The 57034-nt window shown below is 72.5% G+C and carries 54 protein-coding genes (1 of these 54 cut by a window edge); 22 read left to right on the top strand and 32 right to left on the bottom strand.

The genetic code is table 11. The features are described from left to right. Positions 1–24: 24 nt before the first annotated feature. From FFT09_RS20915 to FFT09_RS20930, 4 genes are all read right to left on the bottom strand, one after another. Positions 25–984, bottom strand: a complete 960-nt coding sequence (locus FFT09_RS20915; protein ID WP_081190558.1) for a bifunctional riboflavin kinase/FAD synthetase — start codon at positions 982–984, stop codon at positions 25–27. A 33-nt stretch (positions 985–1017) separates the two neighbouring features. Continuing rightward, positions 1018–1905 carry a tRNA pseudouridine(55) synthase TruB gene (gene truB, locus FFT09_RS20920; protein ID WP_081190386.1) on the bottom strand — a complete coding sequence of 296 codons (888 nt, stop codon included), beginning with the start codon at positions 1903–1905 and terminating at the stop codon, positions 1018–1020. Between the two features lie 43 nt (positions 1906–1948). Beyond that, positions 1949–3292, bottom strand: coding sequence for an MFS transporter (locus tag FFT09_RS20925; protein ID WP_138383752.1), 1344 nt, complete (start codon positions 3290–3292; stop codon positions 1949–1951). A gap of 136 nt (positions 3293–3428) precedes the next feature. Continuing rightward, complete coding sequence (locus FFT09_RS20930) at positions 3429–4754, bottom strand: MATE family efflux transporter (protein WP_138383753.1); 1326 nt, start codon at positions 4752–4754, stop codon at positions 3429–3431. Between the two features lie 50 nt (positions 4755–4804). Here FFT09_RS20930 and FFT09_RS20935 point away from each other — a divergent pair, with 50 nt between their 5' ends. Beyond that, entirely contained in the window at positions 4805–5839 is a 1035-nt protein-coding gene (locus tag FFT09_RS20935; RefSeq protein ID WP_138383754.1) for a TRM11 family SAM-dependent methyltransferase, read from the top strand. 169 nt (positions 5840–6008) lie between these two features. On the opposite strand, the gene rbfA is transcribed toward FFT09_RS20935, so the two are convergent. The 6 genes from rbfA to rimP all read right to left on the bottom strand — a co-directional run bounded on the left by rbfA (position 6009) and on the right by rimP (position 11793). Further along, positions 6009–6452, bottom strand: coding sequence for a 30S ribosome-binding factor RbfA (rbfA, locus tag FFT09_RS20940; RefSeq protein ID WP_024877462.1), 444 nt, complete (start codon positions 6450–6452; stop codon positions 6009–6011). Between the two features lie 17 nt (positions 6453–6469). Then, complete coding sequence (locus tag FFT09_RS20945; RefSeq protein WP_081190390.1) at positions 6470–6763, bottom strand: DUF503 domain-containing protein; 294 nt, start codon at positions 6761–6763, stop codon at positions 6470–6472. A 66-nt stretch (positions 6764–6829) separates the two neighbouring features. Continuing rightward, positions 6830–9742 carry a translation initiation factor IF-2 gene (gene infB / locus FFT09_RS20950; RefSeq protein WP_138383755.1) on the bottom strand — a complete coding sequence of 971 codons (2913 nt, stop codon included), beginning with the start codon at positions 9740–9742 and terminating at the stop codon, positions 6830–6832. Between the two features lie 76 nt (positions 9743–9818). Beyond that, a complete protein-coding gene (locus tag FFT09_RS20955; RefSeq protein ID WP_244231446.1) occupies positions 9819–10082 on the bottom strand; it encodes a YlxR family protein in 264 nt (87 codons plus the stop codon). 131 nt (positions 10083–10213) lie between these two features. After that, complete coding sequence (gene nusA, locus FFT09_RS20960; RefSeq protein WP_024877459.1) at positions 10214–11257, bottom strand: transcription termination factor NusA; 1044 nt, start codon at positions 11255–11257, stop codon at positions 10214–10216. Continuing rightward, on the bottom strand, positions 11254–11793 hold the full coding sequence (rimP, locus tag FFT09_RS20965) for a ribosome maturation factor RimP (protein ID WP_081190393.1): 540 nt from the start codon (positions 11791–11793) through the stop codon (positions 11254–11256). Before rimP ends, nusA begins: the two co-directional genes overlap by 4 nt. A 91-nt stretch (positions 11794–11884) precedes the next feature. On the opposite strand from rimP, the gene FFT09_RS20970 reads away from it, so the two are divergent. After that, complete coding sequence (locus tag FFT09_RS20970) at positions 11885–12874, top strand: ferritin-like domain-containing protein (RefSeq protein ID WP_138383756.1); 990 nt, start codon at positions 11885–11887, stop codon at positions 12872–12874. Between the two features lie 29 nt (positions 12875–12903). Here the strand turns inward: FFT09_RS20970 and FFT09_RS20975 are convergent, their stop codons facing one another. The 9 genes from FFT09_RS20975 to FFT09_RS21015 all read right to left on the bottom strand — a co-directional run bounded on the left by FFT09_RS20975 (position 12904) and on the right by FFT09_RS21015 (position 21398). Beyond that, positions 12904–13620: a hypothetical protein gene (locus FFT09_RS20975; protein ID WP_024877456.1), complete on the bottom strand. Its 717-nt coding sequence runs from the start codon at positions 13618–13620 to the stop codon at positions 12904–12906. Positions 13621–13670: 50 nt separating this feature from the next. Beyond that, positions 13671–14699: an aminotransferase class V-fold PLP-dependent enzyme gene (locus FFT09_RS20980; RefSeq protein ID WP_138383757.1), complete on the bottom strand. Its 1029-nt coding sequence runs from the start codon at positions 14697–14699 to the stop codon at positions 13671–13673. A gap of 38 nt (positions 14700–14737) precedes the next feature. Then, on the bottom strand, positions 14738–16249 hold the full coding sequence (locus FFT09_RS20985; protein WP_081190395.1) for a PH domain-containing protein: 1512 nt from the start codon (positions 16247–16249) through the stop codon (positions 14738–14740). Continuing rightward, on the bottom strand, positions 16246–16752 hold the full coding sequence (locus tag FFT09_RS20990; protein WP_138383758.1) for a PH domain-containing protein: 507 nt from the start codon (positions 16750–16752) through the stop codon (positions 16246–16248). The genes FFT09_RS20985 and FFT09_RS20990 overlap by 4 nt, the downstream gene beginning before the upstream one ends. Before the next feature lie 77 nt (positions 16753–16829). Next, positions 16830–17984, bottom strand: coding sequence for a CapA family protein (locus FFT09_RS20995; RefSeq protein WP_138383759.1), 1155 nt, complete (start codon positions 17982–17984; stop codon positions 16830–16832). A gap of 84 nt (positions 17985–18068) precedes the next feature. Further along, a complete protein-coding gene (locus tag FFT09_RS21000; RefSeq protein ID WP_138383760.1) occupies positions 18069–18782 on the bottom strand; it encodes a class F sortase in 714 nt (237 codons plus the stop codon). After that, positions 18749–19567, bottom strand: a complete 819-nt coding sequence (locus FFT09_RS21005; RefSeq protein ID WP_024877450.1) for a DUF4397 domain-containing protein — start codon at positions 19565–19567, stop codon at positions 18749–18751. The genes FFT09_RS21000 and FFT09_RS21005 overlap by 34 nt, the downstream gene beginning before the upstream one ends. 92 nt (positions 19568–19659) lie before the next feature. Next, positions 19660–20247, bottom strand: a complete 588-nt coding sequence (locus FFT09_RS21010; protein WP_024877449.1) for an RNA polymerase sigma factor — start codon at positions 20245–20247, stop codon at positions 19660–19662. A 41-nt stretch (positions 20248–20288) separates the two neighbouring features. Next, positions 20289–21398, bottom strand: coding sequence for an MBL fold metallo-hydrolase (locus tag FFT09_RS21015; RefSeq protein ID WP_138383761.1), 1110 nt, complete (start codon positions 21396–21398; stop codon positions 20289–20291). A 287-nt stretch (positions 21399–21685) separates the two neighbouring features. Between FFT09_RS21015 and FFT09_RS21020 the strand changes: the two genes are divergently transcribed. Further along, a complete protein-coding gene (locus tag FFT09_RS21020; protein WP_244231448.1) occupies positions 21686–22651 on the top strand; it encodes an AraC family transcriptional regulator in 966 nt (321 codons plus the stop codon). Here FFT09_RS21020 and FFT09_RS21025 read toward each other — a convergent pair. Both FFT09_RS21025 and FFT09_RS21030 read right to left on the bottom strand, forming a co-directional pair. Beyond that, positions 22635–23519, bottom strand: coding sequence for an NmrA family NAD(P)-binding protein (locus FFT09_RS21025; RefSeq protein WP_138383762.1), 885 nt, complete (start codon positions 23517–23519; stop codon positions 22635–22637). The two genes, FFT09_RS21020 and FFT09_RS21025, sit on opposite strands and share 17 nt — an antisense overlap. A gap of 74 nt (positions 23520–23593) precedes the next feature. Further along, entirely contained in the window at positions 23594–25087 is a 1494-nt protein-coding gene (locus FFT09_RS21030; protein ID WP_138383763.1) for an aminotransferase-like domain-containing protein, read from the bottom strand. 94 nt (positions 25088–25181) lie between these two features. Between FFT09_RS21030 and FFT09_RS21035 the strand changes: the two genes are divergently transcribed. Beyond that, entirely contained in the window at positions 25182–25433 is a 252-nt protein-coding gene (locus tag FFT09_RS21035) for a hypothetical protein (RefSeq protein ID WP_138383764.1), read from the top strand. Between the two features lie 78 nt (positions 25434–25511). On the opposite strand, the gene FFT09_RS21040 is transcribed toward FFT09_RS21035, so the two are convergent. Further along, positions 25512–26279, bottom strand: a complete 768-nt coding sequence (locus FFT09_RS21040; protein WP_024877443.1) for an NAD(P)H-dependent oxidoreductase — start codon at positions 26277–26279, stop codon at positions 25512–25514. Between the two features lie 71 nt (positions 26280–26350). On the opposite strand from FFT09_RS21040, the gene FFT09_RS21045 reads away from it, so the two are divergent. The 4 genes from FFT09_RS21045 (at position 26351) to ligD (ending at position 30551) form a co-directional block, all read left to right on the top strand. Beyond that, positions 26351–27352: a GlxA family transcriptional regulator gene (locus FFT09_RS21045; RefSeq protein ID WP_138383765.1), complete on the top strand. Its 1002-nt coding sequence runs from the start codon at positions 26351–26353 to the stop codon at positions 27350–27352. 61 nt (positions 27353–27413) lie between these two features. Next, a complete protein-coding gene (locus FFT09_RS21050; RefSeq protein ID WP_024877441.1) occupies positions 27414–28394 on the top strand; it encodes a sigma-70 family RNA polymerase sigma factor in 981 nt (326 codons plus the stop codon). Positions 28395–28452: 58 nt separating this feature from the next. Further along, on the top strand, positions 28453–29541 hold the full coding sequence (locus FFT09_RS21055; RefSeq protein ID WP_208544484.1) for an ATP-dependent DNA ligase: 1089 nt from the start codon (positions 28453–28455) through the stop codon (positions 29539–29541). Further along, the gene (gene ligD, locus FFT09_RS21060) at positions 29538–30551 is read left to right on the top strand and encodes a non-homologous end-joining DNA ligase (protein WP_138383766.1); all 1014 of its coding nucleotides are present in this window, start codon (positions 29538–29540) and stop codon (positions 30549–30551) included. The genes FFT09_RS21055 and ligD overlap by 4 nt, the downstream gene beginning before the upstream one ends. Before the next feature lie 4 nt (positions 30552–30555). Here ligD and FFT09_RS21065 read toward each other — a convergent pair whose 3' ends face one another. Then, positions 30556–30966 carry a ChaB family protein gene (locus tag FFT09_RS21065; protein WP_081190407.1) on the bottom strand — a complete coding sequence of 137 codons (411 nt, stop codon included), beginning with the start codon at positions 30964–30966 and terminating at the stop codon, positions 30556–30558. Between the two features lie 206 nt (positions 30967–31172). Between FFT09_RS21065 and FFT09_RS21070 the strand changes: the two genes are divergently transcribed. Continuing rightward, the gene (locus FFT09_RS21070) at positions 31173–31937 is read left to right on the top strand and encodes a tyrosine-protein phosphatase (RefSeq protein WP_081190408.1); all 765 of its coding nucleotides are present in this window, start codon (positions 31173–31175) and stop codon (positions 31935–31937) included. A gap of 171 nt (positions 31938–32108) precedes the next feature. Beyond that, positions 32109–32984 (top strand): DUF4429 domain-containing protein, encoded by an 876-nt coding sequence (locus FFT09_RS21075; protein ID WP_138383767.1) that lies wholly within the window; start codon positions 32109–32111, stop codon positions 32982–32984. A gap of 10 nt (positions 32985–32994) precedes the next feature. Here FFT09_RS21075 and FFT09_RS21080 read toward each other — a convergent pair whose 3' ends face one another. Together FFT09_RS21080 and ggt are read right to left on the bottom strand one after the other, a co-directional pair. After that, positions 32995–33672, bottom strand: coding sequence for an antibiotic biosynthesis monooxygenase (locus FFT09_RS21080; RefSeq protein ID WP_167305420.1), 678 nt, complete (start codon positions 33670–33672; stop codon positions 32995–32997). A 79-nt stretch (positions 33673–33751) separates the two neighbouring features. Next, complete coding sequence (ggt, locus tag FFT09_RS21085; RefSeq protein WP_138383768.1) at positions 33752–35578, bottom strand: gamma-glutamyltransferase; 1827 nt, start codon at positions 35576–35578, stop codon at positions 33752–33754. A gap of 244 nt (positions 35579–35822) precedes the next feature. Here ggt and FFT09_RS21090 point away from each other — a divergent pair, with 244 nt between their 5' ends. Genes FFT09_RS21090 through FFT09_RS21100 form a run of 3 tightly spaced genes read left to right on the top strand, consistent with a single transcriptional unit; the run spans position 35823 to position 39542 of the window. Then, a complete protein-coding gene (locus FFT09_RS21090) occupies positions 35823–36824 on the top strand; it encodes a TAXI family TRAP transporter solute-binding subunit (RefSeq protein WP_081190411.1) in 1002 nt (333 codons plus the stop codon). A gap of 25 nt (positions 36825–36849) precedes the next feature. After that, on the top strand, positions 36850–38865 hold the full coding sequence (locus FFT09_RS21095) for a TRAP transporter permease (protein ID WP_081190412.1): 2016 nt from the start codon (positions 36850–36852) through the stop codon (positions 38863–38865). Next, on the top strand, positions 38862–39542 hold the full coding sequence (locus FFT09_RS21100) for an N-acetyltransferase (protein WP_138383769.1): 681 nt from the start codon (positions 38862–38864) through the stop codon (positions 39540–39542). Before FFT09_RS21095 ends, FFT09_RS21100 begins: the two co-directional genes overlap by 4 nt. Before the next feature lie 15 nt (positions 39543–39557). Here FFT09_RS21100 and FFT09_RS21105 read toward each other — a convergent pair whose 3' ends face one another. Then, the gene (locus FFT09_RS21105; protein WP_208544485.1) at positions 39558–41129 is read right to left on the bottom strand and encodes an amidase; all 1572 of its coding nucleotides are present in this window, start codon (positions 41127–41129) and stop codon (positions 39558–39560) included. A gap of 172 nt (positions 41130–41301) precedes the next feature. Here FFT09_RS21105 and FFT09_RS21110 point away from each other — a divergent pair, with 172 nt between their 5' ends. Then, positions 41302–41976, top strand: a complete 675-nt coding sequence (locus FFT09_RS21110; protein ID WP_138383771.1) for a DUF6518 family protein — start codon at positions 41302–41304, stop codon at positions 41974–41976. A 13-nt stretch (positions 41977–41989) separates the two neighbouring features. Here the strand turns inward: FFT09_RS21110 and FFT09_RS21115 are convergent, their stop codons facing one another. Beyond that, entirely contained in the window at positions 41990–42628 is a 639-nt protein-coding gene (locus FFT09_RS21115; protein WP_138383772.1) for an NAD(P)-dependent oxidoreductase, read from the bottom strand. Positions 42629–42630: 2 nt separating this feature from the next. Beyond that, positions 42631–43527, bottom strand: a complete 897-nt coding sequence (locus tag FFT09_RS21120) for an EamA family transporter (RefSeq protein ID WP_208544493.1) — start codon at positions 43525–43527, stop codon at positions 42631–42633. Between the two features lie 136 nt (positions 43528–43663). Here FFT09_RS21120 and FFT09_RS21125 point away from each other — a divergent pair, with 136 nt between their 5' ends. The 3 genes from FFT09_RS21125 to FFT09_RS21135 all read left to right on the top strand — a co-directional run bounded on the left by FFT09_RS21125 (position 43664) and on the right by FFT09_RS21135 (position 46006). After that, positions 43664–44176 carry a MarR family winged helix-turn-helix transcriptional regulator gene (locus FFT09_RS21125; RefSeq protein ID WP_275528133.1) on the top strand — a complete coding sequence of 171 codons (513 nt, stop codon included), beginning with the start codon at positions 43664–43666 and terminating at the stop codon, positions 44174–44176. 187 nt (positions 44177–44363) lie between these two features. Next, positions 44364–45881, top strand: a complete 1518-nt coding sequence (locus FFT09_RS21130) for a sodium-dependent transporter (protein ID WP_138383774.1) — start codon at positions 44364–44366, stop codon at positions 45879–45881. Further along, on the top strand, positions 45881–46006 hold the full coding sequence (locus FFT09_RS21135; RefSeq protein WP_081190420.1) for a methionine/alanine import family NSS transporter small subunit: 126 nt from the start codon (positions 45881–45883) through the stop codon (positions 46004–46006). Before FFT09_RS21130 ends, FFT09_RS21135 begins: the two co-directional genes overlap by 1 nt. A 6-nt stretch (positions 46007–46012) precedes the next feature. Here FFT09_RS21135 and FFT09_RS21140 read toward each other — a convergent pair whose 3' ends face one another. Further along, positions 46013–47098 carry an epoxide hydrolase family protein gene (locus FFT09_RS21140; RefSeq protein ID WP_081190421.1) on the bottom strand — a complete coding sequence of 362 codons (1086 nt, stop codon included), beginning with the start codon at positions 47096–47098 and terminating at the stop codon, positions 46013–46015. A gap of 97 nt (positions 47099–47195) precedes the next feature. Between FFT09_RS21140 and FFT09_RS21145 the strand changes: the two genes are divergently transcribed. Both FFT09_RS21145 and FFT09_RS21150 read left to right on the top strand, forming a co-directional pair. Then, positions 47196–47663: a MarR family winged helix-turn-helix transcriptional regulator gene (locus tag FFT09_RS21145; protein ID WP_081190422.1), complete on the top strand. Its 468-nt coding sequence runs from the start codon at positions 47196–47198 to the stop codon at positions 47661–47663. A 113-nt stretch (positions 47664–47776) separates the two neighbouring features. After that, on the top strand, positions 47777–49195 hold the full coding sequence (locus FFT09_RS21150) for a phytoene desaturase family protein (protein ID WP_081190423.1): 1419 nt from the start codon (positions 47777–47779) through the stop codon (positions 49193–49195). 45 nt (positions 49196–49240) lie between these two features. Here FFT09_RS21150 and FFT09_RS21155 read toward each other — a convergent pair whose 3' ends face one another. From FFT09_RS21155 to FFT09_RS21165, 3 genes are all read right to left on the bottom strand, one after another. Then, complete coding sequence (locus FFT09_RS21155) at positions 49241–49678, bottom strand: hypothetical protein (RefSeq protein ID WP_138383775.1); 438 nt, start codon at positions 49676–49678, stop codon at positions 49241–49243. Positions 49679–49789: 111 nt separating this feature from the next. Beyond that, positions 49790–51418, bottom strand: coding sequence for an alkaline phosphatase D family protein (locus FFT09_RS21160; RefSeq protein ID WP_244231449.1), 1629 nt, complete (start codon positions 51416–51418; stop codon positions 49790–49792). Between the two features lie 276 nt (positions 51419–51694). Next, positions 51695–52219 (bottom strand): DUF6292 family protein, encoded by a 525-nt coding sequence (locus FFT09_RS21165; protein WP_244231450.1) that lies wholly within the window; start codon positions 52217–52219, stop codon positions 51695–51697. A 373-nt stretch (positions 52220–52592) separates the two neighbouring features. On the opposite strand from FFT09_RS21165, the gene FFT09_RS21170 reads away from it, so the two are divergent. From FFT09_RS21170 to FFT09_RS21180, 3 genes are all read left to right on the top strand, one after another. Then, on the top strand, positions 52593–53825 hold the full coding sequence (locus FFT09_RS21170) for an SGNH/GDSL hydrolase family protein (protein WP_138383777.1): 1233 nt from the start codon (positions 52593–52595) through the stop codon (positions 53823–53825). 104 nt (positions 53826–53929) lie between these two features. Continuing rightward, a complete protein-coding gene (locus FFT09_RS21175) occupies positions 53930–56542 on the top strand; it encodes a WD40 repeat domain-containing protein (protein ID WP_138383778.1) in 2613 nt (870 codons plus the stop codon). A gap of 21 nt (positions 56543–56563) precedes the next feature. Then, positions 56564–57034, top strand: the 5' portion of a protein-coding gene (locus FFT09_RS21180) for a substrate-binding and VWA domain-containing protein (RefSeq protein ID WP_138383779.1). 1293 nt of this gene lie beyond the right edge of the window; only the first 471 of its 1764 coding nucleotides appear in the window; the start codon lies at positions 56564–56566; its stop codon lies beyond the right edge, outside the window.

A 57034-nucleotide genomic window follows, 5' to 3' on the forward strand; every position in this document is an offset into this window, starting at 1 on the left:
AATCGCACCGTCCGGTGCGGCGGCTCACCGGCGCAGCAGCTCGCGGGTGCGCGCGACGTCGTCGTCGATCTGCGCGACGAGCCCCTCCGGGCTCTCGAAAGTGACCTGCCCGCGCAGCCGGGTCACGAAGTCGAGCGCCACCTGCTGCCCGTAGAGGTCGGCGTCCAGTTCGAGCACGAAGGCCTCGACGGTGCGCTCCCGGCCGGAGAACGTCGGGTTGGTGCCCACCGACACGGCGGCGGGCAGGCGCTCGTCCTCCCTGCCCTGCCGCACGAACCAGCACGTGTAGACGCCGTCGGCGGGCACGGCCGCGAACCGGGGCAGCGAAAGGTTCGCCGTGGGATAGCCGAGTTCACGGCCACGGCCGTCGCCGCGCACGACGATGCCCTCCAGCCGGTGCGGCCTGCCCAGTGCCTCGGCCGCCGCCACCACGTCGCCCGCGTCGATGCACGACCGGACGTAGGTCGACGAGTAGGTGATCTCGGTGGTGTCGCCGTCCTCGGGAACGGCGCGGCCCCGCAGCGTCGCCTCGTGCGCGGTGAAGCCGAACCGCCTGCCGAGTGCGCGCAGCGTCTCCACGGTGCCCGCGGCCTTATGGCCGAAGCGGAAGTTCTCGCCCACGATCACGGTCGCGGCATGCAGGTGGTCGACGAGGACCTCGTGGACGAACTCGTCGGGACTGAGCCGCGACAGCTCCGGTGTGAACGGCAGCACCGCGAACACGTCGACGCCGAGCTGTTCCACCAGATCGGCCTTGCGGGTCAGTGTGGTGAGCTGTGCGGGATGGCTGCCGGGACGCACCACCTCGGTCGGGTGCGGGTCGAACGTGAGCACCACGCTGGGCAGCCCCCGCTGCCGCGCGGTCCGCACGGTCTTCTCGATCAGCGCCTGGTGTCCCCTGTGGACGCCGTCGAACACGCCTATCGTCACCACGCACCGGCCCCAGTCGCCTGGCAGATCCGCCACACCACGCCATCGCTGCACGTGGTGCAGCGTAGCCGCCTGCCGGGGGATCACTCAGGCGGGATCGAGCACCACCACGGGGCGCGCGGTGCGCCCGGTGTCGTGCGCGAGCGCCAGCACGTGCCCGTCGGGGGCGAACACGCCGTAGGTTCCGCTGAGTCCCGCCGCCGGGACCCGCTGCCCGTGCCGGACGGCCTCCGCCACGAGTGCGTCGACGTCGGCGCGCGGGAACGCGGCGGCCACCGCCTCGCCCAGATCCAGCGACAGTCCGGGGTCACGTTCGACGTCGTCGAGGGAGCGCGCCTTCGCCAGCGTGAACGGGCCGACGGAGGTACGCCGCAACGCGGCCAGGTGACCGCCGGTCCCGAGTCCCGCCCCGAGGTCGCGCGCGAGCGCCCGCACGTAGGTGCCCGAGGAACAGTCGACCATGACGTCGAGTTCGACCCGTTCGCCCTCCCTGCGGGTGGCGAGCACGTCGAAGCGGTACACCGTCACGGGCCGGGCGGGCAGGTCGACGTCCTCGCCCGCCCGCACCCGGGCGTACGCCCGCTTGCCGTCGACCTTCACCGCGCTCACCGAGCTGGGCTTCTGCTCGATGTCCCCGGTGAGTGCGGCGATTCCCGCCGCGATGTCGGCGTCGGCCACCCCGGAGGCGTCGCCGCGGGTGAGCACGTCACCCTCGGCGTCGTCGGTGGTCGTCGCCGCGCCGAGAGCGATCGTGGCCAGGTAGGTCTTGCGGTCGAGCGCCAGATGCCCCAGCAGCTTCGTGGCGCGTTCCACGCCCAGCACGAGCACACCGGTGGCCATCGGGTCCAGCGTGCCCGCGTGCCCGATCCTGCGGGTGCGCAGGAACCGGCGGGTTTTCGCGACCACGTCGTGGGACGTCATCCCGGCGGGCTTGTCGACGATCAGCAGGCCGGGCGGAGGGGGTGGAGCGGGCACGCCCGCACTGTAGTCGCCGCGTCCCCGGCCGAGCGGGGCGGTGTCACACCGGCGACGGCGCGCGGTTCAGGCCGTGCCGCACGGGACCGTCCCAGCGGTGACGGCGCAGCCGCACCGGCACCGTCTCCCCCCTGGCCTCGGCGTCGAACACCGCGGCCCTGGCCCGAAGCCACCACACGCTCATGCGCCACCCGCCGAACGCGAGCATGACCACCATCGTCAGCAGCGCGACGCGGTAGTTGCCCCCCGTCGCCTCCAGCAGCAGCCCGATCACCAGGGCCGCCACCGTGGTGGCCACGAACCCGCCCACGTTCACGATGCCCGTCGCGGTGCCCACCCTCGGCAGCGGGTTGTAGTCGCGGGCGAGCGCGAAACCGATCGTGGAGAACGGCCCGCCCAGCGACAGCACCGTGAACGCGGGGATCAGCACCCCCACCGGTACCTGGCCCGGCCAGCTGAGCAACACCGTCCAGCTAAGCCCGACCGCCACCAGGTAGGTCACGACGAGCGGCATCCGCAGCTCCGGCCTGCGCCCGACGAACCCGCCGAGCAGCGGTCCGCCGAGCATCGCCCCGATGACGAACACCGCGAGCAGCGAACTCGCGGTGGTGGCCGGGTAGCCCTGGCCGTCCACGAGGAACGGCAGCCCCCACAGCAGGACCATGACGTTCTGGCTGAACGGGGCGGAGAAGTGCGTCCAGAAGCCCAGCCGGGTGCCCGGCACCCGCAGCGCCGTCCGCAGCTGGGTCACCACGTCCGAGGCCGACGCCGCCGGTCCCGCGGCCGTACGGGTGGCGGGGGTGTCGCGCACCCGCAGCGTCACCACCGCCGTGAACGCCAGTGTCACCAGCCCCGCGGCGAGAAACGTCGGGGTCCAGCCCGGTCCCGCGAGCAACAGGGTCAGCGGCAGCGTCGCGGCGAGGTTGCCGACGAAACCGAGCGCGCCGGTCAACGCGGTGACGAGCATGTACTGGCGGCCTGGGAAGTGGCTGGCGGCCAGGCGCAGCACCGACACGAAGGTGAGCGCGTCACCGAGCCCGAGCACACCCCGCGCCACGAGGGCGACCGCATAGGTGTGGGCGACGGCGAGCAGCACCTGCCCCAGGCCGAGGAAGACGAGGGCCACGGTGAGGACCCGGCGCGGGCCGAACCGGTCGACGAGCACTCCCGTCGGCACCTGCATCGCCGCGTAGACGCCGATCTGCAGGACGGTGAAGGTGGCCAGCGCGGTGGAGCCCACGCCGAAGCGCTCCGCGGCGTCGAGGCCCGCGACGCCGAGCGAGGTGCGGTGGAAGACGGCGAATGTGTAGACGGCGGCGGCGGTCAACCAGATCAGCCACGACCTCAGCGGCGCTGTGGTCGCGGTCGTGGCGGGTCGGGACGACACGAAGGCTTCCTCCCCAGGGGTGGTGTGTCGGTGGGCACGGACGGGCCGGGGCGCGACACTGGGCTCCCTTGGTTGTATCGCCTACGCATCTTCGATACTTACCCGTGACCTCGGTGTGCTTGGCCACAGTTCGCGCTCAGCCCGCGTGATCGCGCACGGCCCCCACCACGGCCCAGCGCCCGGAGCGCCACCGCACGAGCACGAACACCAGCCGCAGCACCATGAACAGCGTGAGCCCGGTCCAGATGCCGCTCAGCCCCCAGCCCAGCGCGAGCGACATCCAGATCAGCGGCAGATACCCGAGCACGGCGCTGCTCAGCGTGGCGTTGCGCAGGAAGGTCGCGTCGCCGGCGCCGAGCAGCACGCCGTCGAGCGCGAACACCAGCCCGGCCACGGGTTGCAGCGCCACGAAGAACCACCACGCGTGCGGCACGGCCGCCAGCACGCCCGCGTCACTGGTGAACAACTGGGGCAACACCGGAAACGCCAGTGCGAACAGGACTCCGAGCGCGCAGCCGAGAACCACGCCGTAGCGGACGATCTGCGCGGCGATCCCCCGCGCCCGCGGCGAATCCTTCGCCCCCAACGCCGCCCCCACGAGCGACTGCGCGGCGATGGCCACCGAGTCCAGCACCAGCGACAGGAAGATCCACAGCTGCCACACCACCTGATGAGCCCCGACCGCCTCCGTGGAGGTGCGGGCGGCCACCGTGGTCGCCGAGAGGAAGCACGCCTGGAAGGCCAGGCTGCGCAGCACCAGGTCCCGGCCGAGCCGCAACTGCGCCCACATCACCGCGGTGTCGGGCGCGCGGAGACTTCCTTCCCGCACGAGTGCCCGCAGGAAGAACCCGGCGGACACGGTCTGGGCCACCACGTTGGCGACCGCCGAACCTTCCAGCCCCCAGCCGACCGGATACACCAGGACGGGACACAGCGCGGCCGACAACGCGTTGCCCGCGAGGACGTACCGCAGTGGCCGGACGGCGTCCTGCACGCCGCGCATCCACCCGTTGCCCGCCATCGTCACGAGGATCATCGGCGTGCCGCACAGCGCGATGCGCAGCCACGACACGGTGGCCTCGGCGACGGCCGCGTCCCCCGACATGGCCCTGGCCACGGGACCGGCCAGCAGTTGTCCCGCCACCAGCACCACGACACCGACGGCGAGCGCGAGCCAGGTCGCCTGCACACCCTCGCCCACGGCGTCCGCGCGGCGGCCCGCGCCGTGCAGCCGCGCCGTGCGCGCGGTCGTGCCGTAGGACAGGAAGGTCAGCTGCGTGGAGACCAGCGACAGCAGGGTGCCCCCGAGCGCCAGCCCCGCGAGCGGCAGCGCACCGAGATGGCCCACCACCGCGGTGTCGACGAGCACGTACAGCGGTTCGGCGGCGAGCACGCCGAGGGCGGGGACGGCCAGGCGCCACACGTCGCGCGCCGGCACGCGCCGGGACAGGGTGTCGGTCACGTCGGGTCAGCGTAATCGGACCCCCGGACACACTCTAAGCTCGACCGACGATGCCCGAGTACGCCGTGCTGATCCTGCCCTCCGCCAACCGTGTCTACACCGACACCGCACCCAGGCTCGTTCGAGCCGAGGTAGCGGCCTTCGCGTCGAGCCTCCTGTCGGTCGCCGTGACGGACACCGGAACGCGCGCGATCGGCGGGGTCGACTACGTCACCCTGACCACCGACCGGCCGCTGGCCGGGCGGGACGTCGCGGCCCTGTCGAACGTCTCCTCGGCCTACGCCCTGTTCGAGATCACGGGTGAGCTGCTCCGGCCGCTGACCATGACCCCGGCGGCGCGGTTCGACTCCGACCTGCTCACCATCCAGAAGTATCCCGGCAAGACCAACGAACAGTTCACCCAGCTCGTGCTGAACCTCACCGTGCTGGCGTCGGAGAAGGCCACCACCGCCTTCGAGGGGCCGCTGCACGTGCTCGACCCGCTGTGCGGCCGGGGCACGACCCTGAACCAGGCCATGCGCTACGGCTACGACGCCACCGGGGTCGAGGTCGCGCCCAAGGACTTCGAAGCCTACGAGCGCTTCATCAAGACCTGGTTGCGGAGCAAGCGGTTGAAGCACACGGCGACGTCCGGGGTACTGCGGCGCCACAAGGTCCGGCTCGGGCAACGGCTGGAGATCACCTACGCGGAGAGCAAGGAGGCGCAACGCGCGGGTGAGTCGCGCAGCCTCACCTACTACAACAGCGACACGCTGCGCACCGACGAGCTACTGCGGGCCGAGTCGGTGGACGTGATCGTGACCGACGCGCCCTACGGCGTGCAGCACGGCAGCCGGGGCGACGACGACTCGCTGGCACGCAGCCCCCGTGACCTGCTCGCCGCCGCGGTCCCGGTGTGGACCCGCGTTCTGCGGACGGGCGGCGCGCTCGGCATCTCGTTCAACACCCACGTGCTGAGCCACGACGAGATCACCGCCGTCCTCGGCCGCGCCGGGCTCACCGTGGTGACGGGGCCGGGCTACGACGGCCTCGCCCACCGGGTCGACCAGGCCATCGTGCGCGACGTGGTGGTGGCGCGAAAGTAGCCGGGGCCCGGCGTCAGCACTGCGGCGACGGGCGAGGCGGCGCGTCACCGCGCCTGCACTCCGCGAGCACGGTCGCGGCGTCCGGCGCGTCAGGGCCGGCTCCCCCGCCCCGGCCAGGTCGCATTCGATCTCGGCGATGATCCGCGCGTGGCGCGCGGATCGCGGCTCGTCAGTCGTCGTCATCGTCCTTGACGCGGTACGGATCGGGCTCACCCGCGGGCTGTGCTCCGGTGGCCAGCCGCGCCACCTCGGCGTCCGCGTCCCTCGCCTTCGCCAGCAGGTCGTCGATGTGGCGCGCGTCGTGCGGCAACTGGTCCGGCACGAAGGTCAGGGACGGCGTGTAGCGCACGCCGGTGCCCTCCCCCACCTTGGTCCGCAGCACACCGCGCGCCGACTCCAGCGCGGCGGCCGCTCCGGCGAAGTCAGGGGACTCGTCGAGCCGTTCACCCAGCACCGTGTAGTACACGGTCGCGTCGCGCAGGTCCCCGGTCACCCGGGCATCCGTGATCGTCACGTTGCCCAGCCGGGGGTCCTTGATCTCGTGTTCCAGCGCCGACGCCACGATCTGCGCGATCCGCTTGGCCAGCCTTTTCGCCCGTGCCTGGTCCGCCACGGCGCATCCCCTTCTCTCTAGTCCTCAGGGCCGAGCAATCGGCGGCGCGCCGACAGCAGCTCGACCTCCGGGCGCCCCGCCACGGCCCGCTCACACGCGTCGAGTACGTCCCGCACGTGCTCGCCGTCGGCGGCGACCGCGGCGACACCCAGCAGCGCGCGACGGTGCAACGACAGGTGACCTGCCTCCGCGACCGCCACGTCGAAGTGCCGTCGCAACTCGGCCACGATCGGCCTGACCGCCGAGCGCTTCTGCTTCAGCGACCGGACGTCGCCGAGCAGCACGTCCAGCTCCAGAGTTCCCACGAACATCGTGTGTGTCCCCCACCGCTGACGCGGGGGCCAGGCGGATCGGACTCCGCCCGGCCCCGGCTCAGCTCACTCGCGCGGCTTCTCGCGCAGCTCGTAGGTCTCGACGACGTCACCGAGCTTGATGTCGCTGAACTTGCCCAGCGTCAGACCGCACTCGAAGCCGTCGCGGACCTCCACGACGTCGTCCTTGAACCGCCGCAGCGAGTTGATCGGCAGGTTCTCGGAGACCACCACACCGTCCCGCAGCAGGCGCGCCTTGGCGTTGCGGCGGATCTCGCCCGACGTGACCAGACACCCGGCGATGGTGCCGTGCTTCGAGGACTTGAACACCTCGCGGACCTCGGCCTTGCCGAGCTCCACCTCCTCGTAGATCGGCTTGAGCATGCCCTTGAGGGCCTGCTCGATCTCGTCGATCGCCTGGTAGATCACCGTGTAGTACCGGACGTCGACGCCCTCGCGGGTGGCCCGCTCGGTCGCCTTGCCCTGTGCCCGCACGTTGTACCCGATCACGATCGCGTCGGACGCCGTGGCGAGGTCGATGTCGCTCTCGGTGACCCCGCCGACGCCGCGGTGGACGATCGTCAGGTCGACCTCGTCGCCGACGTCGATCTGCATCAGTGACGCCTCAAGCGCCTCAACGGTACCCGAGTTGTCACCCTTGACGATCAGGTTGAGGGTGTTGGTCTCCTTCAGTGCGGAGTCCAGGTCCTCCAGGCTGACGCGCTTGCGCCGCGCCGCGTTCTCGGCGTTGCGGATGCGGGCCTGCCTGCGCTCGGCGATCTGCCGGGCGACCCGGTCCTCCTCGACGACGAGGAACGTGTCGCCCGCCCTCGGCACCGACGTGAACCCGATGACCTGCACCGGCCTCGACGGCGTCGCCTCGGCGACGTCGCGGTTGTGCTCGTCGACCATGCGCCGCACGCGGCCGTAGGCGTCGCCCGCCACGACCGAGTCGCCCGTGCGCAGGGTGCCGCGCTTCACCAGCACGGTCGCCACCGGGCCCCGGCCGCGGTCCAGGTGTGCCTCGATGGCGACACCCTGGGCCTCCATGTCCGGGTTGGCCCGCAGGTCCAGCGACGCGTCGGCGGTCAGCACGATCGCTTCGAGCAGCGCGTCGAGGTTGAGACCCTGCTTGGCGGAGATGTCGACGAACATCGTCTCGCCGCCGTACTCCTCGGCCACGAGGTTGTACTCGGTGAGCTGCTGGCGCACCTTCGCCGGGTTGGCACCCTCGACGTCGATCTTGTTGACCGCGACCACGATGGGCGCCTTGGCCGCCTGCGCGTGGTTGATCGCCTCGACCGTCTGCGGCATCACGCCGTCGTCGGCCGCGACCACGATCACCGCGATGTCGGTGGCCTGCGCACCACGGGCACGCATGGCGGTGAACGCCTCGTGACCCGGGGTGTCGATGAAGGTGATCAACCGCGAGTCGCCGTCGACCTCCGTTTCGACCTGGTAGGCACCGATGTGCTGGGTGATCCCGCCTGCCTCGGCCTCGGCGACCTTCGCCTGCCGGACCGTGTCCAGCAGCTTGGTCTTACCGTGGTCGACGTGACCCATCACGGTCACCACCGGCGGCCTGGCACGCAGCTCGTCCTCGCCGCCCGCGTCCTCACCGTAGGTGATGTCGAACGCCTCGAGCAGCTCGCGGTCCTCCTCCTCGGGGCTGACCACCTGGACGTTGTAGTTCATCTCCGAGCCGAGCAGTTCGAGCACGTCCTCGGAGACGGACTGCGTCGCGGTGACCATCTCGCCGAGGTGGAACAGCACCTGGACCAGCGAGGCCGGGTTCGCGTCGATCTTCTCCGCGAAGTCCGTCAGCGAGGCACCCCGGGGAAGCCGGATGGTCTCGCCGCCGCCCTTGGGCAGACGCACGCCGCCGACCGACGGCGCCTGCATGTTCTCCATGTACTCCTGGCGCTTCTGGCGCTTCGACTTGCGGCCCTTGCGCGAGGGGCCACCGGGGCGCCCGAAGGCACCGGCCGTGCCACCACGGCCACCGGGACCACCACGGCCACCGCGGAAGCCGCCGCCACCGCCACCGGGGCGGAAACCGCCGCCACCGCCGCCGCCGCTGCCGCCGGGGCCACCGCGGAAGCCGCCGCCACCGCCACCGCCGCCGGGACCGCCACGACCACGACCGCCGCCGGGACCACCACCGGGTCCGCCACGGCCACCCGGGCCGCCACGACCACCGGGACCACCGGCCGGACGCGCGGGCCGGGACGGCATCATGCCGGGATTCGGCCTCGGCGGCATGTTGCCGGGGCTCGGCCGGTTACCGCCCGGAGCGCCGCCCCGGGGACCCGCCGGACGCTCGCCGCCACCGGGCCGCTGGCCACGCTCGCCCTGCTGCCCGCCGCCGGGGCGGGGGGACGAGGGACGCGGGGCCGGGGAGCCGGAGCCGACGCCGAACGGGTTGTTGCCGACGCGCGGGGACCGCGGACCCGGCTTGGGGCCGGGCTTGGGTCCCTGCGGCTTCGGCGGCACGACCGAACCCTGGTCCTTCGGGTTGGCCTTGGCCGCGGGCGCCTGCTCGGTCTGCTTGGGCGCGGGACCGGGCTTCGGCGGCCGGGGGCCGGGCTTCGGCGCCTGCTGGCCGGGCTTCGGCTGCGCGGGCGGCTGCTGCGGCTGCGACTGTGGCTGCTGCGGCTGCGGCTGCGACTGCGGTTGCTGCGGCTGCGGCTGCTGCTGCGGTCGCTGCGCCGGGCTCGGCGGTGCCGAGGGCTTCGGCGCGGGGGTGCCACGACCCGACGGGCCCGGCTTGGGGCCGGAGGCGCGGTCCTTGCCCGCCCCCTTGTCGGGCTTGCCGTCCTTGCTGACGAACGCGTCCCGCAACCGGCGGGCCACAGGGGCCTCGACGGTGGAGGACGCCGATTTGACGAACTCGCCCTGCTCCTTCAGCTTGGCGAGTACTTCCTTACTGGTCACACCGAGCTCTTTAGCGAGCTCGTGTACGCGGGCTTTGCCTGCCACTGCTCTCCTCAACTGGTGAGGTCGGCGGCGCAACCCGCAGACCTCGTCCTATCGTCGCGCGTTCATGGCTTCAGCTTCACGGCTGACTCATGACGGGTCGACCTGCTTCCTTGTTCCGGTCCGGACGCGGGGGCTCCGTGTCCGTTCTGCTCTCGGTGAGCCGCTCGACGTGCTGCCACACACCGGTGGTGTCCAGCGCTGCCCTGGCCCGGAGGGCCCGGGGAAACGCCCTGCGGCGTTCGGCCCTGGACACGCAGCCGGGGTCCGGATGGACCCATGCTCCGCGCCCGGGCAGTCTCCGCCGCTCGTCGACGACCGCGTGACCGGCAGAGGCGACCACGCGGACCAGATCACCGACCGACTCCCGCCGCCGACATCCGACACACAGGCGGACCGGCGTGGATCCGCCCGTGTGTCGCGTCGAAGTCGGCTGTGGGTGTCGCACCACAACCCAGTTTAGACCTTGGTCAATCAGTCGGCGGAACCGGTCGGCGCCGGATGCCGTTTCTCGGTCGGCTCCACCTGACGCTGCCCCGTCTCGGGGGCCGCGTCACTGCGGATGTCGATCCGCCACCCGGTGAGCCGGGCGGCGAGCCGCGCGTTCTGACCTTCCTTGCCGATCGCCAGGGACAACTGGAAGTCCGGTACGACGACCCGGGCCGTCTTGGCTCGCTCGTCGACCACACTGACCGACACAACCTTCGCGGGCGACAGCGCATTCCCGACGAAGCGCGCGGCGTCGTCCGAGTAGTCGATGATATCGATCTTCTCGCCGCCGAGTTCGCTCATGACGTTGCGCACGCGCGCGCCGACGTGCCCGATGCACGCGCCCTTGGCGTTCACCCCGGGGACCGTGGACTGCACGGCGATCTTGGAACGGTGCCCGGCCTCGCGGGCCACGGCGGTGATCTCCACCGTGCCGTCGGCGATCTCCGGCACCTCCAGCGCGAACAGCTTGCGCACCAGGTTCGGGTGTGTCCGCGACAGCGTGATCTGCGGTCCCCGCATCGACCGGGACACCCCGACGACGTACGCCTTGAGGCGCGAGCCGTGCTCGTACGACTCGCCGGGGACCTGCTCGGCGGCGGGCAGCACGCCCTCGGTGTCGCCGACCTGCACGACCACCATGCCCCTGGCGTTGGCCTTGGCGTCGCGCTGCACGACACCGGCCACGATCTCGCCCTCCTGGGCCGAGAACTCGCCGTAGGTCTTCTCGTGCTCGGCGTCCCGGAGCCGCTGCAGGATCACCTGGCGGGCCGTGGCGGCCGCGATACGGCCGAACCCCTCCGGGGTGTCGTCCCACTCCTCGGCGACCTCACCGACCGGGTCCAGCGTGTACGCCAGTACCCGCACGTAGCCCGTGCGGCGATCAATGTCGATCTTGGCGTGGGGCTGGTGGCCCTCCGTGTGCTTGTACGCCGTGAGCAATGCGCTCTCGATGGCTTCGAGCACCGTCTCGAAGGGGATGTCCTTGTCCCGTTCGATCGCGCGCAACGCCGCGATGTCGACGTTCACCTCGACTCCTCCTTCGCTTCGGTGCCGTCACCGATCTTGCCCGACGCGTCGGCCTCCAGCAGCTTCAGCTCGTCGGCGGGCGGCTGCTTGAACTCGACCTCCACGACGGCCTTGCGCACGTCGGCGTAGCGCAGGTCGCGTATCTCCCCGTCGACCAGTATGCGCACCGAGTTCTCGGCCGCCGCACCGACACGGCCGACGTAGGAGGAACCCTCCTCCGGAGTGACGTTCACCAGCCGGAATCTCGCTCGGCGCCAGTGCCGTGGTCTCGTCAACGGCCGGTCGAGTCCCGGCGAGGTCACCTCCAGCGTGTAGGCGCCCGCGATGAGGTGCTCGTGCTCGTCGAGCACCGCGGAGACCGCTCTGCTGATCTCGGCGACCTGGTCGAGTTCGACGCCGTCCTCGCCGTCGACCACGACCTTCACCAGCTTGCGCCTGCCCGCCTGCTGCACGTCCAGCGCGTCGAGGTCGAATCCCGCGGCCCCGACGGCCTCGGCCACGAGTGGCTCCAGCCTGCTGGCGAGTTCGTTGGGCACCGTGATGCTCCCTGTTGTTGTTCTCGAAAGTGGTGGTCCAGCTTATCGTGTCCCGACCGGCCCCCGCCGGACGTCGCCCCGTGCTGGCAGGATGCACGGCGTGACATCCCGATCTCCCCGTCCCGCGCTGACCCGGCGCACACTCCTGCGAGCCGCGGGGCTCGCCGCGCTGGCGGTCCCGGCCTCGGCCGGTCTCACCGCGTGCGCGTCCGGTTACGAGGACGCCCCCGACCCGCTGCGGCCGCTCTGGCTGCGTGCCGCCGCCGACGCGAAGGCCGCCGACGCGCTGGGCGGCTCCGGCCCTGGTGCGGCGCCGGCCGCGGAGAGCGCGCGCCGGATCGCGGCGGTGCGCTCGGCGCACGCCGACGCGCTGCGCGCCGAGGTGCGGCGCCTCAACCGGCCCGTCGACGAGAACGCGAAGCCGGGGCCGGCACAGTCGGTCGACGACATCGGGCAGCTGTGGACCCGGCTGGCCGAGGCCGCCGAGCAGGCGCGGCGCCTCGCCGCCGAGGCGCCCCGGCACCGGGCCGGCCTGCTGGGGTCGGTGTCCGCGGGATGCGCGGCGGCACTGCAGCTGGACGACTCCCGGCGCGGCGACGTCGACACCGGCGTGGACCAGGTGACCGTCACCACGCTCGACGACGACACGGCCGCCGCGCTGCAGACCGCGCTGGCGGCCGAGCACGCCGCGTGCTGGGTCTACGACCTGTCGCGGGCGTTCCTGTCGGCCGACTACGACAACGGCCTCACCGGTGGGTGGCGCGCCCACGCCCAGCGGCGGGACGCCTGCGAGCGGGTCCTGGCCGGAGCGGGGCACACCCCGGTCGCGGCCGAGGCCGCCTACGTGCCCGCCGAGCCGGTCACCGGAGCCGAGTCCGCCGCCCGCGTGGTAGCGACCGCCGAGTCGGACACCGCGGCCGGGTGGCACGGAGTGCTCGAACGCACCGACGACGCGACGGTGCGGACGCTCGCGGTGCAGTGCCTCACCGGCGCCGCGACGCGCGGCGTCCACTGGCGCCGGGAGGCCGGGATCGAGCCGGTCGTGCCGAACCTGCCCGGACGCGAGTCCGTCGCGTCCTGACGGCGGGCCGGCGGTGAGCCGGCGGAGACTCACCCCGCGCGCAGGTGCTCGGTCAGCCGCACGGCGTCGGTGCTGATCTTTTCGAGCAGTGCCGGGTCACTGTGCTCGGCGAAGAACGCGGCCTCGACGATCGTGACGTCGCGGCCGTCGACGACGGAGTGGTACTCGCCGTTGGCGACCACGGGTGCTCCGGGCAGCTGCACCGTGCCGTCCCTGGCGAGGTCGTGGACGTTGCCGGTGCCGTCGGTGTCGGTGACCGCCTTGAGCTGCTGCGCCGCGCCGCCGGCGGGCATGGTGACCGTGACGACGGACACCAGGGCCCTCGCCTGGCCCTCCTGGACCGTGTAGAGGCCCCGCAGCACCCGCTCGCACGGGTTGCCGGCGAACCAGTCGATCATGTCCCCGTAGGAGTTGGCCGAGCAGTCGGTGGCCTCCTCGGGCCCTCCGACCACTTCGTAGGTGTACGGCCCCGAGGTGAGTGGGCTCGCCGGGGGTTCGGCGGCCTCGGGCGTGCCCTGGACTCCGCCGTCACCGCCGGAGCGCAGCAGCCCCCACACGAGGCCCACCACGACGGCGACCCCCACGAGCAGCGCCCCGAGCATCACCGGCGTCGGGCCGCCTCCCCCCGGCGCGGGCTCGGGCGGGCCAGGGGCCGGTGGCCCGCCTGCCTGGCTCGGTGGCGAGCCGCCGGCGGGGCGGTGGCCCGGACCGCCGCCGACGGCGGGCAGCGGGGCCGTGTTGGTCACTCCGGGTCTGTGCTCCTGTGCAGCCACGGATCGTGACCGTAGTCCCCCGTTCAGGACAGCGCCGCCACCACCCGGTCGACATCGCGCTCCGTGTTGTAGATATGGAACCCGAGTCGCGCCGCGCCCGCCCGCACGCTGGCGACGACGCCCGCCTCCGCGAGCGCCTCGGCGGCACCCTCGCGGCGCAGCGACACGATGGGACCGCCCGCCTCGGGCAGTCCGAACCGCGCCCGCACCGCGTTCGCCAGTCCCACACCGTGATCCCGCACGGCGGCCAGATCCAGGGACGCGACGTAGGACAGCGCCGGAGCCGCGCCCGCGAACGCGAGCCAGGCGGGTGAGGTGTCGAACCGGCGGGCTCCGCCCGCGAGCCGCAGCGGCAGTCCGTAGATGCTGTCCCACGGGTCCTCGCCCGCGTACCAGCCCGCCCCCACCGGATGCGTCGACGCCATGGCTCTCGGGTGGACCGCGAGCCAGGCCGTGCCCCGGGGCGCGAGCAGCCACTTGTAGCCCGCGCCCACCACCCAGTCCGCCCAGTCCAGGTGCAGGGGGCGCCACCCTGCCGCTTGGGTGACGTCGAGCAGCACCGGCACCCCTGCGACGTCCGCGGCCTCGCGCAGGGCGTCCAGCTCGACCAGTGCGCCGTCGGCGGACTGGGCGACGCTGACCGCCACCAGATCGTGCCCCGCCACGGCGTCGGGCAGTGCCGACACCGGCACCTCGCCCACCGTCACACCCCGGTGGCGGTGCGCCGCGAACGGGAACGTCACGCTGGTGAACTCGCCGGAGGCGGCCAGCACGCGCGCACCGTCGGGCACTCCCGCGGCGACCATGCCCACCAGCGGCGACACCGCCGCACCCACCGCGACCCGTTCGGCGGGCACCCCCACGAGCGCGCCGAACGACGTCCTGGTGCTCTCCACCAGTGCGTCGAACTCCGGTGGCCGCTGCGCGCCCGCGCTCCAGCGCCGGACGAACTCGGTGACCTCGTCGGCGACGTGCGCGGGCGGTACGCCCACGGCGGGTGTGTTGAGATACCCGTCCGGGACGTCGAAGGCGGCATCGAAGGCGTGTCTCATGCCGCGACGCTAGCCTGTTCTCCCGCAGGCCGACCCCGTCAGGGCTCGGCGCGCTCCAGGAACGGGGCGAGCAGGCCGACAACGGCCTCGTCGGCGAAGGCCAGTCCGGCGTGCCGGTCCGCGTCGTGAGCCGAGTACGCCTGTGCACCCGCCGCCGTGGTGGCCGTGACCGTGAGCAGGCCGCGCCTGCGCTGGAAGTACGACTGCCGCAGCCGCCACCCGATCACGCCGCCGCGTTGCAGGGCGGCCGTGCTGCGGCGCACGGGACCGTGCCGCACGACGAGGTAGTCGCCCGTGATCCCGTGGCCGAGACTCCGGTAGGCCGCGAAGGCCAGCCCGACCGCCACCGGGACGAGCACGACGGCACTGATCCCCGCCACGATCAGCAGGACCGGCGCGATCGTGAGCCCGAGCACCACGAGCGGCAGCTCCACGGCGGCGACGGCGGCGAGCGCCCACCGCACCCGCCTGCCGCGCGCGGCCCTGGGATGGGAGCGCAGACCCGCCGCCGCCGTCGGGGACACGGCCTCGCGCAGCACCGCCGCGGCCACACGGTCGGCGACTGCCCGGGGCGCGGCGGGCTGCAGCGTGTTGTGAGCGCCCTGCTGGTCCTGCTTGCGCTGGGTGAGCCCGGTCGCGATGGCGTCCACGCGGGCGGCCCCCAGCAGCCGGTTCCCGAGCGGTTCGACGAGATCGACACCGCGCAGTCGGCGTTCCTCCACGGACAGCGAGCGGGTGGTGAGCAGTCCGCGCCGGACACGCAGCGTGCCACCGGGCTCCCGTTCCAGCCGGTACTGCCACCACATCTCCACGAACACCGCCGCGGCGGCGATCGCGCCGACGATCATCCCGATCACCACGAGGACGACGATCGCGGTGAGAAGCGGCAGCGCGCGCAGGCGGTCGAGCACCCACGTGACCACGCTGCTCTCCAGCCCGAACCACTGCGCCACCTGGAGCACCGCGCCGAAGGCCGCGGCCCCCAGCGCGGGCGTCACGAAGGACACCGGCGCGTACCGCACCCATGCCGGGTCCAGTGTGGAGAGAACACCGCTCTGTCGCGGGCCGGAGCCGGGCTCGGCCGCGTGGTCGAGTAGCGCCCGGCGCAGCCGGTCGGCCTCGCCTCGGCGGACGGGTTGCAGCGACAGCGAACTCTCGTCGCCCTCCGTCTGCTCGCCCGTGCCGACCTTCACATGCACCAGCCGGAACAGCCGCAGCAGCGGTGACGCCGAGATGTCCACGGCGCGAATGCGGTCGCGGTGCAGCGACCGCCTGCTGCGCACGACGATGCCCTTGCGCAGTTCGAACCGGTCGGGCAGCACGCGGTAGTGGAACCTGCGCCAGCGCAGGTGGTCCACCACGCAGGCCCCCGCCACGACGACGAGCACGCCGGAAACCAGCACCAGCACCGCCGCACCGGGGGAGAGCGCCCGGCTCAGCCAGTAGCCCGAGGGCACGGCCGCGGCGACGGACACTCCCAGCACGCGCAACGCGGTGACGGCGACCGTCAGCCGGTCGAGCTGCCGCCACGCCGCCACGGGCCCGGTCACGTCGCGTCCCCCGGCGTGGCCTGGGTGGTGCGGGTGAGCTGGTCGACGACCTCGGCGGCCCGGGCATGGTCGAGCCCGGGGATGGTGACGGCTCCCTTAGCCGAGGCCGTCGTCACGGTGACGGTGGCGAGCCCGAAGAGGCGTTCCAGGGGGCCCCGCTGCGTGTCCACGGTCTGGATGCGCGACATGGGCGCGATGCGCCATTCCTGCCACAGCAGCCCGGTGCGCGTGTAGACGGCCTCGTCGGTGATCTCCCACCGGTGGACGTGGTACCACCACAGGGGCAGCAGCACCGCGGTGGGAACGCCCACCGCCGCCACGGCGGCCAGCGCGATCGCCAGCCCCGTCCGGGCCGGCTCGATCAGCGACGTCAGCACGCCCAGCGCCACGAGCAGCGGGACGAGGCACAGCGCCCACTGCGTCCACCACCACAGCCGTGCCCTGCGGTCGATCTGGTGCTCCGGGGCACGCAACCGCAGGCCCCGGGTCTCCCCCTGTGTCACAACGTCCTCCCGGTTCGCGGCGGCACTCCGCCGCGATCACGCTAGCAGGGGGTTCGGCACCTCCCGCGCGTCCGGCGTCAGCGGCCGGGGCGAGTGAGGCCGTCGTCGGCCCCGCCCCGCCCGAGCACGATCTCGTCGGTGCGCTCCAGCGCCTCGGTCCTGCGGTCCGTCGGCTCGGCGGTGGTGAGGTCCACGAGCCGGATGGGCGGCCCCAGTTCCACGAGGGTGGGCACGTACTCCGCGCGGTCGACGGTCCACGAGTCGCCGTCGCGGGCGAACGTGAAGCGTGCCGCGATGCCCTCCTCCGACACGCCCCTCGGCTCGGCGTGCCGGGCGACCGAGTTGCCGAGCCCGTAGGCCACCCACTCGCCGCCGACCTTCTCGATGGGCTGGACGACGTGGGCGTGATGACCGATCACCAGGTCGATCGCGTCCTCGGCCAGCAGGCGTTCGGCCAGTTCGGCCTGTTCCGGTGTCGGCTCGTGTACGTATTCCTGTCCCCAGTGGATGCTGGCGATGACGACCTCGGCACCGGCCTGCTTCGCCGCCTCCGCCTCCGCGATCACGGCCTCCGCGTCGAGCGGGTTCGACAGCCACGGCTTGTCCCCGGGCAGTTCGAGGCCGTTGAAGCTGAACGTGTACGAGACCTGCCCGACCTTGACGCCGTCGACGTCGAGCACGAGGGGCGTCGCGGCCTCCGCCTCGTCGCGGGCGGAGCCGGTGTGAGCCAGGCCCGCGTCGTCGAGCGCGTCCAGCGTGCTCACCACGCCCTCCTCCCCGTGGTCGAGCGTGTGGTTGGAGGCCGTGGAGCAGCTGTCGTAACCGGTGTCGGCCAGCCCGCGCGCCAGCTCGGGGGGCGCGATGAACTGCGGGTAGCCCGCGTAGGGCCCGCCGTCCTCGGCCAGCGGCACCTCCAGGTGGCACAGCGCGAGATCCGCCTCCGACACGAGCGGCCGGATGCCCGCCAGCAGCGGGCCGTAGTCGAACTCGTCGGGCCCGCCCGCATCCGCCGCGGCGGCGTCCTCGGCGGCCTGCTCGGTCAGCGGGGGATGGATGAGGATGTCCCCGGTGGCGACGACGCTGAACGACGACGGCGGCCCCGGCGGGGCCGACGGGGCGCTTGACGGCCCGGGCTCCGCCTGGGCGTCGCCCGGCTCGGGCCCCGACGGGGCGGAGCACGCGGCGACCAGTGCGGCGGAGGTGAGCACCGCGGCCACGGCGCGACGCGACATGGGATGGACCTTTCCCGAGACGATCGGACGCGCCCATCCTGCCCGTTCACCCGGTGTGCTTCGCGGCCACCCACCGCGTCCGGCTCAGCGCGGCCCCCCGCCGAGCGGAACCGCCGTGACGGCGATGTTGTCCTGGTACTGCCCGGTGCCCTGGTCGAGCACCCCGCCGCAGGTCAGCAGCACCAGCCGGGGCGATCCGCCCACGTCGAACAGCCGGGGCAGCGGGACGTCGGCCTTGTCCCACTGCTCGCGGGCGATCACCCGGAACGCCAGGACCGCACCGGTGCGGGTGCGGACCTCCACCCGGTCTCCGGGCGCGGTCTCGGCGAGGCGGGCGAACGCGCCGGGCCCCTGCTCGACGTCGTTGACGTGGCCCACCAGGACGGCCGATCCCGTGGCCGATCCGGGGCGCGGACCGGGGCTGTACCAGCCCGCGGTGCCGACGTGCTCGGGGATCTCGGCGAGGCCGGTGTCGGTGGTGCCGACGCCGACGACCGGCGCCGCGAGGTCCAGTGCCGGGACCGTGACCTCGACCGGCTCAGTGGGCACGGTGGGCGCCCCCGACACCGGGGGCGCCGGGCTGCCGTGCCCGGCGGTGAGGGCTCCGGCGGCGGCCTCGCCCACCGGTTCGATGTCCGGACCCGCGGCCTCGGGGCGCAGCGACCACCACAGCAGTGGGACCGCCACGAGTGCCAGCGCCACCAGCGCCACGCGCACCGGATGCCGGGACGGGCGTGCAGCCCGCCCCGGCTCTTGGCCGGTGCTCACGACCCGCGCGCCGCCGGGTTCCGCCGCCACAGCAGCAGCACCCCGCCCGCGAGGGCGAGCGTCAGCACGGAGCCGCCCGCCACCCAGAGCGCGCCGGAGACGGCCGGTTCGCCACTGCCCGCGGGCACACCCTCCGGTGCGCCGCCCAGGCCGGTGATCGTGAACGGGACCAGCGCCAGCGTGCCGTCGTCGGCCGAGCCGACCGCGTGGACGAAGGTCGCGGTGCCCTCCTCCAGGGTCAGCGACGCCGGTCCGATCACCACGTCCTGCGTTCCGGCGAGCACGACGTCGGCCTCGACGGTGCCCGCCGGAACGACGACCGCCTGCTCGTTCGGGTTCGTCAGCCCGGAGATGACGGGCGAGCCGCCCGCGCGGACGTCGACGGCCGGGGCCGCCGCGTCGTGCCGCACCGCGAGCCGTGCCTGACCCGCGGGTACCGCACTGATGTCGTTGGCGTAGGGAGTGAGGGTGGGAGCGCCTGCCTCGTCGAGGTGGGCCACCAGCGAGACGTTGCCGTCCGCGGGCACGTCGGCCGTCGCCTCGATCACGGCCTCGCCGGTGTTGTCGGGCGCGTCGGCGGGGAACACCGCCACCTCGTGACTGCCGGCGGGCAGGTCGAGCGGACCCTGCACCGACAGCGGCTCGAAGTCGTCGAGCGCGCGTTCCCCGTCGACGTAGACGTCCACCGGCGTGTCGGGAATGCCGTGCACCACGTACACGGCTCCGGTGCTCTGGGCCGTCGCGACCCCGCCTCCGGCCACCGCTGCCGCCACGGTGGCGGCCGCGCCGAGAACGGCGAGCATTCGAGTTCGCATGAGTTCTCCTCCTGCTGTCTCGGGGCAGGACGGCGCCCTGCCGATCCGTCACCACCGGTACCGGGCGAACGGGTTCGATGGATGCACCCGGCTCAGACTCCGGTGGCGAAACTTCGCTGCCTGCGTAACCGGTCGAGACCCCGGCGCAGGTGGCTCTTGACGGTGCCGAGCGGCCAGCCGGTGTGTTCGGCGATCTCGCTGTGGGTCAGGCCCTCGAAGAACGCCAGCTCCACCACCGTCCGCTGCCGGTCGGCGAGGGTGCCCAGTTCGGCCGCGAGCACGACCCGGTCGACGACGGACTGCTCGGCCTCCCCCACGGTCGCTCCGTGCTGCGCCGCGCTCGCGAGCGCCGTCGCCACGACGGCCTCGCGCAACGCCACCTCACGCGCACGCGACGCCTGCTGGTCCGCCACGACGTTGCGGGTGATGGCCAGCAGCCAGCTGCGGGGCCTGCCCCGGCTCCCGTCGAAGGTGTCCCTGCTGCGCCACGCGCGGACGAACACCTGCTGGGCCGCGTCCTCGGCGTCGGCCCAGTGTCCGAGTTCGGCCAGCGCGACGGCGAACACCACGTCGCGGTAGCGCGCGTACAGTTCACGCCACTCGTGCTCACGCGAGAGCGCGGTGGGCTCGCCGGAGGCGGGCCACGGAGTGCGGGTGTCACGGCTGTGCGAACTCGCCACCCGTGAGCGTTACCCGGGCCGGTTCCGCCGAACCGGGAAGTTCAGCGCGGGCCGGGCACCGCCTCGCGCCACCACGGCGACACGGGCACGTCCGCCCCCGTCACGGCCACGCGCTCGCCGGGGCGGGGCACCGCCACGCGCACGCCCCGCGGCGCGGCCTCCCGCAGCAGCCGCTCGACCGGTTCCGCCCAGGCGTGGGGCGCGAGGTTGAAGGTGCCCCAGTGGACCGGTACGAGCAGCGAGCCGCGGACGTCGAGGTGTGTGCGCACCCCGTCCTCCGGCGTCATGTGGATGTCGGGCCAGCCCTGCGCGTACGCACCCACCTGCACGAGCGTGAGGTCGAACGGGCCGTGCTCGCGCCCGATGGCGGCGAAGGCGTCGCAGTAGCCGGTGTCCCCGCTGTAGAACACGCGGTGGTGCGCACCCGCGAGCACCCACGACGCCCACAACGTCGTGTTGCGCGCCAGGGTGCGGCCGGAGAAGTGCTGCGCGGGCGTGGCGGTGAGGCGCAGCGACCCCGCGTGCGCGTGCTCGTGCCAGTCGAGCTCCACGATGCGTTCCTCCGGCACCGCCCACGCGCGCAGGTGCGCACCGACTCCGAGCGGCACGACGAACGGGGCGTCCTGCGACCGGACGAGCGCGCGCACGGTGGCCCGGTCCAGATGGTCGTAGTGGTCGTGCGAGATCACGACCGCGTCGAGCGGGGGCAGGGCGTCGAGCGCCAGCGGCACGGGATGCAGCCGCCGGGGCCCGAGCAGCCGCGACGGCGAGGCACGGTCGCTCCACACCGGGTCGAGCAGCACCCGGCTGCCGTCGATCTCCACGAGCGAAGAGGCGTGCCCGAACCAGGTCACGTGCAGGCCGTCGGCGGGCGCGGGCGACGGCCCGCGCACGGGCACGGCACCCACGGGCCGCCGTGGTCCCGGCGCGAACACCATGTCGCGGATCGCGGCGCGGGCGCTGCCTCGCGGCAGCCACCGTGTCGGCGTGGTGTTGTGAAAGCAGCCGTCACGGTACTGCGGCGACGACTCCAGCGCGCTCCGGTCGGGGGTGCCGCCGAACTCGCTGCGCAGGCGTGATCCCGCCACTGCGGCGCCCGCCGTGGCGAGCAGTCCCGCGCTCATCGCCAGCGCCCCGACCGCTGCCCGCATCGACCGACCTCCACTCGGCGAGTCGCCTGTCCTGCCCGATTCACGCTACCGCGATCACCTCGGCGTGGCTCCCAGATGCTCCGCAGCGCCCGGTCGGGGTGAGGTGACGCTAAGAGCCCCTAGCACATTGGTCTGTTCGGCTCGCGACGCCCAGGCGGCGCCTCGCCGCGTTGGAGGACCGCCCACGTACTTCCAGTACGCGGACGCCCCTCCGCCTCGCGACGCATCCGCCTGGCCGCCGCTCCCTGATCGAACGCCAATGTGTTAGGGGCTCTAACGTGACCGCCGTGAGCACAGCGATCACCGGCGACCCGCTGGGAAGCCTGCTGGACGGTCCGCGAGCCCACGGGGCCTTCCTGCTGCGGACGGTTCTCGCCCCGCCGTGGTCGGTCCGGGTCGAGGACCGCGCCCCGCTGACCGTCCTCCTGCCGAGGCGGGGACGCGCCTGGCTGGTCGCCGACGACGGCGCGCCGCTGTGCCTTGAGCCCGGCGACGTCGCCGTGGTGCGCGGTCCCGACCCCTACACCGTCGCCAGCGACGCGGCGCTCCCCCCGGACGTGGTGATCAAGCCGGGGCAGCACAGCACCACCGTGTCCGGTGCGGACCTGTGTGCGCCGTGGTCCCGGGACGTGCGCACCTGGGGTACCGCGTCGGCGGACGGAGACACGATGCTCGTCGGGACCTACGACGTGCGCGGCGAGGTGGGCGGCAGGCTGCTGGCCGCTCTGCCGCCCCGGCTGGTCGTTCCGGGCGACGAGGCCCCCGCGTCACTCGTCTCGCTGCTCGAGGCCGAGGTCGCCAGGGACACCCCCGGCCAGGACGTGGTGCTCGACCGGCTGCTGGATCTCGTGCTGATCACTGTGCTGCGGGCGCACTTCACGCGGCAGGCCGGCGACGCGCCGTCGTGGTACCGCGCGCAGGCCGACCCCGTGGTGGGTGCCACCCTGCGGCTGTTGCACGCCGAACCGGCGCGGCCCTGGACGGTGGCGGGCCTCGCCACGACAGTCGGCGTGTCCAGGGCGGCGCTGGCGCGGCGGTTCACCGCGCTCGTCGGGCAGCCACCGATGGCCTACCTCACCGGGTGGCGGCTGGCGCTCGCCGCCGACCTGCTGCGCGAGCCCGCCCGCACGCTGGACGCCGTCGCGCGGCGGGTCGGCTACGGCACCGCGTTCGCCCTCAGCACCGCGTTCAAACGCGCCTACGGGGTGAGCCCGCAGCACTACCGCCGCACCCGCCTCAGCCGCCCGGAGTGACCCGCTCCCAGGCACCCGCCGCGGCCGCCCGGCGCATGGCCTCGCCGAACTCCACGGCCGGGCGCCCCAGTACCTCCCGCACGCCGTCGGTGACCGCCGTGTTGCGCCCGTCGAGCACGGTGGCGAACAGCCCGGCCAGGAACTCGGCCTCGTGCGCCGGCAACCCATGCTCGGTGAGCACCGCGACGTAGTCCTCCGGCGAGACGGGCTCGTACCGCACCGGCCTGCCCGTGACCTCGGACAGCACGGCGGCGGCCTCCGCGAAGGACAGTGCGCGGGGGCCGGTCAGTTCGCGGACGCGCCCCGCGTGCCCGTCGTCGAGCAGTGCGGCCACGACCACCTCGGCGATGTCGTCGGCGTCCACGAACGGTTCGGCCACCGCGCCGGCCGGGAGCACGACGGTGCCCTCGAGCACCCCGTCCCGCAGGAAGTCCTCGCTGAACGCCTGGGCGAACCACGCACACCGCACGATGGTCCACTCCGCGCCCGCCTCGCGCACCGCGTGCTCGGCCCGCTCGGCGCCCTGCTCACCCCGGCCCGACAGCAGGACCAGCCTGGTGACCCCGTGCCGCACCGCGCGCCGCGCGAAGGCGCCGACCACCTCGTCCGCACCCGGAATCCCGAGGTCGGGTGAGTACACCAGGTACACCGCGCCGACGCCGTCGAGCACCGCGTCCCAGGTGGACTCGTCGTCCCAGTCGAACGGTGGTGTCCCGGCGCGGGAGCCGATCCGGACGGTGACTCCCGGCCTGCCGGACAGTCGCGCGGCCACCCGGCGCCCGGTCTTGCCGGTACCGCCGAGCACCAGGATCGTCGCCGGGGTGCTCGCTACCGCCTGTGTTGTCGCTGCTGCTGTTGTCGTTGTCATGTGACAAGCAAAGCCGCTGCGGCGAGCCGGGAGAATCGGCGACGCGCTCACCCACCTTCGCGAGCGTCTCGCACTCAGACCACCGGGCGCAGCGGCAGGTCCTCGTGCGGCCCGTGCCGCCGCAGCTCCGTCCACGCGTCCGCGAGGCGATCCACCAGTTCGGCCAGCACCTCCTCCGCCAGCAGGAACGGGATGCGGAAGTGGCGGTCGTGCCGCCCCGTCGGGTCCATCGCCGAACCCGGCACGATCTCGACGCCGTGCCGCAGGGCGAGCTGCGCGAACACGTCGGCGCTGTGTCCCTCCGGCAGCGCGACCCACAGCGACGACCCACCGTCGGGAGTACGCCAGCTCCACTCCGGCAGCCGCCGTGCGAGCAGGCGTTCGAGTTCGGCGCAGTGCTCCCGCTGCACCGCCGAACGGCGCCGGGACAGCGCGTCCAGCCGGGGCAGCAGCCGCGCCGCCACGGCCTGCTCGATCAGCGGGCTCCCGAGGTCGGCCATGGCCTTGCGCCGGGCGCACCGCTCGATGATCCCCACCGGGCCGCGGACCCAGCCCACGCGCAGTCCCGCCCACACGCCCTTGAGCGACTCCACGGTCAGCACCTCGCTGCCGCGCGGCGCGAAGGCCGCCAGCGGCATGGGCAGGGCCGTCTCGTCGGCCGCGAGCGCGTGCCCCGCGTAGGCGTTGTCCTCGACGACGGCCACGCCGTGCCGGGTGGCCAGCTCGGCCACCTGCCTCCGCCTCGCCGCCGACATGAGCACGCCGGTGGGGTTGTGGAAGGTCGGCATCACGTACAGCAGACCCGGCGTCGACTCGGCCAGCACCGAGGCGAGCGCGCGAGGATCGACACCCTCGTCGTCCAGGCCCACCGGGGTCAGGTCGACGCCACACTGGCGGAAGATGTCCAGGCACGGCGACCAGCTGGGGGCCTCGACCACGGCGGTCGCCGCGCCGCGCAGGTACACCTCGGCGAGCAGGACCAGCGCCTGATGCGCGCCCGACGTCACCAGGATCTCGGCAGGTGAGGTCGGCACGCCCTGCCGGGTGTAGTGGTCGGCGATCGCCTCCCGCAGCGCGGGCAGTCCGCGCGGATGGTAGCCGGGATCGGCGAGCAGCCCCGTGATCTCGTCGTCGGCCACCGCGCGCAGTGCCTCCGCGACCTCGGGCACGCCCGCGTCGGCCGCACAGCCGAGACTGATCAACTCGCCCGGGCCGTCGATCAGCCGCTGCACGATGGCGGTTCCCCGCCCACCCCGCACGCGACCGTCGCTGCGCGGCACCTTCCGGTGGCCGTTGACGCGCGTGCCACTGCCCTGGCGGCGGTCCACCACTCCCCGGTCACGCAGTGCCTCGTACGCGGCCACCACCGTCGCGCGGCTCACCGCCAGCACCCGGGCCAGTTCCCGTTCGGACGGCAGCCGCTGGCCCGTGACCAGCGAACCGTCCTCGGCCGCCGCGGCCAGCGCGTCCGCGAGCTTGCGATACAGCGGGCCCTCGCCCGCGCTCCAGTCGCCGAGCAACGCGGCCAGCGCCGCACCGGACGGAAAACGGTCCACTTCATCACGCATTGGCCCTACCTCCGGTCCATTGTCCCGACGATCCTAGAGCAGGTACAGGCCAATATGAAGTGGACCGGAGTAACCGGACCGGAAAGGAAGGATCGTGATCGTCACCGCCCTCTATCTCACCGTGCTCGCCGCACTGCTGGCCGGGCTGGGCTCCGCCGTCCACCGAGAGGGACCCGCACCGGACGTGGAACCCGCCTTCGCCCGCCGCGTCGCCGAGGGTGTGTTCGTCCTGCGGGCGCTCGGCCAGGCGTACGCGGACCGCACGCAGGGGCTGCTCGACGAGCTGACGACGAGCACGCCGCTGCTGCTGCCCTCGGCCGAGGGGCCGGCGAACACCCGCGCGTGAGCTGCGGACACGGCTACATAGGCTGCGGACACGGCTACGCCAGGTGCGGACACGGCTACGTGGGCTGCGGACACGGCGTCAGCGCTCGTGGGCGGCGAGACCCGTCACCCCCGGCGCGACGTGGGGGCGCAGCACCAGGTCGGCGTCATAGTCGCCGCCGTCCTGGTGCCGGAAGGGGACCGGCTCCAGGTCACCGAGTACGGACAGCCGCTCCTTGAGCCGCGCGGCGGCCACGGCGTACTCCGCGTCGGTGGCCCGGTCCGCCCCGTACACCGCCAGCGGCGGCAGGGCCTCCATTCCGGTGTAGTGGAAGATCCCGTGCTGGACGGGGAACAGCACCTGCTCCAGTTCCCCGTTGATACCCCTCGGGCCGAAGGACGCCTCCCTCCCGCCGATGGAGGTGACCACCATGCCCCGCTTGCCGCGCAGGTTCCCATTGCCGTAGCGCAGTGTCGTGCCCGTCTCCGGGTCCTTGATCCCGAACCCGAAGCCGTTCAGGAACACCCGGTCGAACCAGCCCTTGAGGATCGCGGGCATCCCGAACCACCAGAGCGGGAAGTGGACCACCAGCACGTCCGCGGCGCGCACCAGCTCCTGCTCGGCCCTGATGTCCGGGGCCAGCCGGTCCGCCTCGTACGCCTCCTTGGCCGCCCTGCCCACGAACAGGCGCTCGGTGGGGTCGTGGTCGAAGTCGGTGGCGGCCACGACCGGGTCCCACTTCTGCGCGTAGAGATCACGCACGTGGACCTCGTGGCCGAGTTCGGTGAGGTGGCGCGCACCCTCGTCGGCGAGCGAGCAGGTCAGCGAGCGGGAGTCGGGGTGGGCCACGAGCCAGAGAATGTTCATGTCGATCAGCCTGCCGGGACTCCCGGACCGCCACGAGTGGCTGAAAGGCCATCATGTGAAAGAATCGGGCCATGAGTCGTTCCGTCGAGCCCCGCGCCCCACACCGGGTCGCCGTGCTCGTGCGCCCCGGTGTGTTGCCCATGGAACTGGGGCTCGTCCACCAGATCTTCCGTGGCGCCCGCACCCCCGGCGGAGCACCGCTGTACGAGGTCACGAGCTTCGCGCTGGAGCCGGGACCGGTGGCCACGGACGCCGACTTCTCCGTCCACGTCGAGCGCGGGCCGGACGTGCTCGACGAGGCGGAGACGGTCGTCGTGCCGGCGAGCCACCCGCTCGACGAGACCGACGACGTGCTGTCCCCGGCCCTGCGCGACGCGCTGGCCCGGATCCGGCCGGGCACCCGCATCGCGTCGGTCTGCACGGGGGCGTTCGTCCTCGCGGCGGCGGGCCTGCTGGACGGGCGCAGGGCGACGACCCACTGGCACTCCGCCGAGCGGTTCCGCCGCTCGTTTCCCGCCGTCGAGGTCGACCCGCACGTGCTCTACACCGACAACGGCGAGGTGCTGACCTCGGCGGGCGAGGCGGCGGGCATCGACCTGTGCCTGCATCTGATCCGCCGCGACCACGGCGCGGCGGTGGCCAACGAGGTCGCGCGCGGCATGGTCGTCCCGCCGCACCGGGAGGGCGGGCAGGCGCAGTACCTCCAGCTCCCGGTGCCCGAGCCGGGAGCGCGCGACTCCACCGCCCGTGCTCGCGAGTGGGCACTGCGGCACCTGCACCGGCCCCTGTCGGTGGCCGAACTGGCGGAGCGGGAGGCGATGAGCGTCCGCACGTTCACCCGCCGGTTCCGCCAGGAGGTCGGCACCTCGCCCCTGCGGTGGCTGACCCAGCAGCGGGTGGAACGCGCCCGGCAACTGCTGGAACGCACCGAGCTACCCGTGGACCGCGTCGCGGAGGCCGTCGGGTTCACCTCGGCGGTGTCGCTGCGGCAGCACCTCGCGGCCACCCTCGGTGTCTCCCCGAGCACGTACCGGCAGACCTTCGGTGGTGACCGTCACACGATTCGCACCTGACGGCACGCACGGAATGCCACCGCCTCCCGGCGCGTTGCCCTACCGGAAGGAGGGTGCAGAATTGGCTGACGCGACACTGACCGCCGCCCGTCCCTCGAACCCGCGCCGTGGCCGCCCCGCGGGCGAGGAGCCGGACTTGGTGCGCTACTACCTCGACGAGGTCGGCGCGACGCCGCTACTCACCGCGCAGCAGGAGGTCGACCTCTCCAAGCGGATCGAGGCCGGAGTCTACGCCGCCGAACTGCTGCGCAGGGCCGACGCGGGCGAGGCCGCCCTCGACCGGGACCGTGGGCAGCTGGAAGCCGTGGTCCGGGACGGCGACCGCGCCAAGGACCACATGGTCAGGGCGAACCTGCGCCTCGTCGTCACCGCTGCCCGCAAGAACCGGCACACCAACCTGCCGCTGCTGGACGCCATCCAGGAGGGCAACCTCGGGCTGATCCGCGCGGTCGAGAAGTTCGACTACGCCAAGGGCTACAAGTTCTCCACCTACGCCATGTGGTGGATCCGGCAGGCCATCCAGCGCGGCAACGCGTTCCAGAGCAACACCATCCGGCTGCCGATGCACGTCAACGAGCAGGTCGCGAAGCTCGACCGGCTCCAGCGCACCCTGCAGTCCCGTAGTGACCACGAGCCGACCGTGGAGGAGCTCGCCGCCGCCGCCGAGCTGCCGGTGGAACGGGTCGTGGCGCTGCGGCAGGCCGGGCGCTCCACCGTCAGCCTGGACGTGCCGCTGGACGAGGACGGCGACCTGCACCTCGGCGACCTCGTCAGTGACGGCGCCGTGCCCGCGGTCGGCGAGGGCATCGAGCGGCAGGCCATGGTCGGTCTGCTGCGCTCGGCGCTGGACAGCCTCCCGGCGCCCGAGGCGGCCGTGGTGTCACTGCGCTACGGGCTGCGCGACGGGCACCAGCACACCATCCCGGAGATCTCGGGCCGGCTCGGCCTGAGCCGCAAGCGGGTGCGCACGCTGGAGCAACGCGCCATGGACATGCTGCGGGAGCCACAGCGCAGCGACTCACTGCTCGACTGGGCGAGTTGAGGCGGCACCACCACGGAAATCCGTGCTCCGGCGTGGCGGAGGTCATAGGATCGGGGTCGTGCACCTGCCTGTGATGCCGCCCGTGCGGCCCATGCTCGCGACCCTGGTGCGGGAGCTGCCGCACACACCCGGACTGCGCTACGAACCGAAGTGGGACGGGTTCCGCTGCATCGTCTTCCGCGACGGCGACGAGATCGAACTCGGTTCCCGCAACGACCGGCCGCTCACCCGGTACTTCCCCGAGCTGCTCGACCTCCTCGCCGACGCGCTGCCCCCGCGGTGTGTGGTGGACGGTGAGATCGTGGTGGTCACCGAGGGTGGGCTGGACTTCGACGCGCTGCAGAACCGGCTGCACCCCGCCGCCTCGCGGGTGCGGAAGCTGGCCGGCGAGACCCCGGCCAGCTTCGTGGCGTTCGACCTGCTCGCGCTCGGCGACCGGGACCTGTCCCCCGAGCCGTTCGCCGAGCGGCGCCGAGAGCTGGAAAGCGTGCTCGACACCGCGCGGGCGCGGGTACACCTGACGCCGATCACCGACGATCCGGCGGTGGCCACCGACTGGTTCACCCGGTTCGAGGGCGCGGGCTTCGACGGCGTGATGGTCAAGCCCTCCGACCAGCCCTACCAGCAGGACAAGCGCACGATGCTCAAGGTCAAGCACGAGCGCACGGCCGACTGCGTCGTCGCGGGCTTTCGCTGGCACAAGGACGGTCAGGGCGTGGGCTCGCTGCTGCTCGGGCTGTACGACGACGACGGCTCGCTGCATCATGTCGGCGTGGCGAGCAGCTTCACGGCCAAACGCAGGGCCGAGCTGGTCGACGAGCTGGAACCGCTGCGCGCGGAGGCACTCGACGAGCACCCGTGGCGCGACTGGGCCGACACCGAGCGCAACACCGACGGCCGGATGCCGGGCGGGCTGAGCCGCTGGAGCGCGGGCAAGGACCTGTCCTGGGAGCCGCTGCGGATCGAGCTGGTCGCCGAGGTGCGGTACGAGCACGTGCAGGCGGGCCGCTTCCGGCACGGTGGCAGGCTGGTGCGGTTCCGCCCCGACCGCACGCCGGAATCCTGTACCTACGCGCAGCTGGAGCAGGTCGCCCCCGCCGAACTCGCCGCCTTCTTCGACGAGGTGGACCCGGCGGGTACCCGATGAGCCCCGCGAAGGACGGCGTCGTGCTCGACGTCGACGGCACCGAGGTCACCGTCTCCAGCCCGGACAAGGTCTACTTCCCCGAGCGCGGCGAGACGAAGCTCGACCTGGTGCGCTACTACCAGGCCGTCGCCACCCCGCTGCTGGCCACGCTGGGCGGGCGACCGCTGCTCATGGAGCGTTACCCGGCCGGTGCGGGCGGAAAGTCCTGGTTCCAGAAGCGGGTACCGTCGTCGGCGCCGCCGTGGCTGCGCACCACCGTGGTCGCCACCCCCAATGGCACCACCAGCGATGCCCTGGTCGCGGCCGACCTCGCCCACGTGCTGTGGGCGGTCAACCTGGGCTGTCTCGGCTTCCACGTCTGGCCCTACCACGCCGACGAGCCCGAGGTCGCCGACGAGCTGCGGGTGGACCTCGATCCCACGCCCGGAGTCACGTTCGACCAGGTGCGCGAGGCGGCACTGGCCTCGAAGGAACTGCTGGACGAGCTGGGAATCGAGGGGTTCGTCAAGACCACGGGCTCGCGGGGGCTGCACCTCTACGTGCGCCTGGAAGCGCGCTGGGACAGCTACCAGGTGCGCGCGGGTGCGGTGGCGCTGGCACGCGAACTGCACCGCCGTCACCCGGACCTCATCACCGACGCCTGGTGGAAGGAGGAACGGGGCAAGCGGGTGTTCGTCGATTTCAACCAGAACGCGCCGCACAAGACCGTGTTCGGCGCGTGGTGCGTGCGGCCCCGCGTCGGCGGCCCCGTGTCCACTCCCCTCACCTGGGACGAGGTCGGCGATGTCGAGCCGGACGAGCTGACGCTGACCACCGTGCCCGCGCGCCTTGCCGAGCGCGGGGACCCGTGGGAGGGCATGGCTCGGCGCCCCCAGTCGCTGGAGCCACTGCTGGAACTGTCCCGGCGCGACACCGAGGCCGGCCTGCTCGACGCTCCGTGGCCCCCGGTGTATCCCAAGCAGCCGAACGAGCCGCCCCGGGTCGCTCCGAGCCGCGCGAAGAAGGAGTGAGCAGTCAGGACTTCTTCGACGCGCGGGCCTTCGCGGTGCGGCGCCCGCTGGCCTTCTGCAGCGCGTCGACGAGGTCCTGCTTGGTCATCGACGAACGACCGGGGATGTCGAGCTGGCGCGCACGTTCGTAGAGGTGCTGCTTGCTCGCCCTGGCGTCCACGCCCCCGGCCGTGTCCGTGGCGCGCTGCCCCGCACCCCGCGCGGCCTGCTGGTCGGACGGCCCTTTGCGCTCCTTCGGCTCCCAGTGGTCGCCCACCTTCTCGTAGGTGTGCTTGAGCGCCGCGTAGGCGGTCTGGTGGGCGCGCCGCCCCTCGCCGTAGGTCTCGACCGCGGAGTCGTGCGCCTCGATCCAGGTGCGCTGCGCCTTCTTCGGCGAGCGCTGCACGGTGCTGGGAAGTTCCTTGCGTCCCGGCATGGGGATCTCACCTGCCTTCGAGGGTCGGTTCACCTCGCCACCGGGGGTTACCGGTGCCGCGTGGCGACAAACCGCGCCGTGCCCGTCGTCGCGCAGTGTGAACGCGCGGGTCCGGTCGGGGACCACCGCCCCTGCCAGTCCATAGTGGATAGTGTTGGCCGTCATGGATTCTGGCTTTCGGGGGCGGTTGCTGGAACACTGGTGGGGTGCTGTGGCTTGAACTCGACGGTGCCGTGAACGTCCGCGACGTCGGAGGGCTGCCCACCGACGACGGGGCGAAGATCGCTTCCGGCCGGTTGCTGCGTTCCGACAACCTGCAGGACCTCTCGCCGTCCGACGTGTCGTATCTCGTGGAGAACCTGCGGCTGAGCACGGTGGTGGACCTGCGGTCGCCGACCGAGGTGACCGCGGAGGGCCCCGCGCCGCTGACCCGGCTCGGCCACGTCACCCACGTCAACCACTCGCTGCTGCCCGAACACGGCTTCGACGCCACGGCAGAGGCACTGCTGGTGCGGCGCAAGCGCGAGGAGGAACGCTACCCCGGCGACCCGGCGTGCGCGCACTACCTGGGCTACGTGGAGCACCGGCCCGACAGCATCGTGTCGGCGTTGCGCGCGGTCAACACCTCCCCCGGCGCGGCGCTGGTGCACTGCGCGGCGGGTAAGGACCGCACCGGCGTGGTGGTGGCGTTCGCCCTCAGCGTGGCAGGCACCCGCCGCGAGGACATCATCCGCGACTACGCGGCCACCGGTCAGCGCCTGCACCAGATCCTCGACCGGCTCCGCGGCACCCCCACCTACGCCGGAGACATCGACCGCGTGCCCGAGGACCGGCACCGCCCCCGCGCGGAGACGATGGAGGCGTTCCTGGAGCAGGTGGACCGCCGCTACGGCGGTGTGGCCAACGTGCTCGGGCGCCACGGTTTCACCGACGACGAACTCGACACGCTGCACCGGAGGCTGCGCGGCTGAACCGTGTCACCCTGCGTGTGGTGCCGTGAAGGCCACCCTCACTGCGTCTGACGCAGCGAAGGCCACCTTGACTGCGTCTCGCGCAGCGAAGGTGGCCTTCGCTGCAACCACCCCCCGGGCGGGCCTTCGCGCGGCGGAAGCGGTGATCGCACGCTGCTCTATCCTCGCCGCATGGCCGAACTCACCTCGCCCTTCGGCACCTGGTCCTTCGACGGCTCCTCGCTACGGATCACTCCGGGTTCCCACCGGCGCGTCCACAAGGTCCGCAAGGCGCTCGGTGAGCTGACGGTGCCGCTGGCCGCCATCGCCGGGGCGTCGTACGAACCGGGCCGCAAGGCGGGCCGTGTGCGGGTGCGGCTCAAGGAGGGCGCCGATCCGCTCTCCCAGGTGGCGGCTGGAAACCTGGCGGATCACGCGGACCCGTACCAGCTTCCGGTCGAGCCCGGCTCGCAGCAGGCGGCGGAGTACCTCGTCGACGCCGTGCGGTACACCCCGCGACCGGACGACGAGCCGTCGACGTGCTCCCGGTTCCTGCTGCCCGGCCCCGCGGTGCCCGTGTCGGCGTCCGTGGCCGACGGAACGGTGACCTGCGACGGACAACGGATCACGATCGAGCGGGGCTGGCAGGCTCCCGAAGCCAAGCGCAAGGCGGGCCGCACCGAACTCGACCTGACCGCGCTCGACGGCGTGGAGTGGCGGCCCGCCAGCTGGAACGACGGGATGCTGCGGTTGCGACCCCGTGGCGTTCCCAGCACGCTGCCGCCGGACTCGGACCCGAACACCCTCCGGCTGACGTGGGGCACCGAGAACGAGCTGCTGACGGTCCTCGTCGCGGCGGCTGTCGTGGCACGCCTGCCCCACCCGTACGCACCCGCCTTGCCCAGCGGGTCCGGGACACCGGACCCACCCGGTGAGGCTCAGCTGGGCGAGGTGGACGGGGTGCTGCGGCGGCTGCGGGAGCTGGGCGAGCTGCACCACGACGGCATCCTCGACGCCGACGAGTTCGCCGTCGCCAAGCAGGCGCTGCTGCGCAGGCTGTCGGAGTGAGCCCCGGTCGTCAGGACGGGTGTCCGCCGGTCACCGTTCCGTACGGCCGGTAGCGGCGGAACCCGCGACCGGTCAGCCCGGGGGTGCTCGCCACCAGCCTCGGCACCGGATCGTCCTCGCGCAACCGCGTCTCGACCAGCCGCTGGTGGGTGTTCTCGGCAGCGAACTCGGCCCAGTTGATCATCTTCGAGCCGTCGACCGAGAGGTGGAAGTGGCTGGCTCCCAGGTTGTCGACCTCGGCCGCACCGGTGGACAGCGGATGGTGGGACGCCAGCAGCTCGTCGACGAACGCACGGCCGGTGGCGGCCGTATCGAGGTCGAAGGATATGAGCACCACCATGCGGGCCCGCACCCGCTGGGCGGGCGGCACGCTGCGATACACCCGGGCCACGACCGGGCTGCCCCACGCGCCCGCCTCGTGTTCTTCCCCGGGCAGCGCGTCGACGTCGGCCCACTGCGTGTACTGCGACACGGTGCGCTCGTCGGTGCCCAGCAACACGCTGTGCGAGAGCAGCCCGGCGGGCGGTGCCGCGCCCCAGCGGCGCAACGCGGCCTCGGCCGTGCGGCGCTGCGCCACCGGATCGGGCGCGTCGAGTGTCAGTGTGCGCACCACTGCGGCATCCGCGTCGGTGCGGCTGACGTCCGGCAGCGGGCTCGTTTCCGTGTGTGTTTCCGTGTGCTCTGTCATGCCCTCACGCTAGGAACGCGGCGGGGCACCGGGCATCTGTCGGATGACCGGTGCCCCGGTGGCCCCAACCTCGTCCGGGTTACCGAGCGGGGCGCACCACCCCGGCGTCACCACCGCCGCGCCGCTGCGGCTCCGCCACCGCCTGCAACGTCCCGTCGCTGAGCACCTCGATGGCCGTGGCCGCGCCGATCTCCGAGCTGGTGGAGAACTCGTGCCCGTAGCCGCCCAGGACGCCCTCGTGAGCGTCGCGGAACGCCGGCTCGGCCGACACCGTGACCGTGTTGCGCTGGGTGGCTCGCGGCGCCGCGAGTGCCTCCGGCAGGTCCATGCCGCCGTCGACACGGTTCATCAGCGTCTGGATCACGGTCGTGATGATCGTGGACCCGCCGGGCGAGCCGAGCACGAGCCACGGCTGCCCCTCGGAGAGCACGATGGTGGGCGACATCGACGAGCGCGGGCGCTTGCCACCCTCGATCCGGTTGGGGTCCTCGGGGTCGTAGACGTGGCTGAAGTCGGTCAGCTCGTTGTTGAGCAGGAAGCCCCGGCCGGGCACCGTGATGCCGCTGCCGCCGGTCTGCTCGATCGTGAGCGTGTACGACGCCACGTTGCCCCAGCGGTCCACCACGGACAGGTGCGTCGTGGACAGTCCCTCCGTGTCGGGCCGGTCCACGACCACGCCCTCGGTACCGCCGCAGGACGGGTCGTAGTCGCCGTCCGCCGTTCCGGCCGCCACCGGCTTCGCCGCGGCGGTGGCCGGGTCCAGTTCGCATGCCCGCTCGGCGGCGAACTCGTCGGACACGAGTTCCTCCACGGGCACGTCGACGAAGTGGCTGTCCCCCGAGTACCGGGCGCGGTCGGCGTAGGCCAGTGCCGAGGCCTCCAGGTAGTGATGCAGCCGCTCATCGGAGTTCATCCCCGCGAGGTCGAACCGCTCCAGGATGTTCAGCGTCTCCCCGACCGTCGTACCGCCGCTGGAGGGCGGTGCCATCCCGATGACCTCGTAGCCCCGGTAGTCGTTGCGGGTCGGCTCCGGCCTGGCGACGGTGTAGTTCGCGAGGTCCGCCTCGGTCATGTGCCCGGCGGGCACGGGCAGGTCGGTGCGGCCGCTGCGCGGCGGGTGCTGCACCGTCTCGGCGATGTCCCCGGCGATCGGTCCGTCGTAGAACCAGTCGGCGCCGAGCCGGCCGAGCTTGGCGTAGGTGTGGGCGAGGTCGCGGTTGCGGAACACCGACCCCACCTCAGGCGCGTCCCCACCCGGCAGGAACAGCTCCGCCGTCGGTGCGATGGCGGAGAACCGCTCGGCGTTGTTCAGGGTCTGCTGCCGGAAGGTCTCGTCGACGACGAAACCGCGCCGCGCCAGCCGCGTCGCCGGGCGCAGCGCCTCGGCGAGCGAGTACGTGCCCCACTCGTCGAGCGCGACCTCCCAGGTCGCGGGCGTGCCGGGTACGCCGACCGCCGACCCGCTGGTGACCATGTCGGGGAAGAACGGGTACGTCTCGCCCGTCGCGGGGTCGATGAACGCGTCGCGGGGCATGGCCTCGGGTGCCGTCTCGCGCCCGTCGAGGGTCTGGACCTCCCCGGTGGCCGCGTCGTAGTGGACGAGGAATCCACCACCGCCGATCCCGGCGCTGTAGGGATCGGTGACGCCCAGCGCGGCGGCGGTGGCGACGGCGGCGTCAACGGCGTTGCCACCGCGGCGCAGGACGTCCAGGCCGATCGCGGTGGCCTCGGGGTCCACCGAGCTGACGGCTCCCCCGCTGCCGACCGCCACCGGGGTCTTGTCGGGCTGCCTCGGCTGTGCTCCCGAGGTGGCCTGCGTGGCCACGGTGACGCTCGCGGCCATCCCCACGACAGCGAGACTGGCCAGTGTGCGCCGCCGGACGGAGCGCGGGGCGACTGTGGACATTCCACCTCCCGGTGACTCGGAGCCCAGCCCTCTCGCACACGGCCGGACCGTCTCCCAGCATGGTCCACGAGGGACCGCCGCGCGACCCTACGCCGCCTGGACCATTCGGCTTCGGCCGTTCGCCCCACCCGGCCTTCCGACATCGCGAACGGATAACGATCAGCCCGACCGCGCCGACGGCGACCCTCGCGGCATCGAGGGTTTTGGTATAGACCAGACTTTTCGTGAACAGGAAGGAGCGGGTGTGCTCACAAGCAAGCGCAGGCGCGGCATGGGCCTGATGGCCGCGGCGGCCCTCACGGCGGTCGCCGGGTGTTCCGGCGGCGGCTCGGGCGGCGGGGGTGGGGAGGACGACTTCACCACCAACCTCCAGTTGGGCACGGGCAGCACCGGCGGGGTGTACTTCCCGATGGGCCAGGAGTACTCCACGCTCTTCGTCGACAACATCGAGGCCGAGGGCCTGAACGTGACCGCCGTGGAGACCGGCGCCTCCGTCGAGAACCTCGCCAAGATCGCGCGCGGGGAGTTGCAGCTCGGCATCGCGCAGCACAACACCGCCCAGGACGCCGTCAACGGCGAGGGCGAGTTCAACGGCGCGACGGTCGAGAACGTCGGCTTCCTCGGCAAGCTCTACCCGGAGGCGGCACAGGTCATCACCCTGGAGTCGAGCGGCATCGACTCGGTGTCGGACCTTGAGGGCAAGACGGTCGCGATCGGCCCTCCCGGTGGGGGCACGCGCGACGCGGCCGAGCAGATCCTGTCCGCCTACGGGCTGGAGGAAGGCGACTACACCGCGCTGGAGGAGGGCTTCGGCGACGCGAAGGCGAAGCTGCAGGACGGCAACGCCGACGCCTCCATCGAGATCCTCGGGGTGCCCGCGGCGAGCCTGCAGGAGTTGCAGGCCACCACCGGCGAGGTGAAGCTCGTGCCGCTCGACGGCACCGAACTGGACACCATCGTGGGGCAGAGCCAGTTCGAGCCCTACGAGATCCCGGCCGACACCTACGACTTCCTCGACGAGCCGGTGCCGACCGTGTCGGTGTTCGCCGCGATGTACGCCTCCACGAACCAGGTCAGCGAGGAGCTGGGCTACGAGCTCACCAAGACGCTGTACGAGCAGGCCGACTCGCTGACGCTGGCGCAGAAGGAGCTGATCAGCGTGGAGGAGGCCACGGTCGGCCAGGGCGACGTGCCGCTGCACCCCGGGGCGCGCAAGTACTTCCAGGAACAGGGCCTGCTCGACTGAGCTGAGCCGGAGAAGGAGAGACACGATGGCCGACGACACGGCGGCGCCCGGTTCCACGACGGCGTCCGAGCCCGGCACCGCGACGGCGGAGAAGGAGGCGCGGGAGAAGGCCGCCGCCTACGACCGCGAGAGCCGGTACCGGACCCAGCTCGGACCGTGGAAATGGGTCGTCGCCGTGCTCGGCACGGCACTGACACTGTTCCAGCTGTACACGGCGCTGTTCGGCACGTTCACCTCGATCATCCAGGGCGCCGTGCACGTCGGCATGGCGCTGAGCCTCGTGTACCTGCTGTATCCGGCGCACCGGGCCGGTGCGAGCAAGCCGGGGGTGCCACCGCACGACGTGCTGCTCTGCGCGCTGGCGCTCGGGGCGAACGGCTACATCGTGGTGAACTACGAGCAGCTCACGACCCAGTCGGTGGTGTTCGGCTTCGAGACGGTCGACGTGGTGGTGGCCGTGGCGGCCATCGCCCTGATCCTCGAAGCCACCCGCCGCTGTGTCGGCCTGCCGATCGTCGTGATCGCGGTGGCGGCGCTGGCGTACGGCTACTACGGCCCCTCCATGCCGATCTTCTCCCATCCCGGCTTCACCTTCGACGCGCTGGTGTCCGAGTCGGTCTACAGCTCGACGACGGTGTTCGGCACCCCCATCCAGGTGTCGTCGACGTTCATCTTCCTGTTCCTGTTCTTCGGGGTCATTCTGGTCCGGACCAACATCGGAAAGTTCTTCAACGACCTGGCGTTCGGGCTCACCGGTCGCCGCACCGGGGGCACGGCCAAGGCCGCGGTGGTCGCCAGCGGGCTCCAGGGCATGGTGTCGGGCAGCTCGGTGGCCAACACGGTGGCGTCCGGCTCGTTCACGATCCCGATGATGAAGCGCGCGGGATTCCGGCCCCAGGTCGCCGGGGCGGCCGAGGCCGCCGCGTCGACGGGTGGCCAGCTGGTTCCCCCGGTGATGGGCGCGGCCGTGTTCATCATGGCCGAGTACACCGGCACGCCGTACAACGAGCTGATCCTCTTCGCGATCGTGCCCGCCGCGCTCTACTTCCTCGGGGTGTTCTGCGGAGTCCACTTCGAGGCCCGCCGCACGGGTGTCCTCGGCACGCCCAAGGACCAGCTACCGGTCCTGCGGTCGCTGCTCACCCGGCTGTACCTGCTCGCACCGCTGGTGGTCATCATCGGGCTGCTGCTGGCGGGGCGGTCGGCGGCCAATGCCGCACTGTTCGGCATCCTCACGGCGCTGCTGGTGAGTTTCCTGCGTGCCGACACCCGGCTGTCGGCACGCCAGTTCGCGCGGCTGTTCGAGGACGGCGCGCGCACGGCCCTGCCGGTGATCGCGGCGTGCGCCACCGCGGGCATCATCGCGGGCACCGTGACCCGCACCGGCCTGGGCGGCAAGCTGGCAGGCGGGATCGTGGACCTGTCGATGGGCAGTTTCGCGCTGGTACTGGTGCTGACCATGCTGGCGTGCCTGCTGCTCGGGATGGGACTGCCGACCACGGCGAACTACGTCGTCACCGCCACGGTCGCCGCGCCGATCCTGGTGGAACTGGGTGTGCCCATCGTGGCCGCGCACTTCTTCGTGTTCTACTTCGGCATCGTCGCCGACATCACGCCGCCGGTGTGCCTGGCCGCCTACGCCGGAGCGGGCCTGGCCCGCGCGAATCCGATGCGCACCGGGGTCACCGCGGTGAAACTCGCCATCCCCGGCTTCCTCGTGCCGTACGTGTTCGTGCTCGAACCACAACTGCTGTTGCAGGACGTCACCGTGACCGGCTTCGCCGTCACACTGCTCACCGCCGTGGTGGGAATCGCCGCCGTGTCGGCGGGGCTCATCGGTTACACCCCCGGCGGTCACCCGGCATGGCGGTTCGCACTCGTCGCGGGCGGGCTCGCGGGCCTGTATCCCGAGCCGCTGGTCTCGGTGGCCGGGCTCGCCATGGTGGCGGCCGTCGTCGTGGCACACCGCCTCCGGCGTGGCGGTGACCGGGACGGAGCCGACCAGAACGGAGCCGACCGGGACGCAGCGGTGACCCCGTGACGGGCCCGCCCGTACACAGCCTCACCGGGGACCAGGTCACCGCGCTGTTTTCGGAGGCCGCGCGTGGCGTGTTCCCCGAGCCGGACTTCTCCGTGCGGATCGGGCCGCTGTGTGGCCCCGCCGCCGCCGTGGTGGCGTTCACCGACTGCGTCGTGGTGGCCACGCCGATGGGTGTGCGCTGGTGGCGCGAGGTGCTCGCCGACGGCGCCGACCCCATGCATCCGCGGGTGCTGCTCACGCTCGCCGACGCGCTGGGCACCACGGTCGGCGAGAACGAGGCGGTACTGGCGGCGGCCCCGTCGCGCACCGTGTCCCTGGCCCGGTCGGTGCGGCTGGTTCCGTTCGACGACGGTCACCCGCGAGTGGCCCGCGCCCGCCGGTACCGCGACGACGTCCGCGCCTGGACCACAGTGGAGGGCGACGGCCTGCTGGTCGTCGGCCGGGGACTGGCGGGCCGGTGGGAGATGAGCATGGACGTGGCCCCGCGCGCCAGGACGCGCGGGCTGGGACGCGCGCTCGCGGCGGCGGCGCGGGCCCACGTTCCCCGGGGTCAGGCGGTGTACGCACAGGTCGCCCCGGGCAACGCGGCCTCGCTGCGCGCGCTGCTCGCCGCGGGCTACCATCCCGTCGCCCAGGAGGTGCTGTTCCCGCTGCGCCCCGCCGGCGGCTCCGGGTGAGTCCGGCCCCGCCGGTCAGTGCCCCGGTGGAGTGCGGTGTCCCGTGGCCTGCTCGTAGTCGTGGGCCAGTGCCAGCAGGTCCGGCTCGCTGAACGGCAGCCCGAGCAACTCGACCCCGACGGGCAGCCCGTCGGCGGTGAACCCGGCGGGCACGCTGACCGCGGGGAAGCCGCTGTAGGCGGCCAGCCTGCAGTTGCGGTACGACTGTTCGACCCCGATCGGTGTCGGTGGCTCGCTGATCGAGGGATAGACGAGCGCGTCGAGATCGTGCTCGGCCATGAGCCCGGTGAGCAGGGCACGGAGGCGGTCGCGCTGGCGCAGCGTCTCGTCGTACTCCGGGTTCGGCAGTGCCGGGCTGTCGACCCACGCACGCAGGGTGGACAGCACGCTCGGGATCACCTCACCGGAGGCGGCGAGGTCGGCCAGCGTCAGCCGGTCGCGGGGTTCGGCCAGGTGGGCGAGCCGCAGCGGCCTTCCCCGGGCGGACTCGGCCAGGTAGGCGTCGAGGTCGCGTTCGAACTCGTGGCGCACCCGGTTCGCTCCGGCCGCCGCGGCCATGACGTCGGGCAGCGGGCCGAGTTCCACCGGCTCCGCGCCCTGGGCGGCCATGTCGTCGATCGCCCGCCGGACGAGGGCGTTGGTGTCGGGCGCCCGGCCCCCGGTGTCGAAGTAGTCCGTGACGACGCCGACGCGCGCGCCGGTGAGCGCGGGCCGGTCGAGGCCGTCGAGGTAGGAGTCCGGCACCCGGCCCAGTGCCGCCTCGGTGACCGGGTCGGCCGGGTCGTGGCCCACCGTGGCGTCGAGCAGCAGGGCCGCGTCCTCGACCGAGGTCGTCAACGGACCCACCGTGTCCTGCGTGCCCGCGAGCGGCGCGACTCCGTCCCTGCTGGACAGCCCCAGGGTGGGCCGCACTCCGACGAGGTTGGTGTGTGCGGCGGGGATACGCACCGACCCGCAGGTGTCCGTGCCCAGCGCCGCCGGGGCGAGCGAGGCCGCCACGGCCACGGCACTGCCACCGCTGGACCCGCCCGGGTGCCGCGCCGGGTCGTAGGGGTTGCGGGTCTGCCCGCCCAGCGACGACTCCGTGTAGATGCTCATCGCGTACTCGTGCAGGTTGGTCTTGGCGAGCACCAGGGCACCCGCCTCGCGCAGCCGCGCGATCTGCGTGGCGTCGTCCGGCGGGCGCATGCCCCGCAGCGCGAGGGAGCCGCTGGTCGTGGGCAGGTCGTGGGTGTCCATGTTGTCCTTCACGACCACCGGGACGCCGTGCAGCGGGCCCCGCAGTTCGCCCCGCGCGCGTTCCGCGTCGAGCCGCACCGCCTCCGCCCGTGCCCTCGGGTTGAGCGTGAGGATCGCGCCGAGGTCCGGGTCCTGGGCCTCGATGCGGCGCAGGTAGGCGTCGACGAGTCCACGCGAGGTGACCTCCCCGTCGGCGAGCAGCTCGCCGAGTTCCGCCACGGACCGGTCGGCGACGTCCACGATCCCGGTTTCGGCCTGCGCGGACGGAGCCGGAAGCGCGGTGACGGCCAGCGCTGTGCTGCCGACGGTGGCGACCACCGAGGCCAGCACGGCGAACCTGCGACGCACGATGGGTCCCCTCTCGCCGGAGTGTCCGGGAAGCGATCACCAGACCTACCGGGCGGGGCGACGGATGTCCAGACCAATTCGGGTGAACCGACGCCTCCCGTGTGCGATACCGGGCGACCCGCCCGCCCGCGAGTGCCCGACCGATGCCCCGCCCGCGATCCGCCGGAGAGTCATGGAGCCGCCAGAACCGGCCGCGACCCCACGCACGCCCGCTGGGCCCGGCCGACTGCCACTGCGCCCCGAGGTGCTCGTCGCCCTGGCCGGGCTGCTGACCGGAGCGTTCGCGGCGGTGGCCTACTACTCGCCGCTGCTGCGGTCGCTGGCGCACACGTTCGTGATCTGGACAGCGCTGGCCGCGGTGGTCGCGGCAGGGCAGTCCCCCAGAACCGCGGTCGTCCGCGTCAGCATCGCCCTGCTGGCCGCCGTGTCCGCGTTCTACTCCGGCAAGGCCGTCCTCTACTCCGGAGGAGCACTTCCGCTCAACCTGTTCGACCTGCTCGTGTGGGGCGGCCTCGCGGTGGTGGCCGGGGTGGTGCTCGGGCTGGGCCTGCGCGCCGTCGGTGACAGCGGCGCCCACGGCACCGTGGCGACGGCGAGCGCGCTCGGGCTCATGTGGGGCGACGTGGTCCGTCGCACCGGCCACGTGTTTTCGCCGGACCCGGCGCTGGTCGCCGTCACCGGACTGCTCACGGCCGTCCTGCTGCTGCTCGGCTCCCGCTCCCGCGCGCAGGCCGCGCGCATCGCGCTGCTGGCGGTCCCGCTGACGGTTCCGGGGTTCCTGCTCGTGTCGGCACCTGATCTTCTGGAGCAGTTGCTGATCACGGGCAGCTTCTCCGGCGGGTGGTGAACCGAGCGGTACCTCAGTACGCGACGGTGAAACTGCTACCCCGGTACCGGGCGTGCTCCGCCTCGTCGAGCACGGCCACCGCGAAGTCCTCGGTCGAGATCGCCGAGCGGCCCCGCTCGTCCACCAGGAGCACGTCGGTGCCGGTGCGGTACCGGCCGGTCCGGGTCCCGGGCGCGATGCGCGCGGGCGGACTCACATAGGTCCAGTCCACGCCGGGACGGCTCAGGCAGCATTCGTGCTGGTCGACGCACGCCTTCGCGATCGCGCGCCACTCCTGCGCCACGAACCGGGGGTCGTCGACGACCAGGCCCGTCCCGTCCGGCACGCGCAGCCGTCCCGCTCCCCCGACCAGCAGCAGCCGCGCCCCGGCCCGGTCCACACCGGACAGCAGCGCCGTGGCGATCTCGGTGAGTTCGTGCTCGTCCCCCGAGGGCGGCCGGGTCGCGCCGACGACGAGGTCGCTGCCGGCCGCGCGGGTGGCGACCTCCTCGGCACTCGTGGCATCGCCCACCCGGACCGTGACGCCGTCAGGCAGCGACGAGGCACGCGCCTCGGAGCGCACCACGGCGCTCACGTCGTGGCCGCGTGCCAGTGCCTCCGCGACGATCCGGCCGCCGATCTGGCCGGTGGCTCCGAAGACGGTGATGCGCATGGTCAGGTCCTTTCGAGTTCGGGTTCGGGTTCGGTTTCGGGTCGCGAGCTCCGCGGTACGCGCCGGGGGAACTGCGCCGCCATCACCGCCACGAGAGCGAGTGCGGCTCCGAGAAGTTGTGTGCCGGTGAAGGTCTCACCGAGCGCGACCCAGCCCAGCACGGTGGCCACGACCGGCGAGAGCAGGGGCAGGAACGACACGGCGGCCACCGGCAACAGGTCGAGGCCGCGGAACCACACCACGTAGGCCAGCAGCGTGCCTGCCAGCGCGAGCCAGGCGTAGCCGCCGAGCGCGACGGCGTCGAGCGCGGGAGGCATGCCCTCCACGGCGAGCGCCACGGGCAGCAGCACGAGCCCACCCGCCGTAAGCTGCCAGCCCGTCAGCGTGACCACCCCGACGGGCCGTTTCCAGCGCCGGGTCAGCACCACACCGGTCGCCATCGACGCCGTGCCCGCGAGCCCGGCCACGATGCCCACGGGGTCGAACGCCACAGCACCCCGCAGCACCGTCAGGGCGACACCGCCCACGCCGACGACGGCCCAGCCGAGCCGCCAGCCGGTCGGCCGCTGCCCGAGCAGCACCAGCGCCAGCACGGCCACCATGAGCGGCTGCGCCGCGCCGAGGATGGCCGCCACCCCACCGGGCAGCCGGTAGGCCGCGAGGAACAGCAACGCGAAGAACGCGCCCATGTTGAGCGTGCCGAGCACGGCCGCGCGCCACCACCACCCGCCGCGCGGCAGGGTGCGCGTCCACGCGAGCAGCAGCAGCCCCGCGGGGAGTGCCCGGAGCACGCCCGACAGCAGCGGCCGGTCCGGCGGCAGGTACTCGGTGGTCACGAGATACGTGGTGCCCCACAGAACGGGCGCGAGCGCGGTGAGCAGGAGAACTCCGGGCAGCACGCGCTCCCGTTGGCCCGGCGCGGCGGCCGGTCCGTCGTGGACCGTGGTCACATGCACTCCTTAGCGTTGAACATTTCAACGCTAAAACAATATGACCGGATGCTACGCTGCGTCAAACAGTTCGACGTTGAGGGGCATGCGGAGGCACCTGGTGCGGGACAGCGTCGATGCGATCCTGGCGCAATGGCGGGCCGAGCGCCCCGACCTCGATCCGTCCCCGATGGGCGTCATCGGCCGGATCTCCCGGGCCGCCCGGGCACTGGAGCGCAGGCTGCGCGACCACTTCGCCAGCCGAGGGCTCCAGTCCGGTGAGTTCGACATCCTCGCCACGTTGCGCCGCTCGGGCGCGCCGTACCGGTTGAGCGCGGGCGCGCTCGTCGGCTCCGCCATGGTCACCTCCGGTGCGATCACCCACCGGCTCGACCGCCTTGTCGCCAAGGACCTCGTCACCCGCGAGACCGACCCGGACCACCGGCGCAGCGTGCTGGTCACCCTCACCGACCACGGCCGTGAACTCGTCGACGAACTCGTCGACGCCCATCTCGAACTGGAACGCGCGCTGCTCGCCGACCTCGACACGGCCGAACAGGACCAGCTCGCCGGACTGCTGCGGACCCTGCTGAACGGGCTCGGCGACACCCCGGAGTGACGCCACCCGCGACGCACCGGCCACAGGGGACGGCAAGCGCCGTCCCGGTTCCCGGCGTCGTGCCGGATGGGGAGGTAGGCTGCCACACTGTCGCGCGACCGCCGCCCGGCCACCGGTCACGGCGCGCCGCCGCGAGCGCGAGGCGACACCCCTATCCGACCCGACACACGATTCGGACACCGAAGCCATGCACGCAGAGCACCGTGAGCAGTGGGGAACCCGCGCCGGGTTTCTCCTGGCCGCCATCGGCTCCGCCGTCGGCCTGGGAAACATCTGGCGCTTTCCCTACGTCGCCTATCAGAACGGGGGCGGGGCCTTCCTGCTGCCCTACCTCGCCGCGCTGCTGACCGCGGGCATTCCCCTGCTCATCCTGGAATACACGATCGGCCACCGGTACCGCAGCACGCCGCCGACCGCGTTCCTCCGGCTTTCCCGGCCCGCGCAGGCCATCGGCTGGTGGCAGGTCGTCATCTGCTTCGTCATCGCGGCCTACTACGCGGTCATCATCGCGTGGTCGATCCGCTACACCGGATACTCGTTCGACCGCGCCTGGGGCGACGACCCCGAGGGGTTCCTGTTCGGTGACTTCCTGCAGGCCGCCGACGGCCCGACCATGGACCTCTCCTACGTCGGCGGGGTACTGGTGCCGCTGATCGCGGTCTGGGTCATCACGCTCGCGGTCCTCGCGGTGGGCGTGCGCCGGGGCATCGAACGGCTGAACAAGATCTTCATCCCCACGCTCGTCGTGCTGTTCCTCGCGCTCGTCGTCAGAGCGCTGACACTGCCCGGCGCCGTCGACGGGCTCAACGCCTTCTTCTCGCCGGACTGGTCGGCCATCAACGACGGCAGCGTGTGGGTCGCCGCCTACGGGCAGATCTTCTTCTCGCTGTCCATCGGCTTCGGCATCATGATCACCTACTCGTCGTACCTGCGGCGGCGATCGGACCTCAGCGGTTCCGCCCTCGTCGCCGGGTTCGCGAACAGCTCGTTCGAGCTGCTGGCCGGCATCGGCGTGTTCGCCACGATCGGGTTCATGGCGGCCAACGCGGGCATCCCGGTCGACGAGCTGGCCACCAGCGGTATCGGCCTGGCCTTCGTGGCGTTCCCGCAGATCATCTCCAGCATGCCGGCCGGTGAACTGTTCGGCGTGCTGTTCTTCCTGTCGCTGTCCATCGCGGGACTGACCTCGCTCATCAGCATCGTGCAGGTGATCGTGGGCTCCGTCGCCGACCGCACCGGGCTGCGCCGCGTTCCCTCCGTGCTGATCGTCGGCGGATTCACGGCGCTGGTGTCCATCGTGCTGTTCCCGACCACGGGCGGGCTCTACCTGCTCGACGTCGTCGACCGCTTCATCAACCAGTACGGCATCGTTGTCGCCGCCCTGGTCGCGGTGATCACCGTCTCGTGGTTCACCCGCAGGCTCAAGCCGCTGGCCGCGCACGCCAACGCCACATCCGCCGTACAGCTCGGCGTGCTCTGGCGGGTCACCCTCGGCATCGTTACGCCGCTGGTGCTGGGCTGGATGATGTGGGACAGCCTCCAGACCGAACTGTCCGAGAACTACGAGGACTACCCGAGCTCGTTCCTGCTGGGAGCGGGCTGGGGCGTCGCGCTCGGCGCGCTCGTGCTGGGCATCGTCCTGTCGTTGCTGCCGTGGAGGCGGGGCCAGCAGTCCTCTGAATCGCACCAGGAGGTGCAAAGCTGATGTCGACCGGTGCCATCGTGATGCTCATCGTCTCCATCGCCGTCGTGTGGGGAGGACTGACCCTGGCGATCCTGCGGCTGCGCAAACACCCGGAGGTTCCGGAGCTGCCGGAGGACGACGGCTGAACCTCCTCACGTCACGGCGTCGAAGAACGCCGTGACGTCCCGGGCGAACAGGGCGGGCACTTCCATCGCGGCGAAGTGCCCGCCCTCGTCGTGTTCGGCCCAGTGAACGACGTCGAAGCGCTGTTCGGCCAGGCTTCGCGCAGGCAGGTTGAGGTCGTGCGCGAACACGGCGACACCGAGCGGCACCGGACACGACGGCGGCGGAGCCACCCCGGCCGACTCCTTGTACAGGCGTGCCGATGACGACGTCGTACCCGTCGCCCAGTACAGCATGACGTTGGTCAGCAGGCGGTCGTCCGGAACGGCCGAGTCAGGGTCGGTCCACCCGTCGAAGGGCTCGGCCAGCCACGCCAGCAGCCCCGTCGGCGAATCGGTCAGCGCGTAGGCCAGCGTCTGCGGTTGCTGGGCATGGACGAGCTGCGAGGCGGGACGGCGGGTGACGAAGCCGCTGGTGTGCTCGGCCCGGGCCCGGTCCGGCTCCGGCAGTGTCCGCAGCTGCGCCTCGGTGGCGGGCGTCGGCAGGTAGTTGAGATGAACCCCGACGACGTCGTCCGGCGCCAGCTCCGCCACCAGCCGGGAGATGGCGGCACCCCAGTCACCGCCCTGCACGCCGTAGCGCCGGTAACCGAGTCCGTGCATCAGCTCCACCCACGCCCGCGCGACGCGGCGCGTGTCCCAGCCCCGCCGCCGCGTCGGGCCGGAGAACCCGAAGCCCGGGATGGCGGGCACCACCACGTGGAAACGTTCGGTCAGCAGGGGCAGTACGTCGAGGAACTCGACCACCGAGCCCGGCCAGCCGTGCGTGAGCAGCAGGGGCAGCGCGTCGGTCCGTGGCGAGCGCACGTGCCAGAAATGCACCCGCTGCCCGTCGATCTCGGCGAGGTACTGCGGGATCTCGTTGAGCTGCGCTTCCTGCGCACGCCAGTCGTAGGAGCCGCGCCAGTACTGCGCCAGGCTCCGCACGCGGGCGAGCGGGATGCCGTAGTCACGTCCCGCTCCGGGTAGTTCGTCGGGCCAGCGCGTGGCGGCCAGCCGCGCGTCGAGATCGGTCAGCACGCTGTCCGGAACGTGAACGCGAAAAGGTTCCAGCACGGTCGATCTCCTCTCACTTCATTAGTGGCACTAACGTTAGTGCGACTAATGACTTTGGTCAACTCGCCGCGAATCGCCCGGCGGCTACACTGCGCCCATGTCCGCGCCGGAACCTGCTCCCGCACGCATGGCGGCCCTGCCGAGCTGGCTGCTCACCCAATCGGCCCTGCACGCACACCGACTGGTGAGTGAGGGACTCGCGGACGTCGGCGCCCGCGGCTATCACTACCGGCTGCTGGCGACCCTGGCCGAGTTCGGGCCTGCCAGCCAGAACACCCTCGGCCGCCGCAGCGGTATCCACGCCAGTGACCTCGTCGCCACGATCAACGAACTCGCCGACGGCGACTGCGTGCGCCGCGAGCCCGACCCCGGCGACCGGCGGCGTAACGTCATCTCCCTCACCACGGCGGGCCGGCGCCGGTTGCGGCGGCTCGACACGGCGCTCGCCCGTGTTCAGGACCGGGTGTGCGCGCCGTTGTCCGCCGAGGAGCGCGGCGAGCTGACGCGCCTGCTACGGACACTGCTCGCCCACCACACTGCGGAACAGGACCCGGGGCCGGAGTGAGCACCCGACGGAGAGAGGGGGCGGCACCGTCCGCATTCCGGTGGACGCCGTACGCCGGAACCACGCAGTAGTCTGCTCGCGGTGTCGGTTCCCGGTGAAGGTGCGCGAAAAACATGAGCAACGCTGTCGTGGTGGGTTCAGGCCCCAACGGGCTGGCCGCCGCGGTCACCCTCGCGCGCGCGGGGGTGTCGGTGACCGTGCTGGAGGCCGAAGCCGAACTCGGCGGGGGCACCCGCAGCGGTGAGCTGACCCTGCCGGGCCTGCTGCACGACCACTGTTCCGCCATACACCCGACCGGCGCCGGGTCGCCGTTCCTGCGGTCACTGGACCTCGCTGCCCACGGCCTGCACTGGGCCTTTCCCGAAATCGATCTGACGCACCCGTTGGAGGGCGGCGACAGCGCCGTACTCGTGCGCTCGCTCGACGACACGGCGGCGGGGCTGGGCGTGGACGGGCCGTCGTGGCGCAGGCTGTTCGGCCCGCTGACCGACCACTACGACGCGCTGTCCGACGAGATCCTACGGCCGATCGCGCACCTGCCCCGGCACCCGCTCCTGCTCGCGCGGTTCGGGCTGGCGGCGCTGCCTCCCGCCACCCTGCTCGCCCGCCGCTGGCGCACCGAACGTGCCCGCGCGCTGTTCGCCGGGCTCGCGGCGCACGCCATCGCCCCGCTGTCCCATCCGGCCAGTCCGGCAGTGGGCCTCGTCCAGGGCGTACTCGCCCACCGGCACGGCTGGCCGGTCGCGCGAGGCGGCTCCCGGGCGATCACGGCGGCGCTCGCGGACGTGCTGCGGCAGCACGGTGGCGTCGTCGAGACCGGCGTGCGGGTCTCGACGCTCGCCGACATCGGAGAAGCGGACACGGTGCTGCTCGACCTCTCACCGGGCAACGCGGCGCGCATCCTGGGTGACCGGCTGCCGCCCCGCGTGGCGCGCGCCTACCGCGCCTACCGGCACGGCCCCGCGGTGTTTAAAGTGGACCTCGCCGTGCACGGTGGTGTCCCGTGGCGCGACGAGGCCAGCCGACGCGCGGGAACGGTCCACGTCGGAGGAACCCTCGCCGAGATCGCCCACGCCGAGCGCGACATCGCCCGGGGCCGGATGCCCGCACGGCCGTTCGTGCTCGTCGGTCAGCAGTACCTGGCCGACCCCACCCGCTCGGCTGGCGACCTGCATCCCGTCTACGCGTACGCGCACGTGCCACACGGCTACCTCGGTGACGCCACCGGCGTGGTGCTCGACCAGCTCGAACGCTTCGCCCCCGGCCTGCGCGAGCGCGTCGCGGCCACCGCCGTCACCTCCCCCGCCGGCTTCGAGCGGACCAACGCCAACTACGTCGGTGGCGACGTCATCACCGGAGCCAACTCGCCGTGGCAACTGCTGGCCCGACCCCGCCTCGCGCGCGACCCGTACTCCACCGGGATCCCCGGTGTCTACCTGTGCTCCGCGGCCACCCCGCCGGGGGCGGGAGTCCACGGGATGTGCGGCCACCACGCGGCCCGATCGGCCCTGCGCCATCTCGGGCTGGGGTGACATGGTGCGCGCGGGGCGGGACTTACCCGGGCGTTGATCTCCGGCCTACCACGTGGTGAGGCTGATCGGCTGCCCGCAGTCGCCGGTGCCCGACTCACCCGCGCAGACCCGCAGGCTGCCGGTGGTGGGCCAGTACGAGGTCTCCGTGGCGACGTCGACCGTGCCGCCGTCACACGCCGTAGCGATCCTGGTCTCCAGCCCGGGCGCGAGGTCGTACACCCAGCGCACCCACACCGACGCGCAACCGGTTCCGGGACCGCGCAGTGCACCGGCCACGTGCAGCGTGGTGCTGGGCCACTGGCCCTCGGTCCAGCGCGTGCCCGAGGCGACGGCACCGGCGTGCGTGGCTTCCCATGCGGCGTCGATGGCGTCCGACGTGGACGGTGGCGCGGCGTTCGCGGCGGTGGCGGGCAACACTGCGGCACCCAGCACGGCGGCGGCCAGCACGACGCTACGGCGCCGTGTTCGCGGGCTTCGGATCATCGGCTCGCACCTCCCGGGTGACGTCGGCGAGGACGTTAACGAGGCCACCGTGCGAGCACCAGCGCCCTGCCGGGATTTCCACCGTTTCACGGACGGCGGGCACCCTTCGGCTCAGTCGTTTCCCCCATCGCCGGTCAGCGGGGTCCGCGCGTACTCCGACAGCCCGTCCTTCCCGCTGTGTTCCAGCACGGAGACCGCGTGGCGCCCCGTCAGCTCCACGGTCATCACCGCGTTGTCGAAGCAGGGGCCCGCGACGCGGGACCACGTGAAGTCCGGCGGCGGCACTCCGGCCCGACGGGACCGCGCGCGCAGCAGTCGTTCGGTGACGCGCCACCACGCCGCCGAGAACGCCGCCCGTACCGGCCACGGCGCCTGGTTGTGCAGCGGCGAGCACGTCAGCTGGTAGACCGGAGCCGCAGGCGGCGACGCGACGTGCGCCGCGCTGACGTAGCTGTGGTGCACATCGCCGGAGAGCACGAGCACCGAGGCGGGTGGCCGCTCGCGCGTGGCCACCCGCGTCACCAACCGGCCCAGACGATCGAACGACTCCCGGAACGCCGCCCAGTGTTCGAGGTCGATCGCCTGTCGCAGTGCCTCCGAGATCCGGCCCCGCAGCCCAGGCCGGCGGCACGCGGCCTCGTTGACCGACTCCGCGTGCGAGATCGCGGGCGGCAGCAGCCACGGCACCGACGTTCCGAGCAGGAGGTGGTCCACCTCGGCGGCGTCCGTCTCGGCGGCGTCCTCCACCCACGCGAACTCGGCGTCGTCCAGCATCGCGCGGCGGCCACCGGACAGGACGCGACCCGCGCGGCTGTCGATCATCAGCAGCCGCACCCGGCCGAACTGCCTGCGGTAGCTCCAGCGCACCCGCCGCACGCCGTCCGGGTCGTCGGCGGCGGCATCGGCGAGAGCACGCAGCACGTCGCTCTTGTCACCGGGCGACGCGAGCACCGCCGAGGCGGTCTCGTCGGCCTTCAACTCCGAGGGCCCCAGGTTGCCCAGGTGCTGGTACACCCAGTAACTGACGAACGCGTTGCGCAACCGTTGTCCCCACCACGGGGTGCGGCTCATTTTCTCCCGCCACGCAGCCGAGGTGTTCCAGTCGTCACGGACGTCGTGATCGTCGAAGATCATGGAAACGGGCACGGTGGACAGCAGCCACCGCAACGCGGGTTCCGACCACGTCTCGTGGTACAGGTGCGCGTACTCCTCGAAGTGGACGACCTCGGTACCGGGCGGTTCGGTGACGTCCCGGCGCCGCGCGAGCCACCGTCGCGTCGCCCGGCTCGTCTCGTCGGCGTACACCTGGTCGCCGAGCAGCAGTAACGCCTGCGGCCAGTCCCGCTCGGGCAGCGACGCCATCCGGTGGGCGTAGCGCACGAGCGCGTCGACCCCCTGCGCCTCGTCGGGCGAGGGATTGCGGCAGGAACCGAACACCAGCCGCAGCGTGGTGTCCGTGCTGTCGAGCGGCAGGGTGCGCACGCGGCTGGGCGGAAACGCGGAACCGGGCTCCGGCCACACCGTCGCGCCGTCCAGTTCCACGGTGTAGGGCAGCGCGCTACCCGCGTCGAGGCCGGTGAGTACCACCAGGGCGTAGTGATGCCCGAACACCTCGAACGTCGGCGCGCTCGTGCCGAGCACCGTCACCTCACACGCGGCACTCGTCTCGACCCACACGGTCGCGGAGTGCTCGTCGGCGTGCCGCAACAGCGGGCCCAGCACCAGCTCAGGTCCGTTCACCCCAGGGAGGCTAACCGCGAACCGGACCGGTGGGCGCGCCATGCCGCGAGCGCTGTCTCACGTTCACACAGGACTCTTACGCCGCTAGCCGTGTCCGCAAGCTGCGTAGCCGTGTCCGCAGGTTAGGTAGCCGTGTCCGCAGGTTGCGTAGCCGTGTCCGCAGGTTGCGTAGTAGTGGTGTCCGCGGAGCCCGGCGTGTGGAGGCTACAGAAACTGCGGACACCACTACGTCAGATGCGGACACGGCTACCGGAGCTGCGGACACGACGGCGAGGCTCAGCTGGCCCGGCCCATCGGCGTCGGGCGGGGCGGGGCCGACCCGCGGGTGGCCTGCGGCGGGACCAGTGGCGCGGCGGGTGCCGAGGTCCCTGCCTGCTCCGGGATGCCGGCCGCGAGACCCGCACTACGCGCCCGCAGCCGCAGGCCGCGGCGCACCTCGGCGGTCGGGAAGTCCGGCGGCGTTCGCTGCCCCGGCGAGTCGCCTCGCAGCAGTGCGGCGGTGTACGAAGCCACGACCTCCGGGGGAGGAAGCGGATCGTCGCCGAGGTAGCTCACGACGATGAGGTCCTCACCGCACCCGGTCTCGAGCGCCCCGGCCCAGCCGCACCGTTCGTCCCACAGCAGAGCGACGTCCCGGTGCGGGTATCCGGGCAGATGGCCGTCGACCGCGAGGTACAGGCTCAGCGGCTCCGACTGAACGTAGGACGAATCCCCGCTCATCCCGAGGGTTTCCACGACGCTGCGCACGTAGGTGCGCAGCCCTCCCACCATGGGGTCGGTCGACCCCATTTCCCATTCCATCCACACTCCATGACTCGACTGACTCAGGTTGATCGACTGATGAGTCAGATTTCCCCAACCCGGCAGCGCACCGGGCCGATCGATTGATACCCGGGCAGGTCATCACCCAAACGTGGCGCCTCAGTGCGGCACCGCAGGTCAGCCTGGTCAGAACCGATCCAGACCGCCCCCGGCTCCGTTCGACACCGCCGAGCAGGGCCGCTGTCGCTCGTTCGGCCCAGTGGTCCAGACCGTTGGTCCCCATACCGGAGCCGCTCGTCCCGCCGTCCCACCGTTGATCGCGAGCCGCTTGTGACCCGTCGCACGCCTTTGCTGATCTACATACCCCGGCAGTGCAGGCACTCGCGACAGCGAACAGAGAGGACGTCGGTCGATGAGACGAGCGCGATCCCGTATCGCGGTGGCAGCTCTCGGCGCAGCCACCGCGCTGGCCCTGCTCACCCCGGTCACCGCCCACGCGAGCGCGGGGCCGGGGCACGGCTGGGTCGGGAGCTGGCACGCGGCGATGACCACCGCCGCGTCGAGCGGCCCCTCGGCGGAGGGCTTCACCGACACGACCCTCCGCCAGGTCGCGCACCTGTCCGTGGGCGGTGACTCCCTGCGCGTGCGCCTCAGCAACGCCTACGGCACCGGCCCGCTGACCGTGTCCGCCGTCACCGTGGCACCACGGGGCGACAGCGCGGCGGGCACCCCCGCCGTCGATCCCGGTTCGCTCGCCCCCGCGAGCTTCGGCGGCCGGAAGTCCGTGACGATCCCGGCCGGCGCGGACTGGGTGTCCGACCCGGTGGACATCACCGTGCCCGACGACTCCGACCTGGTCGTCAGCATGCACCTGCCGGGACCGACCGGGCCCGCCACCACCCACCAGGCCGGGTACGCGACCTCGTTCACGGCCCCGGGCGAGGCCACAACGGACACCGGCGAGGCGTTCACGCGGCTCGACACCGCGCGCTACTTCCTCTCGGGGGTGGACGTCACGGCCCGCTCGCGGGGATCGGTGGTGTTCTTCGGCGACTCCATCACCGACGGTGTGGTCTCCACCGTCGACGCGAACCTGCGCTATCCCGACCAGGTCGCCGATCGGCTGCTCACGCGGCCGGACAGCCGCGAGTGCGGTGTGCTCAACAGCGGCATCAGCGGCAATCGCCTGCTCACGGACGCGGGATCGGCGGGCGAGCCCGCACTCGCCCGCTTCGAGCGCGACGTGCTCAGCAGGCCGGGGGTGCGCTCGGTCGTGTTGCTTGAGGGGATCAACGACATCGGAAACAGCCGCGGCGCGGTGGAGCCCGGCGAACTGATCTCCGTGTACCGGCAGTTCCTCGACCGCGCCCACGACGAGGGACTGCGGGTGGTCGGGGCCACGCTGACCCCCTTCGAGGGCGCCGGGTACTACACGGAGGAGGGCGAAGCCGACCGGCAGGCGGTCAACGAGTGGATCCGGAACTCGGGCGAGTTCGACGCGGTGGTCGACTTCGACGCCGTCGTCCGCGACCCCGACGATCCGGGCCGGATCCGCCCGGAGTACGACCCCGGCGACCACCTGCATCCGAACGACGCGGGCTTCGCCGCGATGGCCGGCGCGCTGGACCTGCGTACCGTCTGCTGAGCCCGCTCCCGGCGCGGTGGCCGCCATCGCGAGTGACGCACGACACAGTGCGAGCCTGGCGGTGCGGCCACCCGTCGTCGGCGGTTCTGGTGAACTGAATCACCATGAAACGCTTCGGTGGTCACGAGGGCGGCATTCGTGCCGTCACGTTCTCCCCGGACGGCACGCGGGTGCTCACGGCGGGCAAGGATCGGCTGATCCGGGAGTGGGACCGCGAGACCGGCGCCGCGCTGCGGCGGCTCTCGGGCCACGAGAAGCCGGTGCGGGCGCTGGCGATCCACGGCGACACGTTGCTGACCTGCGACGAGGGCGGGCAGGTCCGGAGCTGGTCGTACTCGGCGGGCCGGCCGCGCGGCACCAGCCGGATGACCTCGCGCTGGGCACTCACGGCGACGGCTGCCGCCCCGGCCGCGGAGGCGGTCGTCGCCGGGCTTCCCAACGGTGAGGTCATGCTGCACGACCTCCGCCGGGACGTGACCGAGCGGCTGCTCACGACACCGGGCTGGGTGCGGGCGGTGGCCGTGACACCCGATGCCGCGCGGGTGGTCGCCGGTGTGGAGGGTGCCGGTGCCTTCCTGCTCGACCGGGCCACTGGCACCTCACGGCAGGTGGCGGACGGCACCGTCCTGGCCGTGGCGGTGCGCGACACCGAGGTCCTCACCGGCGGTGCCGACGGCACGGTGCTGCTGTGGGACGCGCTCACCGGTACGGAACTCGTCCGGCTCGCGGGGCAGCCGGTGCCCGTGTCGGCGGTCGCGTTCGGCGACACGCACCTGTTCGCCGCCGCGGATGACGGCACGCTGCTCGCGTGGGAGCGAACCGCTCCCAGCGAGCCCACCGTCCTCACCGGACACACCGCGCGCGTGCGGGCCGTCGCCGCCGAGGACGGCGGCGACCACGCCGCGAGCGTCGCCGAGGACGGCACCATCCGCGTGTGGGACGCGCTGGTGGGCGCGCAGGTGGCGGGCACGGGGTTCACCGAGCCCGCGCCTCCCCCGCCGCTGCCGACGCCCACGAGCGACGAGGCCAGTGCCCGCGATCTGCTGGGATTCCGCCGGGATGTCCGGACCCTGGCCGCCATGATCGCCGATCGCACGACCGAGCCACCGCTGTGCGTGGCGCTGCTGGGCCCGTGGGGTTCCGGCAAGTCGAGCTTCCTGCGGCAGCTGCACGACCGGGTCGCCACCCTCGCCACCCTTTCCCGCAACAATCCGGGCCGCAGTGTGTTCGCCTCGTCGATCCGGCAGGTGCGCTTCAACGCATGGCACTACCACGACGACGAACTCTGGGTCGGTCTTGTCGAGCAACTGTTCGCCGACCTCGCCGTCCGCGACGGTGGCGAGCCGGCCGGTTCCGCCGACGTCGCCGGGGTGACCGCCGCGCGACGGCAACTACGCGCGCACCTGGCCGACCTCGAAACGGAACGGGAGAACGCGAACCGGTCGCCGCTGGCGCGGCTCGCGTTCCGGCTGCTGACCCGCACCCCCGACCCGGCACGGCGGCGCCACCGCGTCGTCGCCGCCACGGGTGCGGTGCTGGCGGTGCTGGCGGGCACGGCGGCCGTCCTGGGCTGGCTGCTCTGGCAGGATGTTCTCGTCGCCACCGCCGGTGCCCTGGTCGCGGCGATCAGCGCGATCGCCTCCGCCGCCACCGCCGCCGAGTCGGTCCGTACCTCGCTGGGACCTGCCGTGGCCGCCGTGCGCGAACGGCTCGCCGCGCCGCACGACGACCTCGACACCGAAATCCGAGCCGTCCGGGAGCGGTTGAACCAGCTGGACGCGGCACACCGGCTGGGAACGCTGGTCGACGAGGTGCGCCACGATCGGTACGCGCACTACCGGGGTCTGCTCGGGCGCGTCCACGAGGATCTGGGCGCGCTCGACGCGAACATGCGCGCGGCGCAGACCGAGTGGCGACTCGCGGGATCGCAGGGGCCGCCGCCGCTGCAACGCATCGTGCTCCACATCGACGACCTCGACCGGTGTTCGCCCCGCAAGGTCGTCGACGTCCTCGCCGCGGTCCACCTGTTACTCGCGCTGCCGCTGTTCGTCGTGGTGGTGGCGGTGGACCCCCGCTGGCTGCGCACCTGCCTGCGCGAGGCGTCGCTGCCGCCGGAATACCTCGACAAGATCTTCCAGATCGTGTTCTCGCTGCGCCCCATGGGCCCGAACACCGGCTCGCTGATCGACGCGTTGCTGCCGGAACCGGCCACGGGCGACGTCACGTCGGCGGCGACCGCGGGCGCGCACACCCCATCCGGCCCCACGGAGGCCGGCGGCGATGCCGACGACCGGGTGCCGGACGGCGGGTCCGGTGCCACGGTGCCGAGGACGACGGAACTGCGCACCGGCCGGTTGCTGCTCCGAAAGGAGGAACGGGACTATCTGCACCGGATCGGCCCCAGGCTGCCCACGCCGCGCGCCGTGAAGAAACTGCTGAATCTCTATCGGCTGGTCCGGGTCGAGATTCGCGACGAGGACTTCGCCGCGTTCCCCTATCGGGTGGTACTCGACCTGCTGGGGATGCTCGTGGCCGAGCCCGCCTCGGCACGCATCCGTTTCCAGGCGATTCTGGGCGACGACGACCTCGTATCCGCGATTCCCCTTGAATGGCACGCCGGAATGGCCGATGATCGCCAGACATATCGCCACTGGATCGGCACCATCGCGCGGTTCGGTTTCGACACGCACGATCTGGTGGCGCCGGGGCCGGGGTAGCTGGGACAGGGGGTCGTCCGGTTGGGAACGCGCCGCACCGCGCCGCTGGCGGCGGGCTCGCTCGTCGGAGCCTGCCTGGTGATCGCCGCCGCACTGCTGCCCACCCGCGCGCCGTCGGTGGATTTCTCCGACTGCGTCACCCTCGACGTCAGCGTCTCCACCGAGAAAGGGGACCTCGTCGAGGAGATGGCCGAACGCTATAACGACGAGCAGCGGGTGATCGGTGACCGCTGCGCGCACGTCGAGACCGACAAGCTCACCTCGGGTACCGCGTCGGAGGAACTGGCCACGGGCTGGGACGAGCAGGCGACCGGCGCACCGAAGCCCGACGTATGGCTGCCGAGTTCGTCGCTGTGGGCGCAACTGCTGGAACACCGCACGGGAGAGGAGCTGGTCAGCGGCGAGGAGAAGTCCGTCACCACCAGTCCGCTGGTGATCGCGATGCCGGAGAAGATGGCACGCGCGCTGGGCTGGCCCGAGGTGGACCTCGGC

This window comes from Saccharomonospora piscinae (assembly GCF_005862235.1).
In the GTDB taxonomy this organism is placed as follows: domain Bacteria; phylum Actinomycetota; class Actinomycetes; order Mycobacteriales; family Pseudonocardiaceae; genus Saccharomonospora; species Saccharomonospora piscinae.

Excerpts from the sequence above, each read along its gene's own strand:
- FFT09_RS20935 (WP_138383754.1), top strand. The coding sequence starts at position 4,805 with ATGCCCGAGTACGCCGTGCTGATCCTGCCCTCCGCCAACCGTGTCTAC.
- FFT09_RS20945 (WP_081190390.1), bottom strand. The coding sequence starts at position 6,763 with ATGTTCGTGGGAACTCTGGAGCTGGACGTGCTGCTCGGCGACGTCCGG.
- FFT09_RS20970 (WP_138383756.1), top strand. The coding sequence starts at position 11,885 with ATGCACGGCGTGACATCCCGATCTCCCCGTCCCGCGCTGACCCGGCGC.
- FFT09_RS20980 (WP_138383757.1), bottom strand. The coding sequence starts at position 14,699 with ATGAGACACGCCTTCGATGCCGCCTTCGACGTCCCGGACGGGTATCTC.
- FFT09_RS20995 (WP_138383759.1), bottom strand. The coding sequence starts at position 17,984 with ATGTCGCGTCGCGCCGTGGCCGCGGTGCTCACCTCCGCCGCACTGGTC.
- FFT09_RS21005 (WP_024877450.1), bottom strand. The coding sequence starts at position 19,567 with ATGCGAACTCGAATGCTCGCCGTTCTCGGCGCGGCCGCCACCGTGGCG.
- FFT09_RS21015 (WP_138383761.1), bottom strand. The coding sequence starts at position 21,398 with ATGCGGGCAGCGGTCGGGGCGCTGGCGATGAGCGCGGGACTGCTCGCC.
- FFT09_RS21025 (WP_138383762.1), bottom strand. The coding sequence starts at position 23,519 with ATGACAACGACAACAGCAGCAGCGACAACACAGGCGGTAGCGAGCACC.
- FFT09_RS21030 (WP_138383763.1), bottom strand. The coding sequence starts at position 25,087 with ATGCGTGATGAAGTGGACCGTTTTCCGTCCGGTGCGGCGCTGGCCGCG.
- FFT09_RS21040 (WP_024877443.1), bottom strand. The coding sequence starts at position 26,279 with ATGAACATTCTCTGGCTCGTGGCCCACCCCGACTCCCGCTCGCTGACC.
- FFT09_RS21045 (WP_138383765.1), top strand. The coding sequence starts at position 26,351 with ATGAGTCGTTCCGTCGAGCCCCGCGCCCCACACCGGGTCGCCGTGCTC.
- ligD (WP_138383766.1), top strand. The coding sequence starts at position 29,538 with ATGAGCCCCGCGAAGGACGGCGTCGTGCTCGACGTCGACGGCACCGAG.
- FFT09_RS21065 (WP_081190407.1), bottom strand. The coding sequence starts at position 30,966 with ATGCCGGGACGCAAGGAACTTCCCAGCACCGTGCAGCGCTCGCCGAAG.
- FFT09_RS21075 (WP_138383767.1), top strand. The coding sequence starts at position 32,109 with ATGGCCGAACTCACCTCGCCCTTCGGCACCTGGTCCTTCGACGGCTCC.
- FFT09_RS21080 (WP_167305420.1), bottom strand. The coding sequence starts at position 33,672 with ATGACAGAGCACACGGAAACACACACGGAAACGAGCCCGCTGCCGGAC.
- ggt (WP_138383768.1), bottom strand. The coding sequence starts at position 35,578 with ATGTCCACAGTCGCCCCGCGCTCCGTCCGGCGGCGCACACTGGCCAGT.
- FFT09_RS21095 (WP_081190412.1), top strand. The coding sequence starts at position 36,850 with ATGGCCGACGACACGGCGGCGCCCGGTTCCACGACGGCGTCCGAGCCC.
- FFT09_RS21110 (WP_138383771.1), top strand. The coding sequence starts at position 41,302 with ATGGAGCCGCCAGAACCGGCCGCGACCCCACGCACGCCCGCTGGGCCC.
- FFT09_RS21115 (WP_138383772.1), bottom strand. The coding sequence starts at position 42,628 with ATGCGCATCACCGTCTTCGGAGCCACCGGCCAGATCGGCGGCCGGATC.
- FFT09_RS21125 (WP_275528133.1), top strand. The coding sequence starts at position 43,664 with ATGCGGAGGCACCTGGTGCGGGACAGCGTCGATGCGATCCTGGCGCAA.
- FFT09_RS21130 (WP_138383774.1), top strand. The coding sequence starts at position 44,364 with ATGCACGCAGAGCACCGTGAGCAGTGGGGAACCCGCGCCGGGTTTCTC.
- FFT09_RS21135 (WP_081190420.1), top strand. The coding sequence starts at position 45,881 with ATGTCGACCGGTGCCATCGTGATGCTCATCGTCTCCATCGCCGTCGTG.
- FFT09_RS21145 (WP_081190422.1), top strand. The coding sequence starts at position 47,196 with ATGTCCGCGCCGGAACCTGCTCCCGCACGCATGGCGGCCCTGCCGAGC.
- FFT09_RS21150 (WP_081190423.1), top strand. The coding sequence starts at position 47,777 with ATGAGCAACGCTGTCGTGGTGGGTTCAGGCCCCAACGGGCTGGCCGCC.
- FFT09_RS21155 (WP_138383775.1), bottom strand. The coding sequence starts at position 49,678 with ATGATCCGAAGCCCGCGAACACGGCGCCGTAGCGTCGTGCTGGCCGCC.
- FFT09_RS21165 (WP_244231450.1), bottom strand. The coding sequence starts at position 52,219 with ATGGAATGGGAAATGGGGTCGACCGACCCCATGGTGGGAGGGCTGCGC.
- FFT09_RS21170 (WP_138383777.1), top strand. The coding sequence starts at position 52,593 with ATGAGACGAGCGCGATCCCGTATCGCGGTGGCAGCTCTCGGCGCAGCC.
- FFT09_RS21175 (WP_138383778.1), top strand. The coding sequence starts at position 53,930 with ATGAAACGCTTCGGTGGTCACGAGGGCGGCATTCGTGCCGTCACGTTC.